The 57,671-nt window shown below is 67.5% G+C and carries 46 protein-coding genes, 2 pseudogenes and 2 CRISPR repeat arrays (2 of these 50 cut by a window edge); of the genes and pseudogenes, 21 read left to right on the top strand and 27 right to left on the bottom strand.

Annotated elements, in window-relative coordinates:
• On the top strand, positions 1-964 hold the 3' portion of the coding sequence (locus ACH4ZA_RS25590; RefSeq protein ID WP_319279334.1) for an NAD(P)H-dependent glycerol-3-phosphate dehydrogenase. The gene continues 50 nt to the left of window position 1, outside the view; 964 of the gene's 1,014 nt are visible here — the last part of the coding sequence; its start codon lies beyond the left edge, outside the window; it ends in the stop codon at positions 962-964.
• 19 nt (positions 965-983) lie between these two features.
• Positions 984-1,317: direct repeats of the CRISPR family, unit length 29 nt; unit sequence GGGACCATCCCCGCGGGCGCGGGGAGCAG.
• A gap of 91 nt (positions 1,318-1,408) precedes the next feature.
• Here ACH4ZA_RS25590 and cas2e read toward each other — a convergent pair.
• From cas2e to cas3, 8 genes are read right to left on the bottom strand one after another with little or no spacing between them, the layout of a single operon-like run.
• Positions 1,409-1,774: a type I-E CRISPR-associated endoribonuclease Cas2e gene (gene cas2e / locus ACH4ZA_RS25595; protein ID WP_398431796.1), complete on the bottom strand. Its 366-nt coding sequence runs from the start codon at positions 1,772-1,774 to the stop codon at positions 1,409-1,411.
• Entirely contained in the window at positions 1,771-2,736 is a 966-nt protein-coding gene (gene cas1e / locus ACH4ZA_RS25600) for a type I-E CRISPR-associated endonuclease Cas1e (RefSeq protein WP_398431797.1), read from the bottom strand. The genes cas2e and cas1e overlap by 4 nt, the downstream gene beginning before the upstream one ends.
• Positions 2,733-3,521, bottom strand: coding sequence for a type I-E CRISPR-associated protein Cas6/Cse3/CasE (gene cas6e / locus ACH4ZA_RS25605; protein WP_398431798.1), 789 nt, complete (start codon positions 3,519-3,521; stop codon positions 2,733-2,735). Before cas6e ends, cas1e begins: the two co-directional genes overlap by 4 nt.
• On the bottom strand, positions 3,521-4,243 hold the full coding sequence (cas5e, locus tag ACH4ZA_RS25610; RefSeq protein ID WP_398431799.1) for a type I-E CRISPR-associated protein Cas5/CasD: 723 nt from the start codon (positions 4,241-4,243) through the stop codon (positions 3,521-3,523). The genes cas6e and cas5e overlap by 1 nt, the downstream gene beginning before the upstream one ends.
• Complete coding sequence (gene cas7e, locus ACH4ZA_RS25615; protein ID WP_398431800.1) at positions 4,240-5,433, bottom strand: type I-E CRISPR-associated protein Cas7/Cse4/CasC; 1,194 nt, start codon at positions 5,431-5,433, stop codon at positions 4,240-4,242. The genes cas5e and cas7e overlap by 4 nt, the downstream gene beginning before the upstream one ends.
• Complete coding sequence (casB, locus tag ACH4ZA_RS25620; RefSeq protein ID WP_398431801.1) at positions 5,430-6,110, bottom strand: type I-E CRISPR-associated protein Cse2/CasB; 681 nt, start codon at positions 6,108-6,110, stop codon at positions 5,430-5,432. The genes cas7e and casB overlap by 4 nt, the downstream gene beginning before the upstream one ends.
• Positions 6,107-7,843 (bottom strand): type I-E CRISPR-associated protein Cse1/CasA, encoded by a 1,737-nt coding sequence (gene casA / locus ACH4ZA_RS25625; protein WP_398431803.1) that lies wholly within the window; start codon positions 7,841-7,843, stop codon positions 6,107-6,109. The genes casB and casA overlap by 4 nt, the downstream gene beginning before the upstream one ends.
• Positions 7,824-10,751: a CRISPR-associated helicase Cas3' gene (cas3, locus tag ACH4ZA_RS25630; protein WP_398431804.1), complete on the bottom strand. Its 2,928-nt coding sequence runs from the start codon at positions 10,749-10,751 to the stop codon at positions 7,824-7,826. Before cas3 ends, casA begins: the two co-directional genes overlap by 20 nt.
• A gap of 229 nt (positions 10,752-10,980) precedes the next feature.
• Positions 10,981-13,459: a CRISPR direct-repeat array (repeat unit 29 nt; unit sequence CTGCTCCCCGCACCCGCGGGGATGGTCCC).
• 493 nt (positions 13,460-13,952) lie between these two features.
• Here cas3 and ACH4ZA_RS25635 point away from each other — a divergent pair.
• From ACH4ZA_RS25635 to ACH4ZA_RS25655, 5 genes are read left to right on the top strand one after another with little or no spacing between them, the layout of a single operon-like run.
• Positions 13,953-15,245 (top strand): helix-turn-helix domain-containing protein, encoded by a 1,293-nt coding sequence (locus ACH4ZA_RS25635; protein WP_398431805.1) that lies wholly within the window; start codon positions 13,953-13,955, stop codon positions 15,243-15,245.
• 12 nt (positions 15,246-15,257) lie between these two features.
• On the top strand, positions 15,258-16,013 hold the full coding sequence (locus tag ACH4ZA_RS25640) for a toll/interleukin-1 receptor domain-containing protein (protein ID WP_398431806.1): 756 nt from the start codon (positions 15,258-15,260) through the stop codon (positions 16,011-16,013).
• On the top strand, positions 16,010-18,001 hold the full coding sequence (locus ACH4ZA_RS25645; protein WP_398431807.1) for a hypothetical protein: 1,992 nt from the start codon (positions 16,010-16,012) through the stop codon (positions 17,999-18,001). Before ACH4ZA_RS25640 ends, ACH4ZA_RS25645 begins: the two co-directional genes overlap by 4 nt.
• Positions 17,998-19,032 (top strand): hypothetical protein, encoded by a 1,035-nt coding sequence (locus ACH4ZA_RS25650; protein WP_398431808.1) that lies wholly within the window; start codon positions 17,998-18,000, stop codon positions 19,030-19,032. Before ACH4ZA_RS25645 ends, ACH4ZA_RS25650 begins: the two co-directional genes overlap by 4 nt.
• Before the next feature lie 47 nt (positions 19,033-19,079).
• The gene (locus tag ACH4ZA_RS25655) at positions 19,080-19,523 is read left to right on the top strand and encodes a hypothetical protein (RefSeq protein WP_398431809.1); all 444 of its coding nucleotides are present in this window, start codon (positions 19,080-19,082) and stop codon (positions 19,521-19,523) included.
• A 408-nt stretch (positions 19,524-19,931) separates the two neighbouring features.
• Here the strand turns inward: ACH4ZA_RS25655 and ACH4ZA_RS25660 are convergent, their stop codons facing one another.
• The gene (locus ACH4ZA_RS25660) at positions 19,932-20,054 is read right to left on the bottom strand and encodes a hypothetical protein (RefSeq protein ID WP_398431810.1); all 123 of its coding nucleotides are present in this window, start codon (positions 20,052-20,054) and stop codon (positions 19,932-19,934) included.
• Positions 20,055-21,148: 1,094 nt separating this feature from the next.
• On the opposite strand from ACH4ZA_RS25660, the gene ACH4ZA_RS25665 reads away from it, so the two are divergent.
• The 3 genes from ACH4ZA_RS25665 (at position 21,149) to ACH4ZA_RS25675 (ending at position 22,920) form a co-directional block, all read left to right on the top strand.
• Positions 21,149-21,514, top strand: a complete 366-nt coding sequence (locus tag ACH4ZA_RS25665; RefSeq protein WP_398431811.1) for a hypothetical protein — start codon at positions 21,149-21,151, stop codon at positions 21,512-21,514.
• Positions 21,511-22,239, top strand: coding sequence for a helix-turn-helix domain-containing protein (locus tag ACH4ZA_RS25670; RefSeq protein WP_398431812.1), 729 nt, complete (start codon positions 21,511-21,513; stop codon positions 22,237-22,239). The genes ACH4ZA_RS25665 and ACH4ZA_RS25670 overlap by 4 nt, the downstream gene beginning before the upstream one ends.
• A 516-nt stretch (positions 22,240-22,755) precedes the next feature.
• Positions 22,756-22,920, top strand: a complete 165-nt coding sequence (locus ACH4ZA_RS25675) for a hypothetical protein (protein ID WP_398431813.1) — start codon at positions 22,756-22,758, stop codon at positions 22,918-22,920.
• A 1,263-nt stretch (positions 22,921-24,183) separates the two neighbouring features.
• Here the strand turns inward: ACH4ZA_RS25675 and ACH4ZA_RS25680 are convergent.
• From ACH4ZA_RS25680 to ACH4ZA_RS25700, 5 genes are all read right to left on the bottom strand, one after another.
• The gene (locus ACH4ZA_RS25680; RefSeq protein ID WP_398431814.1) at positions 24,184-24,978 is read right to left on the bottom strand and encodes a hypothetical protein; all 795 of its coding nucleotides are present in this window, start codon (positions 24,976-24,978) and stop codon (positions 24,184-24,186) included.
• Positions 24,979-24,990: 12 nt separating this feature from the next.
• Positions 24,991-25,878, bottom strand: coding sequence for an XRE family transcriptional regulator (locus ACH4ZA_RS25685; RefSeq protein ID WP_398431815.1), 888 nt, complete (start codon positions 25,876-25,878; stop codon positions 24,991-24,993).
• Entirely contained in the window at positions 25,875-26,090 is a 216-nt protein-coding gene (locus ACH4ZA_RS25690) for a hypothetical protein (RefSeq protein ID WP_398431816.1), read from the bottom strand. The genes ACH4ZA_RS25685 and ACH4ZA_RS25690 overlap by 4 nt, the downstream gene beginning before the upstream one ends.
• 1,170 nt (positions 26,091-27,260) lie before the next feature.
• Positions 27,261-28,222, bottom strand: a protein-coding gene (locus ACH4ZA_RS25695; protein ID WP_398431817.1) for an IS5 family transposase whose coding sequence is annotated in 2 segments (ribosomal slippage) — positions 27,261-27,781 and positions 27,781-28,222 — 963 coding nt in all. Because the reading frame shifts where the segments join, the coding sequence is not laid out codon by codon here.
• Between the two features lie 258 nt (positions 28,223-28,480).
• Positions 28,481-29,242 (bottom strand): hypothetical protein, encoded by a 762-nt coding sequence (locus ACH4ZA_RS25700; RefSeq protein ID WP_398431818.1) that lies wholly within the window; start codon positions 29,240-29,242, stop codon positions 28,481-28,483.
• A gap of 143 nt (positions 29,243-29,385) precedes the next feature.
• Between ACH4ZA_RS25700 and ACH4ZA_RS25705 the strand changes: the two genes are divergently transcribed.
• The 3 genes from ACH4ZA_RS25705 (at position 29,386) to ACH4ZA_RS25715 (ending at position 37,369) form a co-directional block, all read left to right on the top strand.
• A complete protein-coding gene (locus ACH4ZA_RS25705) occupies positions 29,386-34,431 on the top strand; it encodes a hypothetical protein (RefSeq protein WP_398431819.1) in 5,046 nt (1,681 codons plus the stop codon).
• Entirely contained in the window at positions 34,428-35,894 is a 1,467-nt protein-coding gene (locus tag ACH4ZA_RS25710; protein WP_398431820.1) for a hypothetical protein, read from the top strand. Before ACH4ZA_RS25705 ends, ACH4ZA_RS25710 begins: the two co-directional genes overlap by 4 nt.
• Before the next feature lie 314 nt (positions 35,895-36,208).
• Positions 36,209-37,369: a hypothetical protein gene (locus ACH4ZA_RS25715; RefSeq protein ID WP_398431821.1), complete on the top strand. Its 1,161-nt coding sequence runs from the start codon at positions 36,209-36,211 to the stop codon at positions 37,367-37,369.
• 13 nt (positions 37,370-37,382) lie between these two features.
• Here ACH4ZA_RS25715 and fxsT read toward each other — a convergent pair whose 3' ends face one another.
• From fxsT to ACH4ZA_RS25735, 4 genes are all read right to left on the bottom strand, one after another.
• The gene (gene fxsT / locus ACH4ZA_RS25720; protein WP_398431822.1) at positions 37,383-40,094 is read right to left on the bottom strand and encodes an FxSxx-COOH system tetratricopeptide repeat protein; all 2,712 of its coding nucleotides are present in this window, start codon (positions 40,092-40,094) and stop codon (positions 37,383-37,385) included.
• Between the two features lie 378 nt (positions 40,095-40,472).
• Complete coding sequence (locus ACH4ZA_RS25725; protein ID WP_398431823.1) at positions 40,473-41,522, bottom strand: AAA family ATPase; 1,050 nt, start codon at positions 41,520-41,522, stop codon at positions 40,473-40,475.
• 553 nt (positions 41,523-42,075) lie between these two features.
• A complete protein-coding gene (locus ACH4ZA_RS25730) occupies positions 42,076-42,258 on the bottom strand; it encodes a DUF397 domain-containing protein (protein WP_398431824.1) in 183 nt (60 codons plus the stop codon).
• Between the two features lie 206 nt (positions 42,259-42,464).
• Positions 42,465-43,355: a helix-turn-helix transcriptional regulator gene (locus ACH4ZA_RS25735; RefSeq protein WP_057578307.1), complete on the bottom strand. Its 891-nt coding sequence runs from the start codon at positions 43,353-43,355 to the stop codon at positions 42,465-42,467.
• A gap of 462 nt (positions 43,356-43,817) precedes the next feature.
• Here ACH4ZA_RS25735 and ACH4ZA_RS25740 point away from each other — a divergent pair.
• Positions 43,818-44,748 (top strand): annotated as a pseudogene (locus ACH4ZA_RS25740) (IS110 family transposase); the annotation flags it as partial.
• A 42-nt stretch (positions 44,749-44,790) separates the two neighbouring features.
• On the opposite strand, the gene ACH4ZA_RS25745 reads toward ACH4ZA_RS25740, so the two are convergent.
• Both ACH4ZA_RS25745 and ACH4ZA_RS25750 read right to left on the bottom strand, forming a co-directional pair.
• A complete protein-coding gene (locus ACH4ZA_RS25745; protein ID WP_398431886.1) occupies positions 44,791-45,084 on the bottom strand; it encodes a hypothetical protein in 294 nt (97 codons plus the stop codon).
• Between the two features lie 469 nt (positions 45,085-45,553).
• Positions 45,554-46,126, bottom strand: a complete 573-nt coding sequence (locus tag ACH4ZA_RS25750) for a DUF6417 family protein (RefSeq protein WP_398431826.1) — start codon at positions 46,124-46,126, stop codon at positions 45,554-45,556.
• A 623-nt stretch (positions 46,127-46,749) separates the two neighbouring features.
• Here ACH4ZA_RS25750 and ACH4ZA_RS25755 point away from each other — a divergent pair.
• Complete coding sequence (locus tag ACH4ZA_RS25755; protein ID WP_398431827.1) at positions 46,750-47,247, top strand: hypothetical protein; 498 nt, start codon at positions 46,750-46,752, stop codon at positions 47,245-47,247.
• A 277-nt stretch (positions 47,248-47,524) separates the two neighbouring features.
• Here ACH4ZA_RS25755 and ACH4ZA_RS25760 read toward each other — a convergent pair whose 3' ends face one another.
• The 3 genes from ACH4ZA_RS25760 to ACH4ZA_RS25770 are packed head-to-tail and all read right to left on the bottom strand — an operon-like array spanning position 47,525 to position 49,478.
• Positions 47,525-48,127 (bottom strand): dihydrofolate reductase family protein, encoded by a 603-nt coding sequence (locus tag ACH4ZA_RS25760; protein WP_398431828.1) that lies wholly within the window; start codon positions 48,125-48,127, stop codon positions 47,525-47,527.
• Positions 48,124-48,987, bottom strand: a complete 864-nt coding sequence (locus ACH4ZA_RS25765; RefSeq protein ID WP_398431829.1) for a metalloregulator ArsR/SmtB family transcription factor — start codon at positions 48,985-48,987, stop codon at positions 48,124-48,126. The genes ACH4ZA_RS25760 and ACH4ZA_RS25765 overlap by 4 nt, the downstream gene beginning before the upstream one ends.
• On the bottom strand, positions 48,984-49,478 hold the full coding sequence (locus ACH4ZA_RS25770; protein ID WP_398431830.1) for a hypothetical protein: 495 nt from the start codon (positions 49,476-49,478) through the stop codon (positions 48,984-48,986). The genes ACH4ZA_RS25765 and ACH4ZA_RS25770 overlap by 4 nt, the downstream gene beginning before the upstream one ends.
• A gap of 332 nt (positions 49,479-49,810) precedes the next feature.
• On the opposite strand from ACH4ZA_RS25770, the gene ACH4ZA_RS25775 reads away from it, so the two are divergent.
• Positions 49,811-50,137 (top strand): hypothetical protein, encoded by a 327-nt coding sequence (locus ACH4ZA_RS25775; protein ID WP_398431831.1) that lies wholly within the window; start codon positions 49,811-49,813, stop codon positions 50,135-50,137.
• Between the two features lie 57 nt (positions 50,138-50,194).
• On the opposite strand, the gene ACH4ZA_RS25780 is transcribed toward ACH4ZA_RS25775, so the two are convergent.
• Positions 50,195-51,082, bottom strand: coding sequence for a helix-turn-helix domain-containing protein (locus tag ACH4ZA_RS25780; RefSeq protein ID WP_398431833.1), 888 nt, complete (start codon positions 51,080-51,082; stop codon positions 50,195-50,197).
• 211 nt (positions 51,083-51,293) lie between these two features.
• Between ACH4ZA_RS25780 and ACH4ZA_RS25785 the strand changes: the two genes are divergently transcribed.
• Positions 51,294-51,689, top strand: coding sequence for a hypothetical protein (locus ACH4ZA_RS25785; RefSeq protein ID WP_398431834.1), 396 nt, complete (start codon positions 51,294-51,296; stop codon positions 51,687-51,689).
• An 871-nt stretch (positions 51,690-52,560) separates the two neighbouring features.
• Complete coding sequence (locus ACH4ZA_RS25790; RefSeq protein WP_398431835.1) at positions 52,561-52,827, top strand: hypothetical protein; 267 nt, start codon at positions 52,561-52,563, stop codon at positions 52,825-52,827.
• 725 nt (positions 52,828-53,552) lie between these two features.
• Here the strand turns inward: ACH4ZA_RS25790 and ACH4ZA_RS25795 are convergent.
• The gene (locus ACH4ZA_RS25795) at positions 53,553-53,780 is read right to left on the bottom strand and encodes a hypothetical protein (protein ID WP_398431888.1); all 228 of its coding nucleotides are present in this window, start codon (positions 53,778-53,780) and stop codon (positions 53,553-53,555) included.
• On the opposite strand from ACH4ZA_RS25795, the pseudogene ACH4ZA_RS25800 reads away from it, so the two are divergent.
• Positions 53,776-53,916 (top strand): annotated as a pseudogene (locus ACH4ZA_RS25800) (FMN-dependent NADH-azoreductase); the annotation flags it as partial. The gene ACH4ZA_RS25795 and the pseudogene ACH4ZA_RS25800 sit on opposite strands and share 5 nt — an antisense overlap.
• Positions 53,917-54,074: 158 nt before the next feature.
• Here ACH4ZA_RS25800 and ACH4ZA_RS25805 read toward each other — a convergent pair.
• Positions 54,075-54,554, bottom strand: coding sequence for a lamin tail domain-containing protein (locus ACH4ZA_RS25805; protein WP_398431836.1), 480 nt, complete (start codon positions 54,552-54,554; stop codon positions 54,075-54,077).
• 409 nt (positions 54,555-54,963) lie between these two features.
• Positions 54,964-55,350, bottom strand: a complete 387-nt coding sequence (locus ACH4ZA_RS25810; protein ID WP_398431837.1) for a DUF6417 family protein — start codon at positions 55,348-55,350, stop codon at positions 54,964-54,966.
• 788 nt (positions 55,351-56,138) lie between these two features.
• Between ACH4ZA_RS25810 and ACH4ZA_RS25815 the strand changes: the two genes are divergently transcribed.
• The 3 genes in view from ACH4ZA_RS25815 to ACH4ZA_RS25825 are tightly spaced (each overlapping or abutting the next) and all read left to right on the top strand, a layout consistent with a single transcriptional unit that may run on beyond the window.
• On the top strand, positions 56,139-57,074 hold the full coding sequence (locus tag ACH4ZA_RS25815) for a conjugal transfer protein (protein ID WP_398431838.1): 936 nt from the start codon (positions 56,139-56,141) through the stop codon (positions 57,072-57,074).
• Positions 57,071-57,412: a hypothetical protein gene (locus ACH4ZA_RS25820; RefSeq protein ID WP_398431839.1), complete on the top strand. Its 342-nt coding sequence runs from the start codon at positions 57,071-57,073 to the stop codon at positions 57,410-57,412. The genes ACH4ZA_RS25815 and ACH4ZA_RS25820 overlap by 4 nt, the downstream gene beginning before the upstream one ends.
• Positions 57,409-57,671 carry the beginning of a hypothetical protein gene (locus ACH4ZA_RS25825; RefSeq protein WP_398431840.1) on the top strand. The gene runs 313 nt beyond the window's last position, so only the first 263 of its 576 coding nucleotides appear in the window; its start codon is at positions 57,409-57,411; its stop codon lies off the right edge, out of view. The genes ACH4ZA_RS25820 and ACH4ZA_RS25825 overlap by 4 nt, the downstream gene beginning before the upstream one ends.

A 57,671-nucleotide genomic window follows, 5' to 3' on the forward strand; every position in this document is an offset into this window, starting at 1 on the left:
GGGCACCGCCGTGGCAAAGATCCTCGCCGACGCCGGTACAGGCGTGGTCATGCACGCCCGCCGCGGAGAGATCGTCGACGCGATCAACACCCGCCACCGCAACCCCGGCTACTTCCCGGACGTCGAGCTGCCCGCTGCCCTGACCGCAACGACCGATCCGGCTGCGGCGCTGGACGACGCGGACTTCCTGGTGCTGTCCATCCCCGCACAGACCCTGCGGGTCAACCTCGCCGCGTGGGCGCCGCACATCGGACCCCAGACGGTGATCGTGTCGCTGATGAAGGGCATCGAGCAAGACAGCCACCTGCGGGCAACTCAGATCATCACCGAGGTGACCGGCGCCAACCCGGAGCGGGTCGCAGTGCTTTCGGGGCCGAACCTGGCGCGCGAGATCATGGAAGGCCAACCCGCCGCGGCCACCGTCGCCTGCGCCGACGAGGAATCCGCCCACCGCATTCAGCAGGCGTGCCACACGCCGTACTTCCGCCCCTACACCAGCACCGACGTAACCGGCTGCGAACTGGGCGGCGCGGTGAAAAACGTCATCGCCCTCGCGGTCGGCATCGCCGCGGGCATGGGCCTGGGCGACAACGCCACGGCCCTGCTCATCACTCGCGGGCTGGCCGAGACCACCAGGCTGGGGGTCGCCATGGGCGCCCACCCGGCTACCCTCGCCGGCTTGTCCGGCCTGGGCGATCTGGTGGCCACCTGCTCATCTCCGCTCTCCCGCAATCGCACCTTCGGCACCCATCTCGGCCGGGGCCTGAGCGTCGCGGAGGCGACGGCCCTCACCCGTCAGACCACCGAGGGCGTCAAATCCGCACAGGCGATCCTCGCCCTGGCCCAGGTACACGACGTCGAGATGCCGATCACGCAAGTGATCTCCGACCTGCTGCACGCGAAAGTCACCCTCAACGAGGCCGCGGCCGCGCTGATGCAGCGCCCCGCCAAGCCCGAGCGCTGACCCGGCACCCCACGCCGATGGAAGTGTCCCCGCGGGCGCGGGGAGCAGTCACCGTTCCGGACCGCGTGAAGAAGCGGATCGGGACCATCCCCGCGGGCGCGGGGAGCAGCCTCGGGCGTGAAGGAGCAGTCGAGTCCTTCCGGGACCATCCCCGCGGGCGCGGGGAGCAGCCGAGGTATACGTTCTCGTAGAAGCTCGACACGGGACCATCCCCGCGGGCGCGGGGAGCAGAAGGCGGACGTGATCGCGTTCGCTCCGGCCACGGGACCATCCCCGCGGGCGCGGGGAGCAGGCCGGGTGGTATTCGTGGCGGCTGATCCAAATGGGACCATCCCCGCGGGCGCGGGGAGCAGACTGCTTGACCTGGTCTCTTACCTCGGAGGTGCTGGATTACAGAGCACTTTCTCAGAATCCGTCATTCAGCCCAAACCGTCCCGATCTCCTTCATGCCGTTCCGAAGCGTCGCCGTTTGGCCGCCTTGCTCCATCCGGAAGGGGCCGTGGTTGGTCGGCTCGTTTCGGGGGACGGCGGGATCTTCGTCGCGGGGCGGTGGATGAGGGTGACGCCTTCGTGGTCGATGGGGTGCCATGCGTGGTCGTGGGTGCGAAAGGTGAAGCCTTGTTCATTGTTGGTGGTGTGGGTTAGTAGGGCACGTCCTTGGCCGGCGTACTGCTGGACTTCGTGCCAGAGTGCGTCACGGATCCGGGCGGAAGGGTTGCCCACGAACACGCCTGCGGAGATTTCCAGCAGCCAGCGTGTGAGGAAGCCGCGCAGTCCTGCCGGGCAGTTGGTGAGGACAATGACGGTCACCAGTTCACCTGTTCGTAGTCGCTGGTGTTGTCATGGTTATAGCCCGCGGGGACTTCGCGGCCGCCGTCGCTCTGAAGTCGGACCACGTCCTGGTCGCTGCCGGGGTCGGCTGAGCTGGTTCCTGCAAGCAACAGGTGCTTGATGTCGTCGACACAGCGTTCCAGCAGGGACGTTTCGTTGATGCGGTCCCGCAGAGCGCGGCGGGTACGGGGGCCGGCGTCCTCCTCGTCCTGCGCGGCGACGTCGAAGGCGAGAGGGATGCCGATCTCGGTTTTGTAGAGGTCCGCGATGTCGAGGACGAAGGACAGTTCGTGCCCGGAGTGGACGAATCCGAGGGCTGGGCTGCAACCGAGCGAGGTGACGACGGCGTGGGCGATGCCGTACATGCACTGGGCTGCTGCGGTGATGCTCTGGTTGACGGCGTCGCCGGCGGTGAAGTCGCCGGGGGCATACTGGCGGCCTCGCCAAGTGATGCCGGTGCGGGCGGCCTGGGCGCGGTAGCAGTCTTTGACGCGGCGTCCTTCCCTGCCGAGGAGTTCGTGGCGGGTCAGGCCGGCGGGGTCTTCGTCGGGGAAGCGCAGCCGGTACATGGCGCGGGCTACGGCGAGGCGGCTGCGTGGGTTGGCCCACTGGCGGGCTTGGGCTTCCATGAGGGCTGAGGAGCGTGTGAGGGCGCGTCCGGCGGCGTAGTAGCGTACGCCGCGTTCTCCGACCCAGCAGACGGCTGCGCCGGTTTCTCCGAGCACGCTCATGGCCTGGTGGGTGATGCGGGTGCCGGGGCCGAGGAGGAGGGTGCCGATGGTGGCTGAGGGGATGTGGGTGGTGCCTTCGGCGTCCTGGGCGGTGATGGCGTTGGCGTCGCGGTGGATGGTGCATCGTTCCAGGTAGAGGAAGGATGTGCGCTCGGCGGTGCGGGTGAGCTGTCGCGGGGTGAGTGCGGCGTGTTGGGAGATCGTGGTCATGGTGTCTGCCGTGCAGGCGTGAGGGGTGCCAGGGTGATGAGGCCGCAGCCGTAGGCCTTGGCCCGGCCGATCCCCTGGGTGAGGGTGTGGCGCAGGGCTTCGGGGTCGGTGACCTCGAGTCGGCCGTCGAAGGTGACGGCGACGAGGGTGACGGGTTTGCCTTTCCTACCGTTGTCTGCGCGCCTTTTGTCGAAGGACCGGTTGTTGTGGTCGCGGACGGACAGTTCGTAGCGGTCGCCGTGGTGTTCGTGTTTGCCCTGATGCGTCGTGCCGTTGGGCAGCAGCCGTGCGTCGTCAGCCTTCTCCACGATGCGGAAGCCGCTGCGTTCCTGGCGGTCCAGCAGCCATGCCATCTGGTGTACGGAGGTGAGGTGAGCGGTGATTTTGCGGGGTTCGCCGGGGGTGCGGCGGATGGTGTGCACGGGGTTGGCGGTCAGCCGGAACGCCCAGCGATCGCCGGTGGACAGCTTGTCGAGGAACGGGGTGTAGCGCCTGGTCTGCCAGCCGGGAGTGTGCGGATCCACTGCGGCTGCCGCCGGCCAGCCGGCCTGCTCGACGAGGTGGGTGAGGTCCGGGCGGTCGGGGCTGACGATGTACAGCAGCACTTCGGCGGGGGCCTGTTGGTCCAGGCGCCACAGCACTCGCGGCGCGCCGGGGGTGGGGAGGTCGGTGGGCAGCAGGTTGGGGAACGAGGACATGACGGCTGCGTGCATGGTCTGAGGCGAGGCCAGGAGCCGCCTGGCGCCGGGACGCGCGGTGTTCACGCGGAAACGGGAGAGGTACATCAGCTGCTCTCATCCTCCAGAGCATCGAACGGGTCATGCCGCGGGGCGCCGTCCGGTGCGCCGGGCAGGGGCACGGTGGCGGTCACGACGGTGCGCAGGGCGTGGCGGCGGTGTGCGGCGGCGAAGCTCAGCGGTTGGTCGCGCAGGGTGTCTGCGGCGCCGTGTTCGTCGGCGGTGGCCTCCCGTAGCACGGTCAGCGTCTGGGGGCTTCGGCGGCGGTGCTGCCTGCGGTACCAGGCGGATGCCTGCCAGGGCACCTCTTGGAGCACGTCTTCCAGCCGGGTGTTTTGGCTGAGGCCCAGCTGGAGGGGTTGGGCCGGCGGGCAGGAACGGCGGCCGAGGAACGGCAGATATACCGGTGCTTGGAGAGCGGCGTGCAGCCCGTCGAGCAGGGTGTGCTCGCCTTCCACGGCGGCGACGAAGACGGCGTCGGCGAGGTAGAAGCGTTCGGTCAGCGGCATGGCTTTGCCGGTGACGGCGTGGTGGGCGGTGTGGAAGTCCCGGATGCGCGTGCCGGGTTGGTCGATGCGGACGCCGAACCGCATGGCCGCCAATGGGGCCAGTCTCGTGTCGTCGCCGCGTTCGATTCCCGCTGCGGCGGCGAGGAGGCCGATGACGCCGCTCTTGGTGGGTGCGGACTCGGTGGTGCGGCGGGTGAAGCGGGACGAGGCCCCCCAGGATTGAAGGGGGCCTGCCAGCCGCAGGGCGAGCACGCTGGTCATGCGGGCTGCTCCAGCCGGTCGGCGACAGCGCTGCCGACGGCCGCGACCAGCCCGGTCAGGGTGTCGGCTTCGGTCCCGAGGTCGGCCAGCTTGAGGGTGTTGGGGCCGACGCGCAGCACCCACGTCAGCGTGGACTCCTCGTCGCCGTAGGCGCGTTCGATGTCCGGGATGTAGGCGGCGAGGCGGTCGGAGGCTTCCCGGACGTGGCCGCCCTGGTCGCCGCGGACGGGTTCTTCGAAGGCGGCGACGAAGCTGATCGGGCGGGTGGTGCGCAGCTTCACGACGATCGCGTCGGGCAAGGTGTGATGCCCGAAGGTGTTGATCTTTCCGGTCGGCAGTGAGGCGACGAAGCCGTGGACGAACGCCTCGACCGCGCGGCGCACCGGGGCGGTGCGCGGCTCGTCGTCGCGCAGGCCCTGGCCGAGGTTGGCGGCGAGCTGGTGGACGCCGAGGGCGGCGTAGCGGTAGAGGGTGGCGGAGTTGAAGTCGACGGTGCCGATCATCCCGGCGCCGGTCTCCTCCTCGGTGTTCTCGTCGTCGACGGCTGTGTAGTAGTCGGATTCGATTTCTACCCGGTGCACGCTGATGGCGTGGGCGACCTGGACGGCGGCGTCGACGTTGAAGTCGGCGGCGTCGGCGACCATCCGGCCGAAGAGGGCGACATCGACGGAGTGGCGGCTGTCCGCGATCTGCCTGGCCTTGTCCTTGTTGGCCTTGTCCTTGAAGAAGGCGGTGATGTCCGCGGCGCCGTCGACGGCGAGTCGGGCCAGGCCCTCGAGCTGGCGGGCGGAGAGGAACACCAGATACTTCGCCTCGGGCACCGGGGTGTCGCCGGACTCCTTGGCGGCGTCGGCTTTCCGCTTGGGCACCTCGGTCTTCAGTCCGGTCGCCTTGACCGTCTCGTCGGCGAGCGTGAGGGCGCTGTCTCCTCGCAGCGACTCATCGAGCGCGGCGATCCGCTCGGCGAGCACCTCCACGACCTTCTTCGTCCGCACGCCGAGCTCGCTCGGCTCGAGGAGGTGTTCGTCGGCGAAGTAGGTGCGGGTCGCCCGCTTCCATGCCTGGCTGGAAACCCGTGCCCGCGGTACTCCCCCGTACACGGCCGTCTTCGGTGCGCCGGTGTCGTCACGGTTGAGGTTGCTGGGCGGGACGGTCTGCAGGGCGTGCACGTCCAGGAAGATGCGGGTCACGAGGGGTCCTTGTCGCTGTCCGGGATGCTTGGGGTGTCGTCGGCCGGGCTGTCGCCGGGGGCGGCCGGGTCCTGCCAGGCGTGGAAGGAGCGGCCCCACTCACGGCGCACGGTGTCGGCGCCGCCGGGCCACTGCCAGGTGTAGAGCTGGCCGGCGAGCAGGCCGTAGTCGAGCGGGATGTCCGCGCGGCGCAGCAGGACGATGAGGTCGCGCAGTCGCTGGGACAGCGCGGTCAGGTCGGGTGCGGTGCCTGCGCGGACCAGGCGCTTGCGGACGGGCTCGTCGATGCTGTCGTGCGGCATCAGGCGGCGGACGGCTGCGCCCAGTCCTGTCGGCCTGCCGCGGGTGTGGGGGCGGTGCATGCGGGCGCCTCGGGACTGCTGGTGCAGCGCCCAGAGGGTGAGGGCCGCGTGCAGGGCGTTCTCGGCCCGTGCGAGCTCCTCCTCAGCGAGTGGGCGCACGCCGTCGAGGCGCGCGTGCAGCGGGGTGGTGTCGACCAGTGTCCATAGGTCGGGCAGGTCTGCGGCGTCTCGGCCTGCGCCGCGGCGCAGGCGGGCCAGCGCGGCGACGTCGCGTGGGCTGTCGCGCAGGTAGCCTTCCTGCCACCTCTTGACCTGTGCTGCGGTGAGGTCGGCGACCCGCGAGCGGACAGTCGGCGCGGCTGTTGCGGTGGTCATGTGGGCACCTTCAGGTCGGTCGTGAACGAGCCGGGCTCGGGGTCGCAGTCGTGCGGGGAGTCCGTGCCGGATCGCGGCCGCTCGTCTTGCTGTCGGTCCGATTCGGACGTCTCTCCCAGCATTTTGGCCAGACGGCCGCGAAACCAGCGGTCGGCCAGGCCGGCGTTGAGCCACTGTGTGCCGCCCTTGGCGACGGAGACGGTCCTGCCCTGCCAGGCCGCGTCTCCGGCGTCCTGGATGAGACGGTCGCCGAGGCGGCTGATCAGAGCGTGGACCTCGCGTTGCCACAGGCGCCGCCGCTCGAACGCCTCCCCGGAGTCGGTGAGGGCTGCGAGCCAGGCGCGGTAGGGCTCTTCCAGCGCAGTGAAGCCGAGTTCACGCGCTGCCGATCGTCGCTGCTCCCCTTCGGATCCGGCCGCGCGGGCCAGGTCGGTAGCCAGGTCCCCGAGCGCCCGCACCGCCTGATCGGCATCCTCGACCGCACCGATCGCCTGCCGCGCACATACGCGGTCTTGGCGGTGCAGCAGCACGACCGGCATGAGCAGGCGGTCGTCGACGACCTCGTCGATCACGGACTGCTGCGTGCCGTATTTCGCGCCGACGACCCGGGTGCGGATCAAGAAGTCCCGCGGGAGTTCCCCCTCGGTGACCAGTCGGGCCACCCACTCCAGGATCCCCGGCCGCAGGTACATGGCGGCTTCTGCTCCCTGGGCGGCCTCCGACCGGTCGGCGACCAGCGAGGCGACGCCACGCCACGCGGCGCGGGCAGGGTCATGATCCCTCGGCAGGTAGATCAGCGGCTGGCGCAGCTTCTTCTCCTGGAACGTGCTGCGTCGCCAGGAGGTCATCGGCTCCCGGCGGTGCATGTTGCGCGCCGTGAGCGGATCGCCGTAACCGAGGACGACGCCGGTGACACCGTCGGCGTCGTAGTGCAGGCGCAGTCGGCGTGACTGCCAGGTATACAGATCGCGCAGCCCGGTCGGCATGCGCTCGGCGCCGCCGGGAGGACACGGCTCACGCCGCCAGGCCGGCCGGTCGTCCTCGGTGAACTCCAGGACATCGGTGTCGGCCGCCACCAGATTGAGCAACAGCGTCTCACGCAGGGTCTCGCCCTCCGCGAAGACGCCGCCCAGGTTCCCCTTCCACCCGGTGCCGAGCGGGTAGACCTTGCCGCCCTTGACGCGGTCGTCTCCCACGGCACCGGACTTGATGCCGGAGGTGTCGTAGGCATGGGCGTGGACGACCCAGCGGGCCGCCTCCGCGAATGACAGCCGGTCGACGGTGGGCATCCGCGCGGTGAGGAACGGTTCCCCGTTGGGCACGTCGGCCACGATCCGGTTGAGGGAGAAGACCTCGTCCTTGGCCGTGCGCAGTCCAGCGGTCTGGTAGAACGGGGTGGCCCGGTGCAGGAGGTCGAAGCGCTCGCGGTGCGTGTCCAGATAGTCCGCGACCGGGGCGAAGCACTGTGGGTCGGCCCATAGTTCGCCCCAGGCCTCGATGTCGCGGGGGCCCTCGAGAGCATCGTGCGCGACGGCCAGGAGCAGGCGCAGCAGCGCGAATTCCTGAGTGGCCAAGTCTCCCACGAGGTGCCGTACCTCTGCGGCCTGGGCGAAGACCTGCTGCAGCGACAGCTCTTCCTGCCTGCCGTCGCACTTCAGGACCTCGATCCAAGGCTCGATGCTCAGATCGAATAGCGGGACAGGGACCGTGCTGTCACCGGTCGGTTGCGTCACGGACCACCTCTAGGCCGTCGGAAGGGCTGTAGCGGAGCGCATAGCCTGCCAGCAGGGTCTGACAATCCTCGTCGAGCGCAAGAATCAGCTGGTCAGCCAGCCATGGGCTTCCCTTGCCCTGCCAGGCGGGTATGTACAGCTGCTCCAGTTCTGCGATGGCCTGGTCGAGGGTCTCGGCGTAGGAGAACTGGAGTGGCAGCCGCAGCCCGCAACTGGCCGCCGCGCGGGCCGCGAACGACGTGGGCACCTGGTCCTGCGGCAGTTCCAATCCGCCGCGCCGGCGGCCCTGCTGGTCGGCCTGTAGCCATGGGAGGGTGGTGAGGGTGCCGTCGGCATGCCGCTGCACGACGACGACTTCCAGGCTCTCCCGGCTGTCGCGGACCTGGGCCCGGCCGGCACGGGTGTCGTCGGCGTCGCCGACACCAGCCGCCACCCAGCCGAACAACGGACGCCCCGCGCGGCCGACTTCTCCGAGGCGGAACACGGCCGCTCGCTCGGCCTGGTGGGCCCGGTGCCGCTCGAAGCGCACCTTTGCGTCATGCAACGCCGACGCCCAACCTTGCGGCCCGGCCAAGGCGTCGGCGTAGGTGCCTTGAACGAGGGGGCTGATGTCGCCAGGCAGCCGTACAGGGCGCCTCGATCCGCCGTCGAGATGGGGCAGCAACACCGCAGCCGAGCGCAGTAGCGCGTACGCCCCGTAGACCGCGACCGATCCCCGCACCGGGACAGGTACGTCCGCCTCCCAGTCGGCGCCGGCCAGCAGGCAGCGTGCCTTCTGCAGCCGCGCGGGCCGCTGGTTCTGGTCTTCACCGCGCTGGTGGCGGTGCAGGCGGCCCATCCGCTGCAACAGCAAGTCCACCGGGCACAGGTCGCTCACGAGGAGATCGAAGTCGACGTCCAGGGACTGCTCGGCCACCTGGCTGGCCACCACGATGTGCCGACTCGTAGGCCGCCGCGTGGTGTTGCCCGGCGGACCGAACCGCTCCAGCAGGTCACGATCTTTGGCCGCGCGGTCGACGTCCACGAAACACGAGTGGGCGACCGTGATGGCATCGTCGCCGAACCTCTCGCGCAGCACATGGGCCGTCTCCAGCACCCGCTTGACCGTGTTGCGCACGACGAGCACACACCCGCCGCCGGCCAGCTCCGTTTCCAGCCGGTCGGCCAGAACGTCCAGGCCGTCCTCGATCCGCTCGATCCGAACGTCCGTCTTGCGGGCCGAAGCAGACGGATGACGCACGATAGGGCTGCCGTCCGGCACGACAGCGGTGAGCAGCGGATACTCACCGCCCGCCGGAGCACTGTCGATCGGTGCAACCGGCACTGCGGCGTATGCCTCGACCAACTGGCGCCGGCGCGCAGCGGGCAGAGTCGCCGAGAGGACAACCACGGGTACCCGGTAGGAGCCCAGCCAGGCCAGCACGCGGTCCAGGTAGACGCTCATGTAGGCGTCGTAGGCGTGCGCCTCGTCGATCACAACGACCTTGCCCGCCACTGCGAGGTGGCGAAGGGCCAGGTGTCGGCTCTTCAATGCGGCGAACAGCAGCTGGTCGACAGTGCCGGCCACAAACGACGCCAGCATTGCCTTTTTACGCCCCCGCAGCCAGGTGTGCGCCACCAGTTCGGCGCCCGCAGACTGTGTCGGTGCCCCCAGCCGCCGGGACGCAGACGCGGCAGCATCCATGTCAACCGCCGCCACCCGCCCTCCGCGGGCCAGCAAACCGGCGAAGTCCTCGTTGAGAGCCGCCTTGGAATGGGCAAGGTGTACAGAGCGCCGGCAACTGCCGTCGTCCGGAAGCCGCTTCAGCCACTCCAGCAGCCGCGGGAACATGGCGTTGCCCGTCGCCATCGTCGGCAGTGCGAAGAACACGCCGCCCGCGCCCGAGCGTGCCGCGAAAATCTCGGCCACGGCGAGCGCCGCTTCCGTCTTGCCCTCACCCATCGGCGCCTCGATGATCATCAGCCCGGGTGCCTCCATCTCCCGGGCCAGTGTCAGCGCTGTCTCCTGAACCGGACGGACCTTCGCCCCCTGCAGAAGCGCGAACCGCGACGCGAACAACTCCTGTGCATCGCCGGCAGGTTCTGCCGCCTGCCAGGGCGGCGGAAGATTCAGCCCCTTCCAGGCCGCGGCCAACCGCTCCTGGCTGCTATGAGACTCGGCGTCGGGGAAGTACGGGAACAGGTCGGGATTGCTGGCGATCCAGTCAGAGACGATGACGAGCGCGGTCAGCAACACCTGTACGGGCTGCGGCAGTTTCAGCGCTTGCCACTCCGCAAGCCGGTCCTCTACGCCAAAGCACTGCGCGCACGCGTCGAGCAGCTCCGTCTGCACCTGCCGCCACACCCCGCTGCTGCGGCCGGGAGTACGCAACAACTCCTCATGGTCGTACAGGGCTTTGACTTGACCGCTCTCCGGAGGCACCCCATGGTGCCCGCCCACCGCCACGGTGAACTGGCCCGTCTGCTTGTGCGCCCACCCGTGCCGCTCCTCCAACCACTCGCCCAGCAACACCTGACCGGCCAGCCCGTGCGGCGCCAGCCTCCGATCCGGCCCCATAGCGTTCCGGGACCGCATCTCCAGCCCCTTCACCCGCATCGCATCGGCGAGTTGATCGACCTGGCAGGCGAACGCCGGCGTCGCCTTACCGATGTCATGTCCACCCGCAAGCCACACGACGAGCCTGCGCCCATCCACCTCGCCACCAGGCAGGACCTCGGCAATCAACTGCCGCATCCCGAAAGGCAGCCACTCATCCCACAGAAGGCCAGCGACGGCGGCACTGTCCTCCATGTGCCGCCACAACGGCAACCATCCATCAGCATCACGATCATGCTTCGCCCACACCGACCGCGCCGCAGCCCCCAGCCGCGCCAGCAGACCATCACGGCAGTCTCCCCCGCTCGTCATACAGACTGCCTACACGCAAACCGGCCTCCAGCAGGCCAAATCGAAGAAAGAAACTCGATCTCTAACCGATCTAGGCCATCCAGCCACCCTTGAGCACACTTGCGTCGTATGGTGACCCGCTTAACGCCACCACCAAGACAACCAAGAGAGCGAAATGTGCAACTTGCCGGAATTAGCGAAAGTGTGGGAAAACCCCCACCACAAGCTATAGACCCGCAGGTCAGGCAGTCTGCTCCCCGCACCCGCGGGGATGGTCCCGCCACCCCGCCCTCGGACTTCATGGCCGTTGCCTGCTCCCCGCACCCGCGGGGATGGTCCCCGACCAACCGGTTTGCGCGCCCTGCATGACGACTGCTCCCCGCACCCGCGGGGATGGTCCAGCGCCGTCGACATGGCTGCGGCGGCCGGCCAGCTGCTCCCCGCACCCGCGGGGATGGTCCCGCGACGTCAAGCGCGGCCTCGTCGACGAGTACCTGCTCCCCGCACCCGCGGGGATGGTCCCACCGGCTCCGGACGCCCTGTGCCGTTGTAGGCCTGCTCCCCGCACCCGCGGGGATGGTCCCGGGGCCCGGCAGGACCGTCATGCCCCGACGGCCTGCTCCCCGCACCCGCGGGGATGGTCCCGGGTCCTCTCCGTACGCGTCGAACACCGTGAACTGCTCCCCGCACCCGCGGGGATGGTCCCGGCGCGTCGAACTTGATCAACGTCAGCGGTCTCTGCTCCCCGCACCCGCGGGGATGGTCCCGTCTACGTTCGGCGGATGCGGGCCTATGAATGCTGCTCCCCGCACCCGCGGGGATGGTCCCCCGTCCACTACCGGGTTTCTGTACGCGGACGCCTGCTCCCCGCACCCGCGGGGATGGTCCCGCGACTCCGCCGCCGCCGGCCAGCACGAGCAGCTGCTCCCCGCACCCGCGGGGATGGTCCCCGGATGTACCAGCCGGACCGGTTGAACACGGCCTGCTCCCCGCACCCGCGGGGATGGTCCCCCCGCCGAAGGCGGGCCCAAGGGGGCCGAAGGCCCCCAGATCTGCTCCCCGCACCCGCGGGGATGGTCCCGTCGTGGCGTTGATGCTCACCGACGCGCCCGCCTGCTCCCCGCACCCGCGGGGATGGTCCCGGGCAGTGCGACCACGACACGGGCCGCTGCCTCTGCTCCCCGCACCCGCGGGGATGGTCCCCTCCCCCCGGGCGCGCCGAACGCCCAGAAACCCTGCTCCCCGCACCCGCGGGGATGGTCCCGCGAGTGCGGCGATGCCGGTGGCGACGATCGGCTGCTCCCCGCACCCGCGGGGATGGTCCCTGGGGCTGCTGCTCGGCGGTCTCCTGGAGCGCCTGCTCCCCGCACCCGCGGGGATGGTCCCTTGAAGACGGCGGATGCCGACTTGTTCAAGAGCTGCTCCCCGCACCCGCGGGGATGGTCCCGGCGGTCGACTTCCGGGAGGGCGAGCGGATGCCTGCTCCCCGCACCCGCGGGGATGGTCCCCGCCCCAAGGGCCTCACGGAGCGGGTCACCCTCTGCTCCCCGCACCCGCGGGGATGGTCCCCCCCGACCGGGCCGAGGAACTCCTCGAGGTGACTGCTCCCCGCACCCGCGGGGATGGTCCCCAGCAGCGCATCAGCGAGATCCGCGCCAAGTCCTGCTCCCCGCACCCGCGGGGATGGTCCCGCTTTCGCGGCCACGATGACCATGTTCGGGGGCTGCTCCCCGCACCCGCGGGGATGGTCCCCAGGCCATCGGCCACCTCGCCGAAGCCCTCCGCTGCTCCCCGCACCCGCGGGGATGGTCCCTCCGGGATCAATCAGGTACTTGGCGGAGCCCTCTGCTCCCCGCACCCGCGGGGATGGTCCCGGCTGCGCCATTACGGGGCGACCTGGAACGTGCTGCTCCCCGCACCCGCGGGGATGGTCCCCCGCCGCTCATCGACCCGCGCACCGCACCCACCTGCTCCCCGCACCCGCGGGGATGGTCCCTCGTCCTTCACGCGCTCGGCGGTCGTCCGCTCCTGCTCCCCGCACCCGCGGGGATGGTCCCTCGGCCCCGAGAAAGGCGCTGTACGCCTCTCTCTGCTCCCCGCACCCGCGGGGATGGTCCCCAACTCAACCTCGAACTCCCCGACCTGTTCCGCTGCTCCCCGCACCCGCGGGGATGGTCCCTCGCCCTCGTCGCGGAAGTCGCCGTGCCACATCTGCTCCCCGCACCCGCGGGGATGGTCCCGAGGGCAGGCCGCGCCGGGCCTCGGTGCGGTCCTGCTCCCCGCACCCGCGGGGATGGTCCCCAGATCAGCGGCGGCTGAATCTCCTGGCCCTGCCTGCTCCCCGCACCCGCGGGGATGGTCCCGGTACGCGTGCAATTGCGTGCACGTCAGGCGTCTGCTCCCCGCACCCGCGGGGATGGTCCCGATCCGAGGTCGTCGTGGATGGAGAGGTCGATCTGCTCCCCGCACCCGCGGGGATGGTCCCAGCACCCACACCAGCATCACCGTCCAGCCCAACTGCTCCCCGCACCCGCGGGGATGGTCCCTTGAACCCGGCGTGCTCGGCGTGCAATCGCTCCTGCTCCCCGCACCTGCGGGGATGGTCCCAACCTCCGAAACATCTGGGACGCCGACCCCGACTGCTCCCCGCACCCGCGGGGATGGTCCCGCCGTCGATCTCGTCGGCGCGGCGATCGACTTCTGCTCCCCGCACTCGCGGGGATGGTTCCCTCGAAGTCGACGCGCTCGGCCTCCTCGCTCAACTGCTCCCGCACCCGCACCCGCACCCGCACCCGCACCCGCACCCGCACCCGCACCCGCAAGGATGGTCCCCCGTACCGCGTCCAGCCGTCGGACGTGTCCCTCTGCTCCCCGCACCCGCGGGGATGGTCCCCTCACGCTGTAGAGCCGCGACAGGTGGTCCGGCTGCTCCCCGCACGCGCGGGAGGGGATGATCTTCGCTGTCGACGCCGGCCCGAGCGTTTCCTGTGCGTGGCGCTGAACGCAGTGCTCGAGCGCGTAGCGAAGGTACTTCGTGGTCTTGCTGTCTATGCCGATCGGACGGTCGTCGCTCTGGCGGGTTCCTCTCGTCGCGAGTAGCGCGTTCCGTGTACGGAGAGGAAACGGGAAACAGCGCTGTTTGCCTTGTCCGTCCAGTCGTGAGTGCCGCACTCTTTCGTGCGGCAGGCTCTTGCGCCTGGATGGACGGTTCTGGGGGTTTCCATGCCACAGCCGTCCTGCGTGTTCGGTGAAGAGTTGAGAAAGCGGCGGTTGGGCGCCGGGTGGAGTCTCACAGCGCTCGCAGCCGTCGTGCATTACAGCAAGGCGCAGTTGAGCAAGGTCGAACGAGGCATCAAGGCGCCCAGCCGTGATCTGGCTCGATTATGCGACGCCGCGCTCCAAGCTGGCGGATCGCTGATCGCTTTGGTCACTTCGCCCGTTACTGACGTGCCGAAGGGTCCGGCTCCGTACGGGGGCGGTGAGGAGGAATGGGTGATGCAGCTGTCACCGGATGGTTCGAGCAGTTTTCAGCCTGTGGGTCGCCGGCAGGTTGTGAGTGCCGGGGCAGGTTCGTTGATGGGCTGGCGTACGGGCGGCAAGGGACGTGTGTCGCCGGCCGGGGGCGCAGGGATGCTGGAGGCGTCCCGTTCGATGTTCGCGCACTACCGGCGGCTCGGTCAGAGCGTTGAGCCCGGTTTCCTGCTGCCGGGGCTGATAGCGCAGACCCATACGCTGCGGGAGTTGTCCGCGCATGTGGATTCGCGTACTCGCCTGGATTTGCTGGCGTTGGGCTCCCGGTATGCCGAGTATGTGGGCTGGCTGGTGCAGGAGACGGGGGACGAACAGGCTGCGCTGTGGTGGACGCAGCGTGCGGTGGATCTTGCGGCAGCTGGTGGTGATCAGGCCCTGGCCGGGTATGCGCTGGTCCGTCGCGCTCTGGTCACGCTGTATCAAGACGATGCCGAGCAGACGGTTGCTCTGGCGCGTCGGGCGAAGAGTGGCGTGCTTCCGCCGCGGATCCGGGGTCTTGCCGCGCAGCGGGAGGCGCAGGGGCACGCTCTTGCCGGCGATGGTGACGCGTGCATGGATGCTCTGGACCGGGCCCGGGGTCTGCTGGCCCACCAGGACGGTGAGGGTGATGTTCCGGTGATCGGCAGTATGCATCTGCCTGACTCGGTCGGCATGATCACCGGTTGGTGTCTGGTCGATCTCGGCCAGGTGCGGCAGGCGGCTGAGGAGTTGGACCGCCAACTTGCGCTGGTCTCGCCTGGTGCGGTGCGCACGCAGGTGCGCTACGGCGTACGACGGGCTCTGGCTTATGCCTCGGACGGCGAGATCGATCGTGCCTGTGCCTTGGTGGAGCCGCTGCTCGATGGGGTGGTAGCGGTCCGGTCTGCGACCGTGGCGATCGATCTTCGTCGGCTCTCCCGCGTCCTGGCCCGGTATTCCGGCCACGCTCTGGTGCGTCGGCTGGAGCCGCGTCTGGCGGTGCTGTCCCGTCTGCCTGTCTCCTGAGAGGAACCTGGTATGCCTGAGGTGTTCATCAACTACCGGACAGGGGACGGCAATGACATTGCTGCCCTGATCGACAACGAGCTCACCAACCGTTTCGGCAAGGATCGGGCTTTTCGCGCCTCGCGGTCCATCCCTCCAGGTTGCAGCTATCCGGATGCCCTCCTGGCGGGTGTACGCCGCAGCGCACTGGTGCTGGTGGTCGTCGGGGCCGACTGGCTCAACTTCCAGTCCAGGCTGCACGACCCGGAGGACTGGGTCCGCAAGGAAATTGTGGAAGCGTTCGACTGCGGAGTGCCGGTGGTGCCTGTCCTCGCAGGCAGGAGGACAGAACGGCTGAGCGCTGAGCGTCTGCCGGATGAGCTGGCAAGGCTGTCCGACCTGCAGTCCGTGCGGCTGGACACACAGAACGCGGAAGCGGACCTGAAGCGCCTGGGCGACCTGGTGGCCGATCTGGTTCCCGAGTTGTACGACCTCGAGCACGCCGAGGTACCGGCGCCTGATCCCGGCTCGGTGTCCAATTCGGCCGGCGCCGTGAGTGGAACGGCCGTGCAGAGCCGGGACTTCACCGGAGACGTCGGCAACACCGTGATCAAAGGGTCGACCGGGCCCGTGCATTCCGGCCGGGGGGACATCTACCAGAACTCACGCCATGACTCTGGTGACCGTCACTACTCGGGCGACGGCATGACGAACATCCAGGGCGATCACCGCGGTGACATCCGCCACCGGTTCGGCGCCCCGAGCCGGCGCAAGGACAATGAGCGGTGAGCGATACGTTCACCACGCGCGTCGAGCAGGACGGCGGGCCGGTGCACGCCGGCTCGGGCAACCTCAACTACACCGTCCATGTAAACCGTGGGGACCAGGAGACGCCCGGCCGAAGTCCGCGCCGTATCGCAGATGACCAGCTCCGCCTTCTGCGGCAGCAGTTCGTCGACCCGGCCGGGATGGGCATGGCACGCCGTGTACTCGAGGGCAGCGGGACGGTGATCCTGCATGGCGATCCTGGTAGTGGCAGGAGCGCGGCTGCGTGCGTCCTGCTGTATGAGGTTGATCAGAGCGCCGGTATCTTCCGCGAGCTACTACCCGGAGAGGAGGAGGGGGCCCTCACCGATCCGGGTCTGGTCGGCGTCGGTGACCGGCTGCTGCTGAACCTTGCCGAGGCGGATGTCTCTCAGTGGGCTCAGACCCGCAGGGACTTGTCTGCGCTGCGCAAGGCTGTGCAGGAGCAGCAGGCGCATCTGGTAGTTGTCATGCCACATGACGGTGCCTTGGAAGCACATCTCCAGCCTTACCGGGCCGATATCAGGCGTCCGCCGGCCTTGGATGTCTTCCGGCGGCATCTGCGGCTCCACCGGATACCGTACGAGGAGTACCGGCTTCCTGCCCTGGATCTGGATGAATTCCTGTCAGAGCAGCCGCCGATGGAGGAGATCGCGCACTTCGCCGACCGTGTGCGCCGAGCCCGTGCGGCGTCGCCGGGTGACGGCTTCGCCGCTTGGTGCAAGCAGTCCCGCAAGGCACGCACACAGTGGCGCACGGATGTCGCCGACCTCGTCGCGACGCAGTGCGCCGCTGAACAGCGGGCGCTGCTGTTCGCCACCGCCATGCTGCACGGCGCGCATGCCGACGTCATCCACCGCGGTGCCGCACTCCTGCTCGAGATCCTCGATACGCCGCGGAATGATGTGCCTCTTCTCGAAGGCAAAGACCTGGCCGAGCGCTTGAAGGAGATCGGTGCAGCAGCCGGGCCGGACGGTCGCGTGCGGTTCGACAGGCTGGACTATGACGCCGCGGTCCGCGCCCACTTCTGGGACCACATGCCTGACCTGCGTCAGCCGTTCAGTATCTGGGTCGTTCAGAGCACGGAGCTGGATGATCCTCATGTCGATTCGGATCTGCGTGGAAGACTGGTGAGCCGGCTCGCCGACCAGTTCTTGCGTACCGGCCGGGGAAACGATCTGGCGTCCCTGGCGGAGGAGTGGAGCGCTGCCCCCGCGAGCCGTGTCCGGCTGGAGGCCGCCGTGGACACGCTGGCCTGCGGCCTCCAGCACCCGCGCTACGGCCGAAGCCTGCGGATGATCGTGTACTCCTGGTGTAAGGGCAAGCAGTTGACGGGGAACCTCGCGCATGTACTTCTGCGTGCCTGCACCGACGTGATCGCCCCCACGCACCCCGACCAGGCGGTGACCCGCCTGCATCACCTGGCCCGCCGGGAACGCGGCGCCACCCCTGCTCTCGATGCCTTGTGCCGCCTTGCGCAGAGCAGTGCCCGCCTTCGCCGCCTCCTGCTCGACCGCCTCACCCGTCATTCGTCCGCACCGGCCGCCGACGCCCACCTCTTCCTGCGGATCTGTGACCCGCTGGCGCTCACGGACTCCGCAGGCGCACTGCGTCCGCTCATCGACGAGAGGGCGGTGCGGGACTGCGTGGTAGCAGGCTGGGCACAGGCGCTCGCCCGACTGCCGCAGCCTCAATGGCAGCCGTACGCCGTGCGATGGCTGCACACGGCCGGTATCACCGACGGCCATCGCGACCGGATGCTCGCTCTGCTGGTCGATGGCGCGGGCCGCGACGGCAGCACCCTCGCGGCGCTGTACTCGGCTGCTCGAGCCGCAGAACCCGCCTCACCCGGCGGTCGGGCATCCGGCGCCGCAATCACCGAACGTCTGCTTCAGAAGATCTCCACGGCCCAGGGCCTGCACCCGCCGGCCGCACCGACTCCGCCCGCACCTGCCAAGGGGACTCCACAATGACCACCGGCCGCACGACGACGACCGTTTTCCTCACCGTCCTGTGTGCCCTGCTGCTGACCATCCTCGGCCTGGTGCAGGAGTGGCCCGCATGGGCGTGGGCCGCCCTGGCCCTGATTGTCGTCGGCGCTCCCGCGGCAGCCTTCAAGATCGCCGCGATGCGCCGCGGGTCTCTGCCAGCCGACTTCGCCAACTTCCTCCCCGCTGCCCCGATTGAGCGCAGGGAACATCACGTCAGCCACGTCGCGCTGCCCAGCAAATGGGACGACTACGACTTCGTGTTCTCCGCCACCGTGCGATGGCATCCCCTCGAATCCCACAGCGGTGAGCCCGTCCTCAACCCGGCAGGCCTCGCCGTGGAAGCGGTGCTGGACCGCGCCCGCAACCTCACCGAGCAACGCGAGCCCGGCCGGGCCTCACTCGTCCAGCACGAACTGAGCGGTGCCCTCAGCAGAATGCGTCCGGACCCCTCCGGACACATCCAAGTCATGGCGGAGAACATCACGCTCGCTCTGCACGAGCCCGACCAGGAACGGCTGACCAAACTCGCTGCAGTCCGCAAGGACAAGGCTGTCTGGGAACACCAGCGCACATACGAACAGAGCAAGCGTGAGTACCTGGGCGGCGACGTACTCAAGGACACCGGCAGCGCGGTGGTCTGGTGGCTGGCCAAGAACGACAACCACATAGAGAAGACCGTGGCAGACCTCGGTCTCCTGGCCCAGCTCACCTCCGCAGCCAACGACACCGACATACCTGAGCGGCTTCAGGACCTCATCCCCACCTCCGGCGGGCCCCGCACGCCGGTCGAACGAGAACCAACAGCCTCTGACCACTTCGATGCCTTCCTCACCGGCATGGGCTTCACTAGCGAAGATGACCGACGGGCAATGCTCACCAAGCAGATCGCCGACATCATCAGAACGCAGGACAGACACGAGACAGCCGATGAACTGCTGCGCCGCTACGACCCACCAGCCGACTTCACCGCCCACGCGGACAACGATCCGGACGAGCCGGAGCACCTCAGCTGACACAGACGGCCGAAATCCGGAGCCCCATATCTACTTGGAGGAGAACCGTGGACAGCGAGTGGGCCGCATTGACCGCGTCAGGAGCAACCACCCTGGTCTCGCTCATGGTCACCGATTCCTGGACGCACGCCCGCGAACTCATGCGGCGGTTCCTCTCACGCAACGATCCAGACAACTCCACGATCACCGAACTGGACACCGCGCGGGCCCGGCTCCTCGCCTCCTCGTCCACGGATCGTCCGCACGGGGCCCGATCCACTGTCGAACAGTGGGACGCATTCCTGCGACACCTACTGCAGGCCCACGTCGTCTCCAGCGCTGAACTGCGCGAACTGCTCACGTCGTTGCAGCACCTCCAGAGCGAAGCGGCACGGCCGGACGCCGTGCACAACAACATCAACGGCGGGGTACAACACGGCCCGGTCATCCAATCTGGCCGGATCACCAGACTCACCATCCACGCTCACCACCCCGACCCACCACAAAACTGAATGGCCCCTGGCCGCCCGCCTTATCCCGCGGCTTTATGACCTGCTCTCCGCATGCGCACGGGTGATGGCCCCTGGGTTCAACACGCCGACGGACGACGCGTGACCAGGCCCATGTCTTCCCAGCCGTCCTCTCCGCCGACGCTGTGGTGTTCCGACGTTGAACGGGGCGTCCGCCTGCACCGTGCCGGCCTCCCCCGACGCGGGCGTTCGAGGGTCCAACCTCCCGGGACTCCCGGATCCGAGCCGGGGGCCGGGGAGGTTGGGACTGAGGACCAGGACGGGGTCGGCCAGAGTGGTGCCCCGTGGCCCAGGGGCGGGGTGTGCAGCACACGTTGCTGCACACCCCGTGCTGCACGGTGCAGCGGGTTGGGCTTCGCGGGCGCTGCGGCCGACGAAGCGGTGCCCGGTTCAGCGGTCGCCGGCGATGCCAAGGGCAGCCAGGACCCCGGCGCCGGTCAGGATGACGGTCGGCGACTGCATGCCTGGCGTGCTGGTGGAGAAGGTGAAGCGGCCTCTCCCCTGCAGTTGCACGACACTGCTCCCCGCACCCGCAGGGATGATCCACCGGTCGTGTTCGGCTACGACGGCAAGCCCACCTGCTTCCCGCACCCGCGGGGATGGTCCCCCGTACCGCATCCAGCCGTCGGACGGGTCCCGCTGCTCCCCGCACCCGCGGGGATGGTCCCCCGTACCGCATCCAGCCGTCGGACGGGTCCCGCTGCTCCCCGCACCCGCGGGGATGGTCCCGCTTCCTGGGCACTGGCCGACACCTTGGCGTCCTGCTTCCTCGCACCCGCGGGGATGATCCCGACATCCCCGGGGAGTGCCGGGCTGTCGCGCACTGCTCCCCGCACCAGCGTGGATGGTCCCGTCCCATAGTCGCGACCATTGGCCGTCTCCACCTGCTCCCCGCACCCGCGGGGATGACCCCAGGGGCGTCCCCGACGAACTGCGCGACGCCTTCAACCGCAGAGCCGCGATGGTGGACGGCACCGACGTCTCCCGCACGGAGAAGCAGGCCGCCTCGATGGCAACCAAGCGCGACAAGATCGACGTCGCCCCGCTACCCCGCCGAGGAGCGGCCAGAAGATCTCAGCGCAACCCCCCGGTCGCGTACGGTCCGGCTTCGTCGCGTCTCGGGTCAGCGGTCCGACCCTTCGCGGTGAGGGTGTACGGCAAAAGAAGAGGGGCCGGTCCCGTAGCCGGGATCGACCCCTTCTTGCAGGCATGCGCCAACATGACCCGCGGTTGCCTCAGTTCAGCTGTGGTTGGACCCAGTAGCGAAGAGGCATGGGCGACACCCCGTGTGTGTTGGCGGTGTCAGCCGTACGGCGAGCATCGCAACTGTGGGAGCCCGTACGCAAACGCTAGTGGGATGAAAACGCCCAATCGTCTCGGCTAGTCGCAAACGAAGGTCTGAAAATCCTTGATCGCGCCCCTCTGACCAGGCGCTATGTGCCCTTATCACAGGCGCACGGGTGTGCTGTGAGGGGCCCGGTCTGAGCGTGGATGACCCTGCACCAATGCCGTCCTGTTGGGCCTTCCGGGTGAGACCGAAGGACTTCTCCCTGCCATGCTTATGAACAGCAGGCCGAGAACCAGTTTGCGGGTGGCGCCAACCATCCGTGGTGATCAGCCAGTTGGACCCAGTAGCGAACAAGCCGTCCGGCGTTTTTACGGATTCGCCGGGCGGCACGCATGGAAGAGGCATCATGTCCCGAGATTCCCAGCGGAACAAGACGGTGGTTGAGGCGGCCTCTGCGCTAGAGCCCGAGACATCCCACCGGTTCGGACCCGCCGAAGCATCCGTCATCATCGTTCTCGTCCTGACGGCTGCGACCCTCGCCTACACAGGCATGGCGTTGCTGGCCATCCTTCAGCTGCTGCTGGGGGCTGGCCTCATCGGAGCCGCCACCATCACGTTCTCCCACGGCCGGTCGGGCAAGCGCCTCCTGAAGGTTCTGCGCGCGATGCTCGGAGCCACACAGTGAAGTCGGCACGGGTGGGGCGCCCCGAAAAGCCGATCAACCGGGAGCTCAAGGCGAACGCACAGCTGGCCGCATTCCTCCGGAGGCGCCGAAGCCTGGGCAACTGGACGTACGAGGAAGTCGCCGAGCAAGCCGAGGAGTTCAGCCGCCATACCCTTCAGCGCGCCGCGGCGGGCGGCATGATCGTCCCGACCTGGCCGGTCGTTACCGCCTTCGTGCGCGCCACGAGCCAGCTGCGCGAGACGGACATCGAGCTGGACCGGGCCATGAAGAAGGCGAAGGACCTCTGGCGCCAGGCCCGGTACGAACAGAGGCAGAAGACGATGCCGCGCCGCCCCGAGCCTCCAGTGCTCGCACTGGTGCGTTCGGAGGCCGACCTGGCAGCTGTCCTCGTCGACTTGTATGAGCGGTCCGGTGCCCCCTCGATGAAGACCATGGAGCGTCGCGCCGGCGGCTTGGGCATCCTGCCGCACAGCACCGCCCACAGGATCGTCACCCGCCAGACCCTGCCCTACACGCTCATCCAGTTCGACGCCTTCCTCAACGCGTGCGACGTCCCCCTGCGCCGCCGCGACCCGTGGTACTCAATGTGGGCAAGGGTGTTCGGAGTGACAGAGCTGGACGCCGCCAGGGAGCTGACCAGGCTACGCGCCACCCAGGCCCTCGAAGAACGCAAGCGCCTGGTCTCGGACACCCAGACCAGAGTGACGATGGTCAAGGCCGCGTAGAAGGCCAACACTCTGCTGCTCGCGGTCAGCGAGGCACGACGAGTGCACGGGAGTAGGCCACTGACGACGCGGACGAAGAGGACCGCGTCCTGGTCGCCCAGGTGGACAACGGGAACTGGGTCTGGCGGGAGTTCCGGCCGTCCGAGCCCGATACTCTGCGCGCTCGCCGTGCCACTCGTGCAGGAGCTCCCGCGCCTGAGTGATGCGGTGGGCAGCCTGACCCGTCGCCGTCGAGGTGGCCCTTGACGGCGGCCGCCGCATGCCGGCCGGCCGCAGCCACCACCTGGTCCCACAGGAACAGCGCGTCGGTGGCCTGGTGCCACAGGTAGCCCTCGCGGGCGGACGTGTCCGATTCCCGGACCTCGGCCAGGGCCCGTACGATCTGGGCGCGTTCGGCGGGCGGCTGCCGCGTCTGCCGCGTCTGCCGCGTCTGCCGCGTACGGCGAACTGCAGCAGGATCGAGGTCAGGAGGCGGGTCAGGTGCGTCTGCGCAAGCGGGCAATTGCCGCAGTGTTCGTGGCCACCGCAGCCTTCACCTCCCTTGCCTCCCAGGCCATGGCCGCACCCATGCCTTGGGAAACCAGCAACACCCCCACGACCACCACCCAGATCACCGCCTCCACCGCGGCCAGCGACCACGGCACAGCGACCGTGCTGTGCGGGACTCCCTGCTACCAGTAGGAGGCACCGACCGCGGTCTCAAGGCGAAGGGGCGGGGCACTGAGCGTCCCCCAACCCCGTCCCTTGCGAACGACGAGACAGGCCCGCGATGGCGGCATCCGCTCAGAGCAGCGTATGACTCCCGAAGTCACATACATCAGCAACCCGCACAAACATGCGACTCCCAATCTCACATCGAAACGGCATCACTATCGCGTACAAAGCCGCCCACGGGGATGGTCCCCTCCCAGGCACGGTGACGATCCTGTCCGAGCACTGCTCCCCACACCCGCGGGGATGGTCCTGAGGTCAGCCGGCGCATCGCGTGGAAGTCGACCTGCTTCCCACACCCGCGGGAATGGTCCCGTGACGCCGGCTGACGATCCTGACCTGTCCCTCTACTCCCCGCACCCGCGGGGATGGTCCCAGCTCCCAGTTCGGGTGGACCACGACCGTGTCCTGCTCCCCGCACCGCAGGGATGGTCCCAAGTCCAGGTCGTGGATGATGTGGACGCCGTCCTGATCCCTGCACCCGCGGGGATGGCCCCAGCGGAGGGTCCGAGCCGTCCAAGTACATGGGGTACTCCCCCGCACCCCCGCGGGGATGGTCCCGACTACGACCCAAACCAGGCGATCCCGGTAATCTGCTCCACGCACCCGCGGGATGGTCCCTCGAGCTCCTGAACGCGGGAGGTGTCGCATCGCTGCTCCCCACACTCGCCGGGGTGGTCCGGAGCGGAGAGCGGTCCGTCGTCGGCCCGCGTCTGCTACCCGCACCCGCGGGGATGATCCCCAGCGCGTGGTCGAGGAGGTGCGCCTGCGTCTCTGCTCCCCGCACGCGCGGGGATGGCCCCATGAACGCGTCGGCCTTGCCGGCGATCGTGTCCTGCTCCCGCACCCGCGGGGATGGTCCCGCGGTCATCACGACGGCGCCGCCGGTGAAACCGTGCTCCCCGCACCTGCGGGGATGGTCCCGCGATGCTCATGGCACCGTTGTCCAGGGCGCGCTGCTCCCCGCACCCGCGGGCATAGCCCCACCCCCTGGGTGCGCGAGCACACCGTGCTCTTCGGATCTTCTCGTCCATGAGGGCAGCCTGCTCCCCGCACTCGCGGAGATGATCCCTTCGCTGAGATCTCGGGAGCGGCCGGCTCTCGCGGCCCGCCTTTCCGGTGACTGGTCCGAGCACTCTCTGCGTTGGGGGTTCGCTACCGCCGCCCGGGCCGCCGGCCACGACCCGCTGGAGATCGCCCGCGCGGGCGCGGCGGTTGGCATGGCGACGGCGCTCACCGTCCTCTTCGCAGTCGCTGGTCGGGCACCCGTTCCGGTCGGCTGGGCAGGGTCGGTTGGGGCTTCTTGGGTGGTCGGCGGGTGGCGGGTGGGGTGGCGGTGAGGATGTAGGTGACGCGGTCTGCGAAGCGTGGTCCGGGCACGGGGATCTCCACACCGGGATGGCGTGCGTAGCCGCGGGTAACGGCGTTGGCGACGTAGGTGGTGATGACGTTGGCGCGGCGGGAGGGACGGTGCGGGTCCGGTGTGTGAAGGTTGCTGAGTATGCGTAGGACGGTGGGGACGGAGGCGTCGAAGTGGCAGTCGTCGTAGGGCGGGTGGGACCCGACGACGGGGATGGTGTCGCCGTCTTCGGCGTCGTCCAGGCCGCTCTGGTCGTACCAGAAGCCGGCGGCGTGGGTCTCGCCGCGGGCGTCGTGGTGCAGGGACAGGCAGTAGGCGGCTGTGGTGTGTCCGGCGCCGGCGGCGTATTGCCACCAAAAGCGGGCTCCCTGTTCGACGCCGGCGATGTTGAGGGCGCAGCCCAATAGCCAGGCGCCGTCGGGTTCGGGGAGCTGATCGGTCAGGAACTCGAGGTCTCCGGGGCAGAGGACGGTGACGACGGCCTGGCACAGGGTGTGCAGGCGGCGGGCGGCGGTGGCGTCTGGTGTTCTGTCGTCGGTGGCGGTCGGCGGGGTCGTGTCGTGGTCGAGGCTGGGGTAGGCGCAGTCTTCGTAGGGGATGGTGTCGTCGGGGACGGCGGGGTCGGGGTGCAGGCGTGCGCGGGCGAGGAGGGCGTCGATGGCGGTCATGGCGAGGAGGGTTCACTCCTGGTGGCTGGCTGTCGGGCGGAGGAGGTCTTCGAGTGCGGCGCGGGCGTGGTGGTCGACGGCGTGGGTGATGGCCGGGCTCAGGCCGACGATGTAGGGGATCTCATCGAGGCGTACGCCACACAGGTGGTGGAGCACCGCGACGTCCATCTGGTCGTCGGGCAGTTGGGCGATCGCGTCGAAGAGGTCGACCAGTTCGGTGCGCACGAGGAACTGGTCGGGTTCGCCCTGGTGGCTTTCTTGGGTGGAGAAGACGGCGGCGCGCAGGTCGGGGCGGCCGTCGCGGTGGTAGGCGCGGGCCATGACGCGTGAGCGCAGCAGGCTCCAGGCGTAGCGGCGGATGTCGGGGCTGGTGGCGGCGTGGCTCCAGCACAGCCAGAGGATGTCGAAGGTTTCGGCTACGACCCAGTGGGCGCGGTGGTCGGTGAGGAGGAAGGCGCGCGCGTATTCGGTGTAGGGGGCGCGCATGGCTTCGGTGAATGCCTGGTGGGCCAGGGGCGGGGTCTCCGGCTGGAGTGCGACCTGCTGGATGCACTGCTCGATCCAGCCTGGTTGTTTGTGTGCTTCGCGGGCCGCAGCTGTCCACAGCCGGCGTACCGGGGGCACCGGCAGGCCCAGGGCGCGGATCACGCTGAAGGTGATTTCCCAGGCGGGGTAGTAGCCGTTGCCGCGGAGGAGTTCGCTGATGCGGGTCTTGGAGTAGCCGGAGCGGTCGACCAGGTCGCTCAGGGTCAGGCCGCTGGAGAAGACGAAGTTGCGGACCGGCTCGAGCCAGGCTCGGTGAGAGGGCCCGGCGGTCCTGACGATCGGGGCAGGCTTGCGGCCCCGCCTGCCGCCGGTATCGGGTGGGGGCGGCTGGTCTGCATCGGGAGTCCAGATCATCGGGGCGGCTCCTCGGCGCCGTCCGGGCCCGGGCCGGGGGCGGCGAGGGGGCTGCCGCCGTCGGTCAGGGCCTGGACGAGCTGCTGGACGAGCAGGCCTAGGGACGGGAGCACGGCTGCCACGGCGGCGACATGCCCGAGCACGGTCATCACTGTGCTCCACGTGAGGACCGTCGCCAGGACGGCGACGGTCACCACCTTCTTACTCGACATCGCACTCGGTTTTCTGTGAGCGGTTATACGCCAACTCCCTTTGCTGGCGGCGGTGCTGAAGCGCCGCCAGGTGAGGGAAGGTCAGCATCGCCCCTCCATCACTCATCACGCCACGTGATCATGGAGTTACGGAACAATGACGCCGGACGCCACGGTGCGCTACCCGCCGCCACCCCGCCCCCGGAATTGGCCGACGAAAAAATTCAACCCTTTGAGGGGGAAACGTCACTTCTGCGCACACACCGAGGCACATGCCCCATCATGGAGACCGAGGCGCCACTCGACGCCGCACTCCCGCATGGGAAGCCCGTGCGGCCCCCTGTGCTGAACACCACCAAGGGGGGGCCGCACGGCCAACTCCCCCGCCGCGAGGCTCACGTAACCCGCACGCCTGCGCCAGCGGCCCCGCCGGCACACCGAAAGCGTCCTGGTCCCCAGCGAGAAGAGCCCTGCACGACATGGCAGCCTCGCAGGACCATCCAACAGCCGCAGGATGTTCCGCGGCGAACGCGCGCACCCGGTGCCTTTGTCTGCTTCCGGGATGCACCCGTTGGTTCCGCCGCCGTTCTGGGGGTGAGCTTCATTACTCCTCTGCCTTCACCCAGCGGTCCATGAACGATCACGTGGGGGGCCTGCACCCCACTAGGGCCTGTCCGACGGATCATGTGATTACTAGGATCCAGGGGTGTCCGTTCCCTGTTGGTCAGTGCCGGGGACTGAGTGGATGCAGCAGTGATGAGCGGTGAGGATCCGTGCTTCCCGCAGCGGACGGCGAACGGGGGGCCTGTGGGGAGTCGACGGCTGCATGGCGGCCTCGGGGCGGCGGTGGCGCTTCTTCTCGCGGTATCCGCTGCCATGCTTCTGGGCAGGTCGTGGACCGCCTGTGGCGTGGGGGTGAACAACGCGGCCAACAGCGGTTTCCTGCTTTGGCTGTTCATCCCGGGTCTCTGGACGGTCCTGCTGCTGGTCTGGGTAGCGGTGGGCGCCCTTCTTGGGAACCGTCCCCTTCTCCGTGCCGTTGCCCTCGCGGTGACGCTCCTCGGTGCTGACTGGTGCGTCATCTCGATCTTCTGGGAGGGCGCCGCCACTCCTCCGTGCCCCAGCGGCGTGCCCCCGTGGTGGCCGAGCCTCATCCCCGTCCCAGGATTCTGAGAGGTCGGCCCCGGTATTTCACGGCTTGAGCCAGAGGCGAACTGCTGCTGCGGTGACGGTGCCGTGAAAGACATAGGCTCGCTTGTCGTAACGGGTCGCGACAGCGCGGGAGTTCTTGAGTCGGTTGATGGTCCGCTCGACCTCGTTGCGGCGCCGGTAGCGGTCAGGGTCGAAGCCGGTGGGTCTTCCGCCCGCGCTGCCTTCGCGTCGACGATTGGCGCGTTGGTCCTTCGGTTCCGGGATGGTGTGCCTGATGTCGCGTCGCCGTAGGTAGCGGCGGTTTCGGCGGGAGCTATATGCCTTGTCGCCGCTGACGTGGTCGGGGCGGATCCGCGGCCGTCCGCCCAGCGGGCGGGGAACCCGGATCCGGCCCAGGACCTCGATCATCTGCGGGGCGTCGCCCCACTGGCCCGGAGTGATCAGGAGAGCCATCGGGCGGCAGCCACCTTCCCCGGCAAGGTGGATCTTGCAGGTCAGCCCGCCCCGAGACCGTCCGAGCCCTTCATCGGGGCGGTGGTGCCGGGGCGTCGTCCTTCTTTCGGAACCCGCGGTGTGGCCTTGCGGGCTCCGGCCGCGTGCTGGTGGGCCCTGCAGGAGGTCGAGTCGACACCGACCATGCCCCAGTCGATCCGGCCGGCCAGGTCGGCGTCCGCCTGGACCGCCTGGACCGCCTGGACCGCCTGGACCGCCTGGACCGCCTGGACCGCCTGGACCGCCTGGACCGCCTGGACCGCCTGGACCGCCTGCAGGATCCGATCCCAGGTGCCGTCCGCTGACCAGCGGCGATGCCGTTCATAGACGGTTTTCCAGGTGCCGTAGCGTCCCGGCAGGTCACGCCACGGGACGCCAGTGCGGATCCGGAACAGGATCCCGTTGAGCACGGTGCGGTGATCGTTCCACCGGCCTCCCCGCCTGCCGGAAAGCGGCAGATGCGGCTCCACAAGCGACCACTCGCGATTCGTCAGATCCCCCCGCCCCATGGCCGAACCAACGAGCGGCCGATCGGAAAGTCACATGATCCGCCGGACAGTACCTAGACGCAGACGACGGCCGTACCGACCCAGGGCCCTAGACTCCGGGCCGCCGCGGGAGGGCGATGCTCCAGCGTATGGTCCGCACTGAGCAACGGATCCCTCGCAACACGGGGGAAAATGGGGACGCAGGTAGTGCCCCTTGTCGTCCGGCAGCCCGCCAACGAAGAGCCGTCGGTCAACTGGCGCCAGAGGTGGGACGTTATGTCAGCGTGGAGCGGGAAGGTCTGCGTGAAGCCTTCGATCCCCGATCAGGAAGGCCGACTGGGGTGCTACATAGAGCGCTCCGATGCGGCCATGGACGATGTCCTCTCTGCCCGCGCAGATGATGAGGGCTTCGCCCGGGTCTCGCGCTAGCGCCACGAGGGCGTCGTGCAAGGTCCGTGCTGCAGCGATGGTCAAGTCCAACTCGAAAACTTCGAAGAACCGGATTTGGCGGTAGGGGTGCCCAGGTGCTTTCTTTGGCCCGTCTACTACCTTGCGTACCCACCGGAAGTCGACAGCCGCTATGCCAGTAGCCAGCTCGGGGTGGCCGGCCTCCCCCAACTCTTCGGTGAGCTCGCGCCTGAGTGCCTCCCGAGCAGTCTCGCGATCCTCCTGGCAGGACAGCCATCGAGCGAACCGCGGTAGAGCGGTCATGGGGAGGAAGCCGCGTAGATCGTGGCGCATCCTGCTATGCGAGCGGACCTCTTCTCGAAACTTTGCGGCTCTGAGCTGCGGGATCGCGGAGGGCAGGAACTTCACAGCACCCCCGAAGGGGCCGCAGGAGTTGGGGCGCAGCGGAGAGTGGGCAAGTACGTATCCGTCGTCGTCTTGTACCTGCAGGAGGACGGCGACGGAGACCCGGACCTCACGGAAGGGCCGGACAGATGCGAGGAGGAGAGCGATCTGTCCCCGGTTGCGCCAGATTATTGCAGCGATCCAGCCAAGAAAGGCAACAGCTCCTGACACCACGAGCGATTCGAGCACGTGGATCACCCCCCTTGGTAAGAATACCGAGATGGCCGGTGATGAGTCACGAACTGTCCAACTTCCGGCGATGTTGGCTCATACGATGAGCCGTCGGACGGTGGGAGACGTACCGGAGCTTGACGCTTTCGGGGGGAGCGGGCATGCATGTTGACTTCGCGCCGGACTGCAACATCGACACCAAGGGCAAAGAGGAGATCGAGGAAGTACTCGGTGCGGACCGTGACGGCGGCGACAGCCAGTGGGAGGATCCAGTGGACAGGATCACCGTGCTGCGACGAGTCTCGGGGTCACGAACAGGCGCCGAGGTGCTCGAGGTGGCGCTCAAACGTGACGGTGGCGACGACCAGGGCGTCCAACAGGTTGCAAAGATTGACTGGCCGGACAGGGTGAAGGAGGACTGGCGGCGATTCAAAGAGCACTTCAGCAGGCTTGAGCTCGGTTGCTGCACCCCTGTCAAGGCTGTCACACGAGGGGTTTTGGACGGCACGCTCCCGCTGGGCGAACGCGGAGCCGTCTTCTATCAGCATGTTCGAGAGCGCGCCGGGATGCCTGATGCGCCGGTGTACACCCTTGAGCAACTGGCCATCCGGGCCTTGGAAGGTTCGGACGAGGACGCGGCAACGGCTATCGCATGCACAAGCAAGCTCCTGGATCGGATGGGGAATGTCATTCATCGGGAGGCCCGACCTGACACGAGCCAGAGTGCTGTCACTTTAGGCTTTTTCGGGCCTCGGTTGGGGCCAGCGTTGGTTGTGGAGGTAGACAATGCCCTGGAGGGAAGTCTGCGCTACCGCCGTGAAGTGTCATGGAGTCCTGACGATCCGCGCGTTACAGGAGCCAAGGTCAGGAATGCCGCGGTAGACATTGAGTGGATCGAGGCCACCGCGGGTGAGTTTGCCGTAGGCTCGACCGTCAAACTCCATCTCAAAGATCTCAAGGTAGTGCATCGGGGATCCCGCGAGGTGCTGGAAGGGACCGCGGTCCAAGACGTCACAGTCCAGGTGCGGCTGGCCGCAGAGCACGACGAGTCGCTTCGCCTGTCAAACTACACCGGCTCACAGCGCGTTCATGGGCGCATCGTCGGCACTCGCTCCAATTTGCAGTGGAATTTACTTAAGGAATTACTACAGGAAGACCTGCAGTGGACTGACAATGAGGTAAGCCTAGGAGGGCAGCCCGTGGGGCACCCTTTGGGCCACCTGGACGACGTGCTCCACGGTAGCTTCCCCCGCTGGATCGGCTCTTTGGTGCATGGCGATCTGAATCCACGCAATGCATTGTTCGTCGAAAACGATCCCTTTTTGATCGACTATGCAGAAGCGGAAAAGTTTCACCCTTTGGCGAGTGATTACGCCTGGCTAGAGTTTGGACTATTACGCGACGTAATCGCGCCCCGCCTCTCGCATAAGGAACTACTGCGCTTGTGCCGAGTGCTGGGTTTGATCTCCCGGTGCCCTGCCCTCGATGCTGCAGCGGCAGCGGAATGGGCATGTCATGAGACCACTCCAGCGTTTCGCGCGGCCTACCACCTGCTGTTCACAATTCGCGATTCTGCACGGAGACGGCATCCAAGTACCGGTGGGCAGCCGTGGTGGAAAGAGTACCTTTGCCAGCTGACGCTGGCCGCTTGCCGAACTCTCAAGTGGTCAACAAAGATGCATGACGCGCACACGGCTGCGGCCGCTGTTGCAGCGTCTGGCGTGGCTGGCGAGTTCCTTAGACCGACCGCACCCGAAGCGATGTTTCAATATTGGCAGCCGAAGGAACTTCATCTGCTGCTGCAGAAGTTACTTCCCCTAGTGCCAGTTGAGCAAGAAGAAGGCCTGCTCCTTTTTGCAGCCGCCTTGCGAGCTTTCGATTCGGCAGGCACCGCAGGAACGACATCCGACGGGCTTGAGGAGACGATCGATCTCGCGCGAGTGCGAGCGGTCCAAACCGTCTGTATTGACCAGGCACGGCAAGCCAGTTCACGACAGTCTGACCGCACGGTACAGGCCACCATACGGCTACGCGGGACGTATGAGAGGCACACCAGAGACTCTACGTCCGCCGCCAGACCCGATATCGCGGAGGACGACGCCCTCACGCTCGCCGCCAGAGCCTCTGCCGTGGTCGTGCTGGGCGATGCCGGCACTGGCAAGACAACGCTCGCGCAGCAACTTGCCCATCTGCACGCGCTAGCCGTTCTCAACGAGGCATCCGGACCTGTCAAGGCTTCAGTGCGGCTCCCTGTCCTGGTCAGTGCCGCGGTATTGCCAGTTCACCTGCGCGTCTTCACAGAGCAGGACAGACGCGCCTGCGCCCGGGTTCTCCAGGGCGCCTCCCCGTATGGACAGACGATGTCCTTGACCGTGTGCGAAAGTCTGCTGAGTGTGGGCGGTCTGCACGTAACAGTCGATGGCCTAAACGAACTCACACCCGTGGAACGCGATACGGTGATCGCCTGGCTGGGTCGTTTGCGTCACTATTATCCCCGCACGCCTTTCCTGCTATGCCACCGATCGAGTGGATCTCCGGCCCGCGCACTGAATCTTGACAGGCTCACACTGTGCAAGGTGACTAAGGCGCAGGCCTGCTCCTATATTGAAGACCGGTCTCGGCAGAACCCGACCTCACGCGATGGCCATCCGCCACTGCCTTTGATCGAATGGCTGTTTCATAACACAGCCGACCCCAGGATCGAGGAACTTGCCTGCACACCACTGTTTTTGAACATGACAGTCGAGTGGTACAACTCGACGGGTGCCCTTCCTGAATCAGTGGGTGAATTGCTCACCAGATTCACCAAGTGGTATCTCAGCGGGCGCCTTGAAGACGAAACCGAAAAATCAAATGAACTCCGGTATGACGCTGCCGACAAGGCGGCCCTTTTAGGGAAAATTGCCAGTTTCATGGTCGAGGGTCTCATGTCTGAAGTGTCATGGGACCGACTTAGCGCCTGGCTACTCAGGCAAAGAGAGAGCGACACCGAAGAGATCTTCAAAGAGATTTTCAGCTCGGAGATGCTCTGGCGTGAAGGCGGTAGGGTAGGTTTTCTTCATCAGCTCTTTCAAGAGTACTTCGCGGCAAGGGAACTGGCCTCATGTTCATCCAGAATGCGCCGACGCAGAGTTTTGGCGTTTCGCTGGCAGGAGCCGGTACGAATCCTGCTGGGCCTTCCAGGGGTCGCCCATGAGGTGACTGCCGAGGTTTTTGCGACCGTACGGCAGGCCCGGCCGGCGTACGCGGCCTGGTTGCTCCGCCACGCGCATCGTCCACCCCCACATGTGCTGAGCTCCTTCCTTTCCCATCAAAAAAAGGTGCTCGAGACCCATTTCGCCGGCCCCACCGCCTGGCAGGAGTCCGCAGAGGCTCTGGCCGAGCTGGCGACGCCACAGGCATGGCAGTTGTTGAGGAGAACCGTCTGTTCGGCGGCAGCACCCCTTGAGGCTCGACAGGCGGCATTGCGCTTTCTGGGCGAGGCTCGGCGTGAAGCTTCGTCCCGCCAAGATGAGCTGGATCGGGAGTTCGGCTTTGCGTTGGATGTCGCGTTACACGACACATCGCCACCAGGCCTCAAAGAAGCGGCGTTTCGTGCCGCGGGCCGCGCTCGGGTAACAGCCTTTGCCGGATTTGCCTGGGAGCACGTGACTGCTGAACACTCGTGGTCGGTAACTCGCGAGGCCTACCACGCTGTGAAAATGCTCGGGCTCAGGCCGAGTCCGGCACTGGATCAGCGGTATCTGCAGGTGTGCACGAAACGGTTGCAGGACGTCGTAAGAGAGCTGCGACGCACCTCGGACACCCAGATGGTGGGGTACTTGAACGAGGAGCGATTCGCCATTTTGAGCTCCTTGGCCTACCAGGACACGTTGGACGTGCTGCTGCATCATCGCTTCGCGCCAGGGCTGGTCGGCAGGGACGGCTGGCCTGAGATGATCGCCCGAGCTGCGCGCCATCGCCTAGAACTACAACAAGCGGATACCGAGGTGGCGACTCTCCTGACAGCCGCCGTCGACACTGACACCCTCTTGCAGATCTTCACCGGCCCAGATGATCTTGCTGCTCTCGCAGCGGCCCACCGACTCTTGACGCAGTGCTCCGTGTCGCCGCGGGAAGTACTGCTGCGAGTTGACGCCCAGTCCTCTCCTTTGCGACTGCTGGCGGCTGGGGCTTTCGTCGAACAGATCGCGACGGCCGATCTGGGGTTGGCCTCTAACCTGATTCGAGCGCTGATGCAGTGCGCCCACAGCGAGATGCCCGTAGCGCAACTCGATGCGCTATCAGCTCTCATCGACGCGCTGGGACGTCCCGCGCCGGCATTACGAGCCGAACTCGCAGACGAGGCAAGCCTGATTTTGCAGGCCAGGAGGGTAACGCCAGCCATGCGCTGGCCCTGGCTGGCGGCCTGGAGTGCAGCAGCCACGGACAGCCGTGACTTGGCCAAACTGCTCGAGCGGTCTGACCGAGCAGCTCATGCCACAGCAGTACGCCTCATGAGCGGAACGGACTTCCTCCTCTGCGCGGCCGAGGAACTTCCACGGCTGAATCTCTCAGAGCAGGCTCTGCACAATTTCCAGCAGTGCCGTCCCGATCCGAACGATGGACCGGCTGTGTCGGAGTTCGCGGGGGCTGTCGCCTTCGGTGGAATCATCGAGGAGTACGACTTCGTACTGAACGCTGTGAAGTCACAGACAATCCGGGAAACCGTCCTGCTCCATGCCAACTCACGGCACGGCATACTGCAACGCACCTGCGCTGACAATGCTGTGGCCGCGCTGGGGTACCTGGGGCGGTTGCTACTCAACCGGCAGGACCCTCAGAGCCATCGACGGGCCAACGAGGCAAAGCACACCCTGCTGGAACTGCCCACCGACCTGCCAGCCAGCCTCGAACGCGCCCGGCGAATTGCACTGGGCCTGCTTGGCGACTGGCAGAGCCTGCTGTTCGACCTCAGCAGCGATCCCCTGCTGAGGGATGCCTCGTTCAACATCATCACCAAGTGGGAGCCGGCTCCGTGGGCACCGGACACCAGCCGGTTGCGTGACATCGCGGTAGACGTCACGCACCTGCTCAGTGATCCAGAGTTCCAAGACCCCGCCGCACGGGAAGTCCTGCAGAGGGTGAAAGCGGACCTTCAAGACCGCATCGGCTCATACGTTCTCGCAGGTAACGACGATCCCGGCTATGGCAGGGAGGCCGTATGAGCCCGTCGACGCAACATCCCCTCGCCTCGCACCCAGATCCTCTGGCAGAGGAAGCCGTGCGCCTCCTTGCCGAAATCGCCGAGTCCGCAGGTAGCCGCTCGAAGCTGTGGCTCGGCACCGTCGAGCACTTCCTGGGCCAGTCGATTCCCGCCCCCGATGCCCACGACGGTACGCGGCTGGCCGGGCGCGTTATCGACACATGCGTGAGAAGGCCGTTTGGACTGGTTGCCCTGGCCGACGCACTGCCTCGCCTGGGAGCCTCACCGGATCAGACCGAACGCATGCGCAGCGTCGCAGATGAGTGGCAGGCCAGACAGTTCTACCCTGATGCCGACTGGCCGTTGATGCGTGCGAGACTCACACAGCTACCCCCGCAGCGCCTGCACGTCCTTTGCCGGGCAGCCACGGAGGGCCGGCTGACAGACCTACCCGAGCGTTGTCAGACCCCGTGGGACGCGCTGATCTATCTCACCGGAATCAATGCCACGCCCGCAGGCTTGCCGCCAGCGTTGTTGTTTTTGGTCCGGCTGGCAGAGGAGTTGCACCAGCCTGAGGCACACTCCCCGGCTGCGGACGACTGTTTACGGTGGGCACGTACCTGGGCCCACGACTGGGACTTGCAGGAGGAACTCGACCAAGCACGGGCATTCACGGACACGAACCAGGCCCCGCCCCTCACCGGCGGCGTGATCATCCAGTTGGGCCCCGATGTGCTCGAGCGCGACGTCTACGTCTTGTCCTACTGGATTCAAAGCGACGTACGTGCCTGGTCCCCGCGGCGGGGCCGGGATCGCATAGTGACAAGCCGAGAGGTGCAAGACGCCGTGTGCCAGGTGGTGGAACTGGCAGAGCAGGAGCTAAGGCTTGACCATCCGCTGATGGTGGAGTGCGTGGTCCCCTTCGAACTACTGCACCTGCCAGTGGAGCAGTTCACCGTACAAAACGGGTCGAGCGTTCCTCTGGGAGGCCGCCACACCGTGTTCGTCCGCAGCCTGGAACGACTGCGCAATCGGTCCTGGCATCGCGAATGGCACTCGCGATGGGCTCACCTGAACAGCCATACCAGCCACAGCAAGATCCGATTTCTTCCTGAGGACGAGCAGCCCGGCGAGGCCCCCATGCTCGACGACGTCCTGGGAAGGGATCGCCAACTGGCGGTTCTCTGCCTGGACGCGCCACCTCAGCGGGACGAAATGGACACGGCTCTGCGGCGCGGCGTGCCGGTCGTTATCTGGCCGCGTCAGGCGGCCGCCAACCTGCGCTCCACCGTGCAGCAACTCGCAAATGAGAATGACCTGGCGGATCTTCCGTTGCGGCTATCCGAGGCTCGTCGGCATGCTTTGAACGCTGGCGACCGCGAACCGCACGGAGCAGCGATGCGCGGGCTGGCCGTCATGTGGGATGACCCGCAACGGCAACCGGAGGCCACTGAGGACGTCGGACCGCTATGGGTCGCACCATGAGCATGCCACCAGTGGAACAGCCGTTATGGTTGCCGACCCGCACTCCGCAGCGGGCGGCTTCTCAGCCGCGCTTGAGACATGTGTCCGCAGCCGCGCGGCTGTTGTACAACCGCGGCGTTGCGCAGGGACTGGAACCCTGGCGAACCGAGCAGCCATGGAGGCGTAGACGAGCCATCTCAGCCCTGTCGTTGCCTTCCGAGCACACAGTGTGGGAACCGCCCCCGGGCTCGACAGAAGCCGAGTACGCGCGGTCTGGGAGTTTTAGCTTTCGCACTCCTTCTGTCGACCCGCATCCGCACAAGGGCACCTGGACGGTGAACGTGATCATCGATCACAACTGGACCATGGAGATGTGGCGCCCCGTGGTCCGCGAGTTCATCGACCTGCTGCAAGCACACGCGCTGTCCGCCACCTTGAAGCAATACGCGTTGGATCCGGAGGCTGGCACCGTGTCTCCCCCTCCCCCGACGGCGCCGGAGTCCGACGCACGCGAACTAGGCATCTTCATCACTGATGGGCTCGGCTCTCTGTGGCAGCGCGGAAAGGCACACGATCTGCTGTGTACCTGGGCGGCTCGCCAGCCGCTCGGCGTGGTGCACTTGCTTCCCCGCACACTGTGGGACAGCAGCGGCATCCGTGCGACGCGGCAGTCGTTCAGGGCAAGTACACCGGGTCAGCCGAACACGGACCTGCAGGTGGAGACGCAAGAGGGAATCAGTACGACATTTTGCCCGGTACCGACTCTGGAGCTGAACCAAGAGGACCTCGAGGCCTGGGGCCGGCTTGTCGTCCAGGGGGCCCGAACCATCCTGTATTGCATCCTGGCCCAGCCGGATGCCGCCCTTCCTGCCCAAAGACAAGATGACGCGCTGACCCATCAGCCGTTTGTCACCCAACAGACCGGTCAGGACGTCCGCTCCGAAGCGCTGGAGCGTCTGGAGTTGTTTCGCACCAGCGCGTCACGGGAGGCGCAGTTCCTTGCCAACGCCCTGTCAGTCCTCCCGCTCAACATTGCGGTGATGCACCGCACCCAGGAGTCTTTGCTGCCTCGGCATGGTCCCGAGCTCTTCTCCGAGTTGTTCATCGCGCAGCTGATCCATCCTGTGGTGGCCCACGAACGCCTCAGGCGCATTGATCGTGTCACCTTTGACTTCGCTCCGGGAGTGCGTGAGGAACTGGTCTCCGGGCTGAACCAGCAGTGGACAGGCGACCTCTTCACTGCCACGGCTGTCTTCCTGGACGAAGACCTCGGAATCCCCTTCGTATCGACCTGGCGGGACCTCATTGAGAGTCCCAGCGGCATCGCCCTGGAAGAGATCACCGATGTGTCGGTTCCGTTCCTGCGTGTCGAACTAACGGTGCTCGAAGCGCTGTCCGGCCCCTACCGTTCACGGGCCAGGCGGCTGCGTGAGGCGTTGGCACATCATGAAGAGTCGTCGCTGGCTGCTGCGGCGCCGTCATCCACAGCGCCATGATGTCTTCTCTCGCTCAAGTGTCTTCCTGTTCAGGAGGTCGCTGCTGATGAGGAAGTGGGCCTGATTTGGGAAGCCGGCGCAGTTCTCTGCGCAGTTCCCCAAGCGGATCCCGACGCAGCGTCCAGCTGGTGGAACGGTTGTCGCCGGGCCAGGCGGCCGCTGCGGCTTCTCCAAGAGAGCGGGCCGCAGCGTAGTCCCCCTGTCGAACCAGGCATTGCACCATGGCGACGACCGCTCGCTGCACCGGCGGGTCCTGGGACTCCACCATGCCAGAGGCCACGAAATGGGGTGCTAGGCGAAGGTATTCCTGATCGGATGTGCCTTCGCCTGGAATCCGGGCGGCCAGCAGCAAGTGCGCGGCACGCTGGCTCGCCCGCCGGGCGGCGTCGTCCATCTCCGCCTTCACGGCCTGCCGGACGAGGCGGTGTGATGTCAGTGTGCCGTCACGTTCGTTGAGCTGGATAAGGGCCGCACGGTTGAGTTCGCGGATGGCCAGATAGGGACCCAGTGGGTCTCCGGTCAGCGGATTCAGTTGAGGAAGGTTTGGTTGCCTGGGCAGTTCTGATACGCCCGGCAGCAATGCGCGGCTGACCGGAGCATCGCCGAGCCAGGCGCAGATCTGCAGTAATGCGTAGGCTGAGGGGTCTTGATCGCGAAGTTGGTGGAGTGCGACAGACCAGGCTCCGGTGGAACCGGGCGGGCCTGCCTCGGTACGGGTCGCAGCTGCCAGGAGCGAAGCCGGAGCAGGTCGCAGGTAGCTGTCGACAGGCATGCCCGTTTCGGCCAGCATTCGGCTGGCATCCTCTACCGCCTGAGGTAGATCACCCAGATCCTTGGCCAGCTCACCCGCTTGCTCCGCGGTCAGCCGCGGGTTGCGCGCGATCAGTAACGCCGTGCTTTCCGGCCGTTCGAAGACCTCCAGGCGCAGGGCGTCTTGTTCCAGCTCCCAGCGTGGGTCCCTGGAGGTGACAATCACGTGACCTGGACCGCCCACGGGCAGCAGCGGCCGGATAGAGGCGACATTTGGTGCGCCGTCCACCACCAGCAGCCACCGGTCGGCGGCAGCACCGCACCGCAGTGCTTCAAGGGCAGCGACGACCGGGTCGTGACCACTGAGGGTGACACCGTCGGAAGCAAGTCTGTCTGCCATCCTGCGGTAGGCCTCGGGCAGAGCCCGACTGTGCGACAACTGCGGAGGGATCCACCAGATGAGGTCGTAGTCGTCGCCGTACCGGTAGACATATTCCGTGACCAGGTGGGTTTTGCCCACTCCGGCCATCCCCACTACTGCCACTTCGGTAAAGGACCGGCGCGTGAGCATCTCGCGCAGCCGGGTGAGGTGGACCTGTCGGCCGGTGAAGTGGCGATTGCGTGGTGGCACGCTGCTGCCCCACCGGGTGTGCTTGGCCCAACGTGCTGGGCGGCTGCGCTGGGCGGGAAGATCGATGTTGCGGTGCGTGTCAGACGTCGGCGGTTGCGCGGTGGTCGAGGGGGGCACGGCTTGTGTCGCCTGCGCCAGTCGTCTGCCCACAGATCGATGCCTTCCCGACAACGCGGTGAAGACGGTGGCGGACATTCCGGCCCGCCGCAGGGTGTCCACCGTGACGGCAGGGTGGTCAGCGGTGGGGTCGGACAGCGCTGCCGCATCAAAATGCCCCCACACGTCGTCGGTGTCGAGGTGGCGGTGGGTGGCACTCATGGCACGCGCCGTCTCACTCGTGGGGGCGTGCGCAAGGAGCCGTGCACGTAGGCCGGGGACGAAGTCCATCGTCTCGGTGGCGAACTGTGCGGCTGTGCGCGAGGTGTTCGGAGCGGCGCCGACCGACACCAGGGCGCCGACGGCCATCAGACCACTGAGAACGGACGGCAGGAGGGACTCCAGCGCGGGGGCCACGTCGGCGAGTGCAGCGCGCATGTTGATGTCCGTCAGCGGTACGGCAGCCAGGATGCGAGCCGCTTTGAGCTCGTCTGGTGGTAGGTGAGCTGTAAGGCGGCCCTCAAGCGCGACAGGGTCCTCCACGATCGCGGAGCTGCTAGCGGAGGCCGCCGGCAGGGTGGGACCGACGGCAAAGAAGGGACCACGCGCTGAAGGGGGGAGCAGGGTGAGCGTGGGGAGGCTGGCATGGGGGTCTTTCCCGGTGATGAATGCGACCCAGGCCCTGAGGAAGCGTTCTTCCAGTGTGATGACCGGGACCGTAATGCCCTCAGTGGGCACCTGGCCGTCGGGCTTCGACCCGTTCTCGGCCGTCCACTGCGCGTTACTGCGGGGAACGGTGCCGCTGTGGCGTAGCTGGGTTCGCTGGCCTTGTAGGTGGCTGGCGGACCAGGACGAATCGTTCATCATGTGGATAATCGAGAGCAGCTGGCTGTTAGCCAGGGCGTGGAGCGGGCCCATCAGCTGGCCGTCTCGCCATGCGTCGGCCAGTCCATCGGTGAGCAGCAGGACCAGCTGGTGGCTGTTGGTGTGCTGTACCACTCGTACCAGATCGACGGGGCCGGCTTGCGTGGCAGCAACATCGAGCGGAATCTCGCGGATGTTGCGGAAGGCTCCAAGGCTGTACAGAACCTGCCGTAGTTCGTCCACGGTGTGCTGCCAGGGTGCCATGGTGGGGTGGTTGTCCACCATGAGGACTACATCGAAGGCTCGTTCGGGAGCCGGGTGGACGACGGGCATCCAGGATCCGAAGGCTGCGGCGCTCTCTGCGGTCAGCTCTTCATCCAGCACGGTGAAGGATGGTGAGCCCACCGTGACCCGCAGAGGCTTCAGAAGGCGTGCCAGTTCCCTTTTGCGGTGCGGGGTCGATATAGAGGGTGCGCCAACGGGAAGTGGCGCGTATGCCCCCCCGTTGGGGGCTGCTGAGCTGATGGCATGCGGCAGGGACGATTCCCGCACGCCGTGATCGGATGGAGCGGGCTGCACCTGGGTGTCGGGCTGGCGGCGGGACGGAAAGAGGGTACGGAGCGGCCCATCGTCCGTGGCCTGTTGCAGGGTGCCAGGCATATGGCGGGAGAGCCATAGGGCCTCAGCAAAGTCAATGGCCATGACATCAGGCACTGTGCTCTCCCGGTCGGCTGCCATGTCACCCCTTACTGTGCGCGTGTGCTAGTCCGAAAGGTTTCGCCAGAGCGTGTCGAGCAGCAGTTGCCACGTCTCGTTCTGGTCCACGTGGGTTGCGTCCCAGGTTCCAGAGGTGACCAGGTGGACGGCGTTGAGTAGTTGGTCGGCAGCCAGGCCCCCCTCTTGATCGCTACGGGCTCTGAAGTTGTGGATCAGTTCCCGCAACTGCCCGCGCATCGCACCGGGAAAGTGGGCTTCCACCATCGCCGCTAGTTCTTCGGCGGTCGGCTCCTGCAGCGTCAGACGCAGACAGCGCCGCAGGAAGGGAGCCGGAAAGTTGCGCTCGCCATTGCTGGTGATCACCACGATAGGGAAGGCGCGCGTCCGCACTACGCCGTTGGTCACCACGGCCTCCCTGTGGGGATCGTCCGTGCGGACGGTGACCACCGCGTTCGTATGCCGCACCCGCAGTAGCTCGGGGATGGTGAACTCGCCGTCCTCGAACACGTTCAGCAGGTCGTTGGGCAAGTCGATGTCGCTCTTGTCCATCTCGTCGACCAGCAGGACGCGGGGATGTTCGTAGGGCAGGAGCGCTGTGCCCAGGGGGCCCAGGCTGAGGAAGTCTTCCACCCCCGGCTCCGAGGGCTGTTGGTGAGACGGCCCTACCGCCTGTCGTGCTGCGGCAGCCTGGACACGGCCAATAGCGTCGTACTCGTACAGTCCCTGTTTCAGGGTGCTGCGGCTGGTGATGGGCCAGCGCAGCACCCGTCCCAGGCACAGTTCGCGGGCGATGCGGTAGGCCAGGCTCGACTTGCCTGTGCCGGGTCGGCCAGTCACTAGCAGCGGCCGGCGCAGATAGAGGGCGGCGTTGATCACCGCGACCTGCTCGTCGCTGGAGTTGAACGGCAATTGCTCGCTTACCGCTCCCAGCCTGCGGTCGGCCTCGCCGGCATCCTCCTGCGGCGGTTCTACGAGCGGCCCGCCGTCAAACCGACGCCACGGCGGAGGCGCGGGCAGCTCCCGAACACTGCCGGGCCGGGGTGTCCCCGTTCCCTCATAGACCCATTTCGTGCGCTGTCCACCATCCACGGTCATGTCTGCTTCCGTCCCCTCGCCCTCGAATTGATCCCGCGGCCCACAAACAGCATGTGCCAGCCGCCCAGGCCGCAGCCGCTTTCCTTTCACCGGCTCCTGTGCGAGGCTCCGCTCGGGTAGGGTCAGGTCAGCGGCGCATCGTGCAGCCCTCTCCCTGTTGGACCAGCCGGCTCCAGACAGGCCGAGGCAGCGGGGGCCACACGCTGCCTTCCCCTCTAGATGCTTCGCACGGTTGGGCCGGAGAGTATTGCTGGATGCCTTCTCTGCAGCCTTGGGCATGTCCGTCCGTCGGCAAGGAACGCCTTCTCTGTGCGACACGCCTCCGGCCCACCGGCCGGTCTCTATCAGCGGAGGGTCGGACCTGCCTGACGGCGCCTCGGCCGAGTGGATGCACCCTTGATTGCTGTGATGGCCCGACAGTCGTGTACCGCGCAGCCGAACGCGGGCGGGCGCCAGGTGCCCAGTCGGTGGGCGGCGCGAGGCGCCCGCGCGGGTGTTGGTCGGCTGCGCCAGCCCCGTCGGGCGGAACAGCCGCCGCAAGAAAAGGTGGGGCTTACCCGGCAGTCGCTTTGAGGGCTGCCACCAGCTCCTGCCAAGAGTCTCGCGACACGGTGAACAGCAACTGTGGGTTCTTGGAGTCACGCACGCGGATATACCGATCGGCGACGGCGACTTCGACGCAATCGTTGTCGGGGGCTCCGCTGTGGCTACTCTTGGCCCAGACGTCATCCGCCACGTGTCCCCCTCAGCACCGCGGCCATGAATACGGCTCAGAATGCTGACTGCGCAACGCGCGTGGCACGCCCTGCGACGCAAGGGCAGACAGCATCCTTCCCGAGGGTAACGATGACCCTTTCCTAGGTGAACTGTCGGTTTCGAGTCATCCCGCCCGCGGGCGGCCTGAATTGCATGCGTGGTGCCAGCTGTAGTGCACATGAGGCTTCACTCCTGCAGCAGAGCCGCCAGGTCGTCCGCTCCTGCGTCGATGCGCTGGGCCAAGCGCTGCACCAGTTCCCCGACGTCCTGTTTGATACTCAAATCTTCCAGCTGCAAAAATCGCTCAAGGTATGGACGGGTCTCCTCTGCGAGCGTGGTGCTGCTCGACTCCCCGCCCGGATTCTCCAGATGCAGCGAGTCGGGCATCCCGTCAGCGGCGAATTCGAACAAGGTGAAGGGGCCCCGCATACCCGGGTGTGCGCCCTTGTCATACGGGATGACCCCGACGGTCACCCGGGGATGGTCACACAGCTCTACGATACGAAGCAGTTGGGCGTACATCACCCGCCGGCCCCCGACCTGGCGGTGCAGGACCGCTTCGTCGAGGATGACGTGCACCTGTGGCCCCTCATCGCCCTGCAACAGATCTTGGCGCGACAACTGCGCCTCCAGCATGCGGTCATGCGGCTCACTCAGGCTGCCGCCCACGTAGGACTCAGCGATCGCCCGGGCGTACTCCTCCGTCTGCAGCAGCCGTGGCAGCTGGATGTTGTTGAAGTACCGGCAGATGGATGCCGACGCTTCCAGCGCGAGGAACTGGACGAACTCTTTGGACAGCACATCGCGGTACTCGGCATACGGCATCTTCCTGCTACCGCGCGCAAGATCCAGAAAGGTGTCGATCATCCGGCGGTCCGTGAGCCCGTACGTCACCAGCAATGCGCGCAGGTCGTTAACGGAGATGCCGACCTCGCCCGACTCGATCCGAAGGAGCTTGGAGGAAGACCACTCCATCCTCTCGGCCACCTGGCGCTGCGTCATGCCTGCCGCTTGCCGGGCCCGGCGCAGTTCGGTTCGAAGCCTCAGCCGCTGCTCGGCAGCACTTGGCGATCCCACTTTCCGTACTCCTCTTGTTGGATGGTGCAATCTGCAACCTAGCAGATTGAGTAGCAGCTACCGGCAGGCACCCCCGACGGTCGCTTCACATCCCAACAGGTCAGCCTCTGCTGATCATCCATCACACTCGCTCCGCATGTGCTACCTAGCAGTTTGCGGCATTGCATAAAGCAGATAGTCCATCAGCTAGTCTTACATTTGAGAGTAGACTATGTGTGAGCTGGACGAGACGCCACTCTCTCTAGTCGGAACCTCTGATTCCGCCTCAGGCCGCCAGGAGGGCAGGGGAAAGACACCAGCAGCAGTACATCTGCGCTGCGCCTCGGTCCCCACACTGGCGCAACCCGGGCACCAACGGCGCCAACCGGACGACTGAAGTCCGCGATCGGGCGCTTCGACAGTGCCTTCCCCTCAATCGCCGCGGAGCAGTCCTGGTAGAGCTTGCGCCGCTACTGAACGCGCTTGTCCATGCGGAGGATCGCCGACCTCTACCCCGGCGAGGCGAAGGCCGACGCCCGCGACGCGGCTGTGATCGCCGACGCGGCCCGCACCATGCCGCACACGCTGCGCACGCTGGAACTGACCGACGAAATCACCGCCGAGCTCACCGTCCTCGTCGGCTTCGACCAGGACCTGGCGGCCGAGGCCACCCGCACCAGCAACCGGATCCGCGGCCTGCTCACCCAGTTCCACCCGTCGCTGGAACGCGTCCTCGGCCCCCGCCTGGACCACCCCGCGGTGACCTGGCTGCTGGAACGCCACGGATCTCCGGCCGCGCCGCGCAAAGCCGGACGCCGCAAGCTGGTTGAGGTGATCCGGCCCAAGGCCCCACGCATGGCCCAGCGCCTGATCGACGACGTCTGCGACGCACTCGACGAACAGACCGTCGTCGTCCCCGGCACAGGCACCCTGGACGTCGTGATCCCGTCACTGACCCGATCCCTCGCCGCCGTTCACGAACAGCGCCAGTCCCTGGAAGCCCAGATCAAAGCCCCGCTGGAGGAGCACCCTCATTCCAAGGTCCTGACCTCGATGCCGGGGGTCGCGGTCAGGACCGCCGCCGTGCTGCTGGTCACCGTCGGCGACGGCACCGGCTTCCCCACCGCCGCCCACCTCGCCTCCTATGCCGGCCTCGCCCCGGCCACGAAGTCCTCGGGAACCTCGATCCACGGCGAAACACGCACCCCGAGGCGGAAACCGGCAGCTCAAACGGGCCATTTTCCTCTCCGCGTTCGCCGCCCTGCACGACCCCGCCTCCCGCACCTACTACGACCGCTGTCGGGCCCGTGGAAAGACCCACACTCAGGCCCTTCTCCGCCTTGCCCGACAGCGGATCAGCGTGCTGTTCGCAATGCTCCGCGACGGCACCTTCTACGGACCCCGCCTCCCACAAGCAACGGCTGACACGAACCAGCCCAGGGCAGGTCGATTCAGGTCAACACCTTGTGTCGCCTGTCCACGCCGAGATTTCCGCGACGCCCCGCCGGACAGCTTCTTCCTGGTCCTGGGCGAGATTCCTGCAGGCCGCTGCGACGGCCGGCACACCGTCCGGTCCCACGAGCGCGTCGTGCACCCCGGTCTGCAGCCAGTCAGCCTGGTTGTCGTCAGCCTCGACAACCGCGAGAGCGATGAGTCTCACGGCGGCCACCGTCCCGATTCGGGCCAGGGCCTCTGCCGTCTGTCGTGTCACCGCCGTGTCCTCGGCATCCAGCAGCAGCCCCACCAGCACTGCCGCAGCCTCAGGAACATCGGCGAAGGAAGCGAGGTCACGCCCAGCACAAACACGTTGCGTCCACGAAGGAGACGACGCCTTAGCCAAGGCCGCCTCCAACCCACTCATCATCTCTGGCACGACGAGACAGTCTCATGCCCCACGAAGAAGGCCGAACCTCCGGCCGAAGCTGCCCACCCGCTTGACGAAGGGCATAGAGGCACCCCCGCTGAACACCCCCAAGAGGGGCAGCATCGCACAGCCCACACCCCCGCCCAGACACAAATCGCGCCGGCCACGACAGCATTGCCGTGAGACTCACGCACCTCGCACCTCGCACAGCCGCGTCGGCATCACCGTCGGCAAACCGAAACCATCCTGGTGCCGGTGAGAAGGAGCCGTGCACGACGCGGCCACCTCGTGGGAACACCCCCGCTCCCGCAGGATGATCCCGCTGCTCTGCAGGTGAGCTCTGTGCCGGTCGGCTTCACCAAGCGGCACAGTTCACGGTCGACTGCGCTTGCGGGGCGTACACGACGCCGTAGTCGCGGTCGAAGCGGTTGGCCTCCGCAGCCGATCCTGTGAGCCGGTGCAGCCAGAACCCGTAGGCCACCGACTCCATCTGCTGCTGCGTCAGATGCAGCCGCCACCGGCTGACGCCACGGTCGTAGACGGCCCTGCGGACTTCCTCTGCGAGACCTGGCGCCGGCCGCGATCTCAACTGATCTGTCAGCGCGAGGAACACCCGCAGCGCAGCCATCTGTGACGGCGCGAGCTCCACCAGCCTCTCCCCCGGCCCGGGCCGCGAGGCCACCGGATCAGGCCGCGAGCAGTCGTAGGCGAGCAGATCATGCCCAGCGGCCGCCAGACGCACCGCCCAGCGCACCGGGCGTCCCTCCCATGCCGACAACTCGGCACGCGTCTCCCGGTCGGCGGTCTCCATCAGACCCTGACCCGCCAAAAGCCGGGCAGCACGCCGTAACGGTGCCGCCTCCTCGAGGACCCAGCCGTGTTCGGCCTTCTCCTCGTACGCCCGCACTACACGGAGGGCCTCGAGCACCTTGTCTCCCCTCACCCCGGCACTCCAAGCCCCTCCTCGTCAGCCACTCAGCCATCCACTCGTCGTGACGAGGGTGCTACACCGCCTACAGGGCACGAGAGGTTCGACTGTCGCTATCACGCGATCGTGTGACTGGCCCGCCGTGAGGGTGCATGCGTTCGATTGTCGGCCGCGCCGCTGTTCGGCCAGCCGCACTCAGCCCGCCGGGGCCGTCGCGAAAGAAGGACGCGGTGAGCACTCCAGGTGCAACCCGTGATCTTCGAGTCTCGAAGTGGCTGTCCTGGCACAAGATGTCGACCCCGCGCCAAGACTTCGTGCCGCTTGCGGGTCTTCTTCATCTGGTCAAGGCCTGTCGGGATCGCCCTCGCGGCGCGGGATCGGGCGCGCACATCTGCGGCGTTGTCGTCGGTCGCCCACGGCACGGACGCCCTCCGCCTGCAGCTGCACGGACCAGGCCCCTGCTCGAGTCGCCCACGAGGTAACGCACCTCGGCTGACTGAAGATTGTCTGGTCAACCGCTGCTCTCGGCCTTGTTCAGGTCGCGCCAGAATCGTATCGGCGGGACCCTTGCAGTGCGGGACACGTACCGGACACGCCGCTCAGGTGAGGGAGGACGGTACAGGATGAAACTTTTCCCGGTTTCCCGACTTCGCACGACCACGACCGTCGCGGCAGCCAGCGCGCTTCTCGCGGCAGGCTTCATCGCCGCTCCCGGGTCTGGTGCGGCAAGTGCGACTTCAGATGCCCGAAGCAGCGTCAAAGGCCCTTACACATCGTGCTACAAAGACGGCGATAGCTTCGGCAAGGGCACCCCTGTCGGAAGCGGTCCACTGAAGTGGAAGTACGCCGGCACTCCCTACGTCGGCGCGCGCTATGACCGCTGCCAGAACGAAGTGACCTTCTATTACGGCGGCGACTACAGGTTCCCCGCCTGGTATGAGGTCAAGTGGAGCCTCACGCAGGTGCACACCTTCAAAGATCAAGCGACAAAGGCGCGCAAGGCGACAGTCACTGCTGGCCACGGCGGCAACCCCAACAACTACACGCTGCAGGTGCGGGCATGCAGCGGCACTCTCTGTACTCGCTGGTCCCCCATGATCATCCTGTCCTACTACCCCTGATGAGTGAGTGGGGGACCTGCCAACTCGGAGGGCGGCAGCGAATCCTGCTGAAGCACAGGCCGGGCAAGCTGCATGGCGACAGGACACGGCTACAACCACCTGCGGGGATGGTTACGCGGCCGCCGCATCACGCCGATCGCCCGCAAAGGGACAGACTGCAGCCAGCGGCTGGGCCGGCACCGAACGCAAAGCCAGCCACCACTTCGTGGCCTTCACCAGCATCGCCTGCACCTCATCTGCAACTGCCGACTCACCAAATGAGATGACCTGATAAGGATCAGCGGAGCCGGTCGTAGACCAGGGCCATCTCGCCGAGGTCGCCGGTCTCCTGGTGGGTGAGCTTCCACTTCGAGGCGGGGAGGCCGTCGTCGAACAGGCGCAGGCCGCCGCCGGCGATCTCGGGGATGACGATGAGGTACAGCCGGTCGATCAGGTCGGCCGACAGCAGCGCTTTCGTGATGCTCGGGCTGGTGTTGACGAGGATGTCGCCCTCGCCGTCGGCTTTGAGGTCGGCGACGACGTCGGTGACGGGGCCGTTGGCGATGCGGGCGTGATCCCACGGCGCTTGGGTCAAGGTGGTCGACAGGACGACCTTGTCGGTGTCGACCAGCCACTTGGCGTACCCGCGGTCGCGGGGGTCGGCGCTGTCGTCAGCGGCGACGGAGGGCCAGAACGCGAGGAATCCTTCGGCGAGGACCCGGCCGAGGAGCGCGGTGGTGGCGTTCTCGCGCATGCGGGTCATCTGGTCGCGGGAGACGTCGGAGGTGGCGTAGGCGGCGAACGCGGCGAAATCGGCGGGGCCGCCGGCGCCGTGGTAGCGGCCGTCGAGACTGATGACCAGGTTGGCCGTCACCTTGCGTCCGGTGGTCTGCTCGGTCATGTCGTGCTCCTTGTCTCAGGGTCGCGCTCGGTGAATTCGGTGGTGTGAGGACCGGCTGCCACGAGCGCGGCGAGCCGGTCGAGGGACTGGCCGAAGCCGATCTCGATGCCGGCGACGAAGTCCGCGGAGTCGACGGTGCTGTCGGTGATCCGGTAGAGGACTTCGAGGTCGGTGCCGGCTGTGGTGGGCCGGAGGTCGAAGACGAGGTGGCCGGTGAAGGCGAGACCGCCGTCGGGCAGGAGGGGGCAGAGTCGGTAGGCCAGGCGTTCGGTGGGCCGGACCTCCTCGACGGCGCCCCGGGCGCGTCCGACGACCGCGGCGGAGTCGTCGGCGTCCTCGTCCTCGCGGTACTCCAGGACGATCCGCCCGCCCGGCCGGGCCTCGAACACGAGCTCCGAGACGCGCAGGCCGTCCGGCGCCCACCAGTGAGCGGTCAGCGACTCCTCGGTCAGGTGCCGCCAGACCGTCTCGGGTCGCGCAGCCAGTGACCGCTGGAAGCCGAACGAGCGTCCGTCGGCCCAGCCGGGCTCCTGCGCCGCGGATCGTTCGGCGTCCAGTTCGAGCCCGTAGCGGTCGTAGGTCTCGCGCATGCCGGCCTTGTCGGCCGCGTCCGCGAGCCGGTTGAGGACTGTGGCGAGGTCTCGCAGAGGACCGGGCTGGAGGGCGTAGACGCGGCGCTGGCCGGTGCGCCGGGAGGTCACGACACCGGCACGCTCGAGGGCCTGCAGGTGCTTGGTCGTCTGCGGCTGCCGCGCCCCGGCGAGCTGGGCCAGAACCCCGACCGAGCGGGGTCGCTCGGCCAGCAGTGCCACGAAGCGCCAGCGGGCCGGGTCGGCCAGCACGGAGAGAAGTGCATTCATGAGAAGAAGTATTCTCTATCTAGAATATTCGTGTCAAGGAATATTCTAAGTGCACTCGAATGGCAACGCTCAGTAGCGGAGACGAACGGGTTCGGCCGCACCTCGGCGGCCCACCCGCGGGCGGCCAGCCGCTTGACCCGCGAGCGCAGTCCCTCGATCCGGGTCGGTCTCGCCTCCCACTCCAGCCCGGCCAGGATCTGCTTCACCCGCATCCCACTGGCGGCCTCCGGCGCGGCGAGCACCCGCAGGATCTGCTGGTATTCGGGCGCGAGCACCTCAACGACGGCGTTCTCACCCCGATGCGGAACGGTCGAGCCTGCTACCGCACCACGGGTCAACGCGCCGCCCTGACCAGCCTGTTCACCCGACACCTCGGCCACCGTCTCCCGAGCTCCGGCCAGCCTCACCAGGGCACCTTCCGCCGCCACGAGCGCGTCCTGCGCCCGCTCGGCCTCCTCCCGCAGCCGGGCTGCCTCCTCACGGACTTCCACTTCCGGGCCTCCAACATTCCGAGCACCGAGGGCACAGCCACCTCCACGGACGAGACGAGCAGACGAACCACCCCATCTCTCCCGCCTACAAGCGGAGTTCATACCCACCAACCTCGAACCACACGATCATGTTCGGAAAGCGGAAGCCTTCTCAGTTCAATCGGTGGCGTGTACGACCATTCCCCGTCCGGCGGGCCGGTGTGGGCGTTCCAGCTCATCAACGGATCACAGGACATAGCTGTGATCAAAAGCGTCGCCTACTGGATCGTGTTCAGCCAGCCGCGCTCGCCGCCGGGTCGACCAGCCCCGGACACTGGCTGTCCCAGGAGGAGATGGTGGCGGCCATCAAGACCCGGCAGCTGACGAAGGGCGAGGACTTCGACTTCAAGCACCTGGGCCGCGGCGCCTTCATCACTGCGGACCGCCTGACCGGTATCGGCTGGCTCTCAGAGAGGGCAGTGCAGGCGGTCCAGGACCTCTTCGTGGAAGTCAGGGTGCTCGACCGTGCAGGAGACGCCCATGAACGTGATGCCGCTGATGAAGAACGTCGACCAACCGCTCCGGCACCCCGCCCCTCCCTTTCTGGTCTGAGCGGGCGGCTTGTTGTTGACCGAGGAGTGTGCGATGCCGCCGACGCTCGGGCGGATGGAGCAGCGTGAGGCGCGGGAGTCGCTGCGGCCGTGATCTGTCTGTGGAGTTCGGCGAGGTAGAAGCGGTCAAGTAGGACGGCTGGCTGGCTCGCGGAACCCGAAGTCGCCGAAGGATTGGATATGCCCGACGCTGTGCCGGGGTGGTGTTCGGCGCATGATGTCGATCAGTTCTCGTGGTGTCTGGCTGGAGAGGGCTCGGAAGTCTCGGTTCATGTGGGATTGGTCGTGGTATCCCGCCAGGCTGGCCAGGTCGGCGAGCGAGTCCAGGCTGTTCGATGCCATGGTCAGGGTCCGGTGGAACCTGATGATGCGGGAGAGCGTTTGAGCAGGCAACCCGATGTGCTCGCGCAGCAGCCCCTGTATGCGGCGCTGACCGAGGCCGGTGGCCAGCATCAGCTCGCGTAAGGACACGGCGCCGCCACGATCACGCAGCAGAGCCCATGCCTTGACCGCAGCAGGCGAAGGAGGCGTCCCGCCTCGGAGCCGCCGGGTGAGCAGGGCGTCGAGAATCTGCCAGCGGCGGGGCCAGTGCGGTGCGGCGGCCAGTTGTTCGGTGGCGTTTGCAGTCCAGCCGGATCCCATGATGTGGTCCGGGTCGATCACTGTCTTCGCCAGGTGCTGCAGGGGAATGTTCAAAAGCTGGTATGCGCCCAGCGGCGTGAGGTCGATCTCGAGGGCATACCCGGATCCGTCGAAGCCCGCGAGCGTGGACGTGGTCTGCAGGCCTGCGATCATCGCCGGCCACGAGGCGGAGGGCACTGCCTGTTCGGGACCGCTGTGGATGGTCAGCGGCTGCCCCCACGCCAGGAGCAGGGTGACGGTCGCCGAGGGAAGGGTGACCCGCGCGGGCCTCGCGCCCTCCATGCGGTGACCTCGATAGCCGACGACGATGCCGCGCAAGGATGCGGCGGGATGTCCGGTGTACTCGCCAGGCTGGTCGATCGGTTCGGTCACTGCTGACGTTCCTCCGCTGTGATTGCGCCTTCGTACAAGACTCCCGGCGGTCGGTGCCGAAGGCTAGGGCCTGCTCGGTCATCCGGGCAGCCAATGAGAAGCCTGCAACTGCCAGCGGGCCAGCTCAGGCTCACTCTGCGTTGATGGCGATGACCGGCCGTCGGCAGGACGGGCCTCGGCACCGCGGCAACAAACAGGGGGAGATGGACCCATGCCCACGCGAACAAAACGAAGCGGACTCCTCGCCGTGCTGGCGACGGCCGGACTGCTCGCCAGCGCCTCCCAAGCGGCGGCCTCCCAACCAGAATCGGCGGCCCCGGCGGCAGCGCGTCAGGCTGCCTCACTGGTCTACCTGAACACGGTGGTCGACCAGTGGAGCCACTGGACCCCCGACTGGCACAACGAGTCGCACGCCGGCACGCTGTACGCGGGCCGGAGCTACTTCTACTGCTACACGTACGGCGTCACCTACACGGGCAACGGCCATACGAGCTCGGTGTGGCTCCGCACGGACGACGACACGGGCAACCGGAACGTGTGGGTGAGCGACGTGAACCTCGACCCGTACGGGTTCAGGTACGACGTCAACCTGCTGCCCCACTGCTAGGCCGTCTCCTTCAAATCATCTCGCTGACCGGATGAAGGTGGCGGCGAGGTAGATGGTAGCGGTCTTGTCGTAGCGGCCAGGCCGCGCCACTGCTTGAACTTGTTGATGGACCGCTCGACGGTGCTGCGCCGCTTGTATGCCTCGCGGTCGAAGCCGACGGGCGGCCGCCGGATCGGCCTCTCTTCTTGCGCTTGGCGATTTGATCGGAGGATTGAGGAATCACCGCCCGGACCCCACGTCGGCAGAGATGGGTCCGGATTCGCGCGGGACGAGTAGGCCTAATCGGCCAGGGCTACGTCTGGCGTGCTCCTGGGTCGGCCGTGGACCGGGGCACCCCGAAGCAGGGTCATGACCTGGGTGAACGCGGGTACGTCGCCTGCTTGGCCAGGTGTGAGTACGAAAGCGAGCGGTCGGCAGTGGCTGTCCGCGGCGAGGTGGATCTTGGTGGTCAGCCCGCCACAGGACCGTCCGAAGGCATCGCCGACCAGCTCGCGGCCAGCGCCCCTATTGACGGGCCCCAGCGCCGTGCTGGTGAGCTCGGACGATGGTGAGTCGACCGCGAGGCCGGCACGTCGCAGCTCCACGAGAGGGGCCTCGTGCCGACGGGGCCACACCCCAGCCTCGGTCCAATCCCGCACCCGCCGCCAGCAGGTGACCCTGAGCTGGAGATCCACTCAGCCGGCACGTCCGCCGGACGACGTATCGAGGGGATCGAAAGCATGACGCCCCCGGTAGGCGCATGCCCCTGTCCCCGTGATTGCTGGACGAACAGAAGAAACATATGAGGCGTGCCGTCAAAGCGGCGCTGGTCGCGGCGTTGGTCACTGGCTGCTCCGCCGTAGCTACCAGCCCAGCATCAGCTCAAGGCGCAATGATCACGACGTACGAGCGGGTGAATGTACGCGACTACCCAACGTCAAAGAGCGCCTGGGAGGACGTGTACCCGGCCAATTTCACGGTCTTGGGCCTGTGCTGGGACTGGGGCGAAACCATCACCGACAACGGCTACACGAACGACGTCTGGGTGGCCACCGGCAAGAAGGGCAGCCGCTACTCGTACTGGGTGAGCGCCGTCTACCTGAAGGGAGACAAGTACGGCGGTCTGTCCGTCGAGAACGGCTACTGCTGGGACGGCTGACTGGCGGCCGTGGAGCACAACCACTGCTCCCCCAGCTCATCCTGGGAGCGCCGTACCAGCCGCATGACCACGCGCCTGAACGTCATCGACTCATCCGACGGCCCCACCCGCCACAGCTCCCAGGCCGCCGGAAAGCCGCCACCGATGCACCCGCTCCCCCACCGCCGCTCACGGAACCCTGACCCGTCCACGCTGACCCGCCTGGGCGTCGGACCCTGCGCCGCCTGCCAGCGAAAGACCCACAAGTACGGGCACAGCGGCATACCGCTGTGCCCGTCGGCCTGGGCAGCCGGCCACGACAAGATCGCCGAAGCAGCGCTCATGGCCCTCAAGTACCACGGGTCCGTCGCTCAACTGCTCCACGCCCACGGCTTCGGCTCGCACCTTCTCCGTCCGCCACGCCGCCGTCACCGATCCGAACTGCTCGTGGGAGAAGTGCGCCGACTGGAGCTACAGCGGCGTCCCTGCCAGCATCGCCAACCACCGCAAGGATCATCCCGACCGGCATGTCCTCGCCCAGGCGATTCGCGCCCTCGGCGGCACCTGGGATCCACAGCGTGCCATCAAGGCTCTCGGCGGCCACGGTCACACGTGGGAAGACCAACGGGCAGTGGAGAAACGGGTCCGGCAGATCCTGCGCGACCTGTGCGTGGACGGGCTCATCGTCAAAACCGACCCTCAAGGGGCCGCCTACGACCTCGTTCAGGAGTAGAGCCAGGGACGGTTCAGCCCTCGGGGACGGGGGTGCCCTGGTGGTAGTAGAGCCGCCATCCGGTGTCCCCCTCGCCCTTGCGCCACAGGGAGCTGCGGCGGGCCCGGCGGCCGGGGATGACGCTCTCGTACGTCAGGTGCACGAGGTCCGGGGCGAGGAGCACCCCGCGCATGCGGGAGGCCTCGATGCGCGGGCTGTCCGCTCCGCCGTGCAGGGTGGGCAGGGCCGCGACCACCTTCATCGTCCCCGAGCTGACCCTGGCCCCGAGCGTTCCCGCAATGGCCGACTTGGTCCCGCTCTTCGAGGCCTCGCGCGCTGAGGCCCTCACGGCCGCCGAGTCCCGTGCCAGGGAACTGTTGATACGTCTGGCCGCATAGCACCACCGCGTCCCGCGCACCGACAGAGCCGGTCACGCTGGCCCGCAGGGCTGCGCCGCGAGGCGCGAGCGGCTTGCCCACTTACTGATCGTTTCAGAATGAATGGCGCGTCGGCAAGTGGTCGCGGCGCGGCGCTCACCGGCCTGTTGTTGGGCTCGTCAGTGGCGGCCGCCGCGGCGGTGGCCCCAGGACTCGTCGTCGACGAAACGGCCGCGGTCGTCGCGCAGGGTGGCGGTGTCGTAGTCGTTGTTCCACACGTAGGCGCGGCGGCCCTGGTAGAGGTCGGTGCGGGTGTCGCGGCCCTCACCGGTGTGGACGCGGACGGTGGCGCGGCCGGCCAGGCGGTAGTGGTCGAAGGTGTAGCGGTGGCCGGACTCGTCGCGCAGGACCCAGCCGTCGAGGTTGACCGCGCTGCGGCTGGTGTTGGTGAGCTCCACCCACTCCTTGTTCAGCGAGCGGTTGGAGCGGTCGTCGCGTCCCGGGGAGTCGTACTGGACGGCGGAGATCTCCACCTTCGCGCGGGCCGGGCGGGCGTGGTCGGCGGCGGTGGCGGGCAGCGCCGCCACCGAGACCAGGGCGCCGGCCGCGAGCGCGGCGGCGGCCAGACGGCGGGCGGTGACGGAAGAAGAAACGGACAAGAGTCCCCCAGACAGTGCGAGCACCCTCCCGCCGGCGGCTTGCGTGGCCGCCGTGGAAGTCGGTGCGGTGTGCGGGTGGCGGCCGGGCCGGCCGCGCACTCACACTCTGTCCACCCCGTGCGGGAGTTGGGAGGGAAACATGGACTGTGTTACCTGTTGCCCATATTTCCATGACTCTTGGCTGCATCCTCCATCTATGTCACGGGTGCGTGATGTTGACGGCGCGACAGCTCCGGCCTCCTTGCGGGCGTTGGCCGAGCCCTCGAGTTCGCCACGTCACGCCACCCCAGCGCGGCATGGACCGTCACCCGAAAGTGAGTAACAGCCTCCATGTTCACGGCGGCCGGATGTGGATGAGGAAGCGGAACATGGCACACCGCAGAGCCGTGCAGCGATCCCAGGCGGCCGGTCAGCTCTCCGATGGGATGCGTGCGGCGAGCTCCCGTGCCAGCCGGTCGGCCTCCCAGGCGACCGTCCCGCCGTCCTCCGCGACCGTGCGCAGCACTTTGAGCAGCTCGTACGTCTCCTCCAGCGTCAGCAGGCGCAGCCGCTCGACGTCGTGCGGCATAGGGGCGAAGTCGATCTCATCGAGGTCAAGGTGCTCGTAGCCGTCCATGACCAGCGCAACGTCAGCGGCTGTCGCCAGGTCACGGAAGGACGAACAGCTGATGAGGCGGCGGGCCGGAATGTTGCCGGCGCCGCAGACAAAGGGCCTGTCGTGAAGGACGATCGCCCATACGACGACAGTCTCTCGGGGACTTTCGCCGAACGATGGCCCGTGCAGGGCGAGGGTCAAGGACACGACCTCTGGCACTATCCCGCCTTCCGCCACCGAACCCGATCACGAAACCCCGGTCCGGGGATGTGAGTTGCGCACACTGCAACGCCCGGCGCAACCGCTACTCCCTCAACCACCAACACGGTGTCCACTGGTCAACGACCGCGCCTCAGGCGACCCCCCAGCGGGTCATCGCGCACCCTCACGGCCCATCTGCGTGCGCCCGCTGACGGTCCGGCGGGCGAGTGCGGGCGCGAAGTCGGCGGATCCCTCGTGTGAGAGGGCATGTGCGAGGTCCATGCCGTCAGCTCACTGGCAGCCCCCGACCGCGCTGACGGCCACAGCCCCCGACCACGGTCACGTTCCGGCAACATGCGCACTGGGCTGGCGTGGTCGGACTCACGGTCGGGCCGACCACGCCCGTTGCGCCAGCCGACGTTCGCGCAGGCGCGGTTGCGCAGCGGCGCCGTTGCTCGCTGCGCAGTCGGCTGGGCAACGCCTCCCGGGTCTTGCGCAGTCGGCATATGCAGCCCCTGCGCACAGCGGACAGGCGGGGCCGGCGGTGGTCTGCCCTGGGCTTGCCGGGCCAGTCCGCCTCACCGCTTTCACGGCGATGGTCGGTTCCGGCCGTGCCCGGTCGCGCCGTCTGGGGCCAGGTCGGGGCTGTGGTCGGGCCGACCACAGCCCCGACCACGGGCTCGTGTCCTCATCGTGATTGTGGTCGGGGGCTCATGGTCGGTGGTCGGGTCGAGGTCGGCGGGTTTCCTCGTAGTCGACAACAACCGTTCTGACCTGGGAGTTTGACCATGTCCCCTGGCAAGCAGGGCTCGGAGAGCGAAGCGGCTGTCCCGATGGCCGCAGGTGCCCGGCTGGAGAAGATGAGGCGGCGCGTGCGCCTGTCGCGTCTGGTCCTGTTCACCGCGATCGCGGCCGGCCCTGTCGCCCTGGGCGTCGCCGTGATGTCCGGCCCGGGCACCGTCGCGGCTGCTCCCCCGGACAAGCCGACCGCCGTGCGCAGCGCGGCCGCCGGAGCAGACCCGGGCGGCTATGCGCAGGTGTTCGTCGACGCGTGGTTGCGCAGCAGCGCCGACGACGCGGACAGTGCGCAGGCGCGGCTTGCGCAGTCCCTCGCTGTGGACGTCGATCTGCCGAACCCGGTCGCCGGTGTGCACCCGAAGCCGACATCGGTGAGCGCCGTGCGCAGTGTGCAGCAAGGGCCCGGCGCGTGGGCGGTGACCGTGGCTGCGTACTACGCCGACGGACGGCTGCGCTATTTCGTCGTGCCTGTCAGGGCCGACGCGAGCGGTGCCTCGTTCACCGTGACCGGTGCCCCCGGTGCGGTGGCCGGCCCGGCGCGCGCCGCGGTGGCCCCCTCGCGGTACAGGGTGAGCGTGCCGGCCGGCGGCGATCTGTCTTTGGCCCTCGGCGAGTTCTTCGGCGCGTATCTGACCGGGGCTGCAGAGGTGGACCGCTACCTCGCACCCGGGGTGAAGCTGTCGCCGCTCTCCCCCGCCCCCTACACCGCGGTCACCGTTCAGCAGGTGGCCGCGGTGGAACAGGCCGCGGCCGCCGAGCAGGTGCCGGCCGACGGCACGACGGTCCGCGTCCGCGTTCGGGTCGACGCGCGGGACGACGCCGTGCGCTGGCCGCTGGCGTACGAGCTCGCGCTCAAGGCCCGCTCTGGCCGGTGGGAAGTCGCAGCCCTGGAGTCCGGGACCGCTCAGGCGGGCGGTGCGCGGTGAACACGGTGCACAGCCTGATGCTCGCAGGTCAGCTGGACGACCTGGGCAACTCGTGGATCACCATGTTCAAGAACTGGGCGACCAAGGGGCTGCAGGCCGGTCTGCTCGTCCTCGTCGTCGTCACCATGATCCAGAAGTTCTCGCTGAAGGCGGGGATCGGCGCCCTGCTGCTGATGGTGATCGCGCTGGGACTGTACGACTCGCGCGACAGCCTCGCGAACATGTTCGAGGACGAGGTGAAGAACCCCTCCAAGGGCGCACCCGCCGTCCCGGGCATGGTCCAGTCCGAGCTCCCGAACTCCCCCATGCACGCTCCCGACGCCGGGGGCCGGCTGTGACCGCGACCACCGGCCGGGTGGGCCGCTTCTACACCTCTGCCCGCCGCCACCCCTGGGTGCTGGGCAAGGTCGCCGACTGGCGGATCCCCCTCGGCCCCTACACCCCCGCGCAGATCGCGTTCGCCGTCGGCGGCGGCTTCTTCCTCGTCAAGACCCTCGGCTGGTGGTCGTGGATGGGCCCCGTGCCCATCGTTGCCTGGCTGCTGACGATCTGGGCGGTGCGCCGGCCGAAAGTCCGGGGGCGTGCCCCCCTGCAGGC

The sequence above is a fragment of the Streptomyces sp. NPDC020597 genome (genome assembly GCF_044335095.1).
Lineage (GTDB): Bacteria > Actinomycetota > Actinomycetes > Streptomycetales > Streptomycetaceae > Streptomyces.

Coding starts and splice junctions, on each gene's coding strand:
- cas6e (WP_398431798.1), bottom strand. CDS start 3,521: ATGTACCTCTCCCGTTTCCGCGTGAACACCGCGCGTCCCGGCGCCAGG.
- ACH4ZA_RS25710 (WP_398431820.1), top strand. CDS start 34,428: ATGAGCCCGTCGACGCAACATCCCCTCGCCTCGCACCCAGATCCTCTG.
- ACH4ZA_RS25760 (WP_398431828.1), bottom strand. CDS start 48,127: ATGACCGAGCAGACCACCGGACGCAAGGTGACGGCCAACCTGGTCATC.
- casB (WP_398431801.1), bottom strand. CDS start 6,110: ATGACCACCGCAACAGCCGCGCCGACTGTCCGCTCGCGGGTCGCCGAC.
- ACH4ZA_RS25765 (WP_398431829.1), bottom strand. CDS start 48,987: ATGAATGCACTTCTCTCCGTGCTGGCCGACCCGGCCCGCTGGCGCTTC.
- ACH4ZA_RS25705 (WP_398431819.1), top strand. CDS start 29,386: ATGCATGTTGACTTCGCGCCGGACTGCAACATCGACACCAAGGGCAAA.
- cas1e (WP_398431797.1), bottom strand. CDS start 2,736: ATGACCACGATCTCCCAACACGCCGCACTCACCCCGCGACAGCTCACC.
- ACH4ZA_RS25815 (WP_398431838.1), top strand. CDS start 56,139: ATGTCCCCTGGCAAGCAGGGCTCGGAGAGCGAAGCGGCTGTCCCGATG.
- ACH4ZA_RS25725 (WP_398431823.1), bottom strand. CDS start 41,522: ATGACCGTGGATGGTGGACAGCGCACGAAATGGGTCTATGAGGGAACG.
- ACH4ZA_RS25640 (WP_398431806.1), top strand. CDS start 15,258: ATGCCTGAGGTGTTCATCAACTACCGGACAGGGGACGGCAATGACATT.
- ACH4ZA_RS25635 (WP_398431805.1), top strand. CDS start 13,953: ATGCCACAGCCGTCCTGCGTGTTCGGTGAAGAGTTGAGAAAGCGGCGG.
- ACH4ZA_RS25755 (WP_398431827.1), top strand. CDS start 46,750: ATGAAACTTTTCCCGGTTTCCCGACTTCGCACGACCACGACCGTCGCG.
- ACH4ZA_RS25680 (WP_398431814.1), bottom strand. CDS start 24,978: ATGACCGCCATCGACGCCCTCCTCGCCCGCGCACGCCTGCACCCCGAC.
- cas3 (WP_398431804.1), bottom strand. CDS start 10,751: ATGACGAGCGGGGGAGACTGCCGTGATGGTCTGCTGGCGCGGCTGGGG.
- ACH4ZA_RS25685 (WP_398431815.1), bottom strand. CDS start 25,878: ATGATCTGGACTCCCGATGCAGACCAGCCGCCCCCACCCGATACCGGC.
- ACH4ZA_RS25690 (WP_398431816.1), bottom strand. CDS start 26,090: ATGTCGAGTAAGAAGGTGGTGACCGTCGCCGTCCTGGCGACGGTCCTC.
- cas5e (WP_398431799.1), bottom strand. CDS start 4,243: ATGACCAGCGTGCTCGCCCTGCGGCTGGCAGGCCCCCTTCAATCCTGG.
- ACH4ZA_RS25795 (WP_398431888.1), bottom strand. CDS start 53,780: ATGAAGGTGGTCGCGGCCCTGCCCACCCTGCACGGCGGAGCGGACAGC.
- ACH4ZA_RS25775 (WP_398431831.1), top strand. CDS start 49,811: ATGGTGGCGGCCATCAAGACCCGGCAGCTGACGAAGGGCGAGGACTTC.
- ACH4ZA_RS25785 (WP_398431834.1), top strand. CDS start 51,294: ATGCCCACGCGAACAAAACGAAGCGGACTCCTCGCCGTGCTGGCGACG.
- ACH4ZA_RS25790 (WP_398431835.1), top strand. CDS start 52,561: ATGATCACGACGTACGAGCGGGTGAATGTACGCGACTACCCAACGTCA.
- ACH4ZA_RS25650 (WP_398431808.1), top strand. CDS start 17,998: ATGACCACCGGCCGCACGACGACGACCGTTTTCCTCACCGTCCTGTGT.